At 70.6% G+C, this 55730-nt stretch carries 52 protein-coding genes (2 of these 52 only partly in view); 25 read left to right on the top strand and 27 right to left on the bottom strand.

All coding sequences use genetic code 11. The features are described 5' to 3' along the window. Both groL and ACZ4WS_RS37995 read left to right on the top strand, forming a co-directional pair. Window positions 1–1526: the 3' portion of a chaperonin GroEL gene (groL, locus tag ACZ4WS_RS38000; protein WP_467987551.1), read on the top strand. 97 nt of this gene lie to the left of the window's left edge; the window shows 1526 of its 1623 coding nt (coding positions 98–1623); the start codon falls outside the window, past its left edge; it ends in the stop codon at window positions 1524–1526. 256 nt (window positions 1527–1782) lie between these two features. Beyond that, a complete protein-coding gene (locus tag ACZ4WS_RS37995; RefSeq protein WP_467987549.1) occupies window positions 1783–2907 on the top strand; it encodes an NADH:flavin oxidoreductase in 1125 nt (374 codons plus the stop codon). A 221-nt stretch (window positions 2908–3128) separates the two neighbouring features. Here ACZ4WS_RS37995 and ACZ4WS_RS37990 read toward each other — a convergent pair whose 3' ends face one another. From ACZ4WS_RS37990 to ACZ4WS_RS37980, 3 genes are read right to left on the bottom strand one after another with little or no spacing between them, the layout of a single operon-like run. Continuing rightward, window positions 3129–3596 (bottom strand): hypothetical protein, encoded by a 468-nt coding sequence (locus ACZ4WS_RS37990; RefSeq protein ID WP_467987548.1) that lies wholly within the window; start codon window positions 3594–3596, stop codon window positions 3129–3131. Next, window positions 3593–3817: a DUF397 domain-containing protein gene (locus ACZ4WS_RS37985; RefSeq protein ID WP_467987546.1), complete on the bottom strand. Its 225-nt coding sequence runs from the start codon at window positions 3815–3817 to the stop codon at window positions 3593–3595. Before ACZ4WS_RS37985 ends, ACZ4WS_RS37990 begins: the two co-directional genes overlap by 4 nt. Beyond that, window positions 3798–4640: a helix-turn-helix domain-containing protein gene (locus tag ACZ4WS_RS37980; protein WP_467987545.1), complete on the bottom strand. Its 843-nt coding sequence runs from the start codon at window positions 4638–4640 to the stop codon at window positions 3798–3800. The genes ACZ4WS_RS37985 and ACZ4WS_RS37980 overlap by 20 nt, the downstream gene beginning before the upstream one ends. Before the next feature lie 120 nt (window positions 4641–4760). Here ACZ4WS_RS37980 and ACZ4WS_RS37975 point away from each other — a divergent pair, with 120 nt between their 5' ends. Beyond that, window positions 4761–4982: a hypothetical protein gene (locus ACZ4WS_RS37975; RefSeq protein ID WP_467987544.1), complete on the top strand. Its 222-nt coding sequence runs from the start codon at window positions 4761–4763 to the stop codon at window positions 4980–4982. Beyond that, window positions 4979–5179 (top strand): hypothetical protein, encoded by a 201-nt coding sequence (locus ACZ4WS_RS37970; RefSeq protein ID WP_467987589.1) that lies wholly within the window; start codon window positions 4979–4981, stop codon window positions 5177–5179. Before ACZ4WS_RS37975 ends, ACZ4WS_RS37970 begins: the two co-directional genes overlap by 4 nt. Before the next feature lie 172 nt (window positions 5180–5351). Here ACZ4WS_RS37970 and ACZ4WS_RS37965 read toward each other — a convergent pair whose 3' ends face one another. Next, window positions 5352–5939 carry a hypothetical protein gene (locus tag ACZ4WS_RS37965; RefSeq protein WP_467987542.1) on the bottom strand — a complete coding sequence of 196 codons (588 nt, stop codon included), beginning with the start codon at window positions 5937–5939 and terminating at the stop codon, window positions 5352–5354. Between the two features lie 426 nt (window positions 5940–6365). On the opposite strand from ACZ4WS_RS37965, the gene ACZ4WS_RS37960 reads away from it, so the two are divergent. Further along, complete coding sequence (locus tag ACZ4WS_RS37960; protein WP_467987585.1) at window positions 6366–7859, top strand: subtype B tannase; 1494 nt, start codon at window positions 6366–6368, stop codon at window positions 7857–7859. On the opposite strand, the gene ACZ4WS_RS37955 is transcribed toward ACZ4WS_RS37960, so the two are convergent. The 3 genes from ACZ4WS_RS37955 to ACZ4WS_RS37945 are packed head-to-tail and all read right to left on the bottom strand — an operon-like array spanning window position 7849 to window position 11346. After that, the gene (locus ACZ4WS_RS37955; RefSeq protein WP_467987541.1) at window positions 7849–9414 is read right to left on the bottom strand and encodes a PTS transporter subunit EIIC; all 1566 of its coding nucleotides are present in this window, start codon (window positions 9412–9414) and stop codon (window positions 7849–7851) included. The two genes, ACZ4WS_RS37960 and ACZ4WS_RS37955, sit on opposite strands and share 11 nt — an antisense overlap. Window positions 9415–9430: 16 nt before the next feature. Next, complete coding sequence (gene murQ, locus ACZ4WS_RS37950; protein WP_467987540.1) at window positions 9431–10366, bottom strand: N-acetylmuramic acid 6-phosphate etherase; 936 nt, start codon at window positions 10364–10366, stop codon at window positions 9431–9433. Window positions 10367–10425: 59 nt separating this feature from the next. Further along, window positions 10426–11346, bottom strand: a complete 921-nt coding sequence (locus ACZ4WS_RS37945) for a MurR/RpiR family transcriptional regulator (RefSeq protein WP_467987538.1) — start codon at window positions 11344–11346, stop codon at window positions 10426–10428. 56 nt (window positions 11347–11402) lie between these two features. Between ACZ4WS_RS37945 and ACZ4WS_RS37940 the strand changes: the two genes are divergently transcribed. Both ACZ4WS_RS37940 and ACZ4WS_RS37935 read left to right on the top strand, forming a co-directional pair. Further along, window positions 11403–11798: a hypothetical protein gene (locus ACZ4WS_RS37940; RefSeq protein ID WP_467987537.1), complete on the top strand. Its 396-nt coding sequence runs from the start codon at window positions 11403–11405 to the stop codon at window positions 11796–11798. Then, a complete protein-coding gene (locus ACZ4WS_RS37935; RefSeq protein WP_467987536.1) occupies window positions 11795–12061 on the top strand; it encodes a DUF4031 domain-containing protein in 267 nt (88 codons plus the stop codon). The genes ACZ4WS_RS37940 and ACZ4WS_RS37935 overlap by 4 nt, the downstream gene beginning before the upstream one ends. Window positions 12062–12091: 30 nt before the next feature. On the opposite strand, the gene ACZ4WS_RS37930 is transcribed toward ACZ4WS_RS37935, so the two are convergent. Beyond that, window positions 12092–13195 (bottom strand): GNAT family N-acetyltransferase, encoded by a 1104-nt coding sequence (locus tag ACZ4WS_RS37930; protein WP_467987535.1) that lies wholly within the window; start codon window positions 13193–13195, stop codon window positions 12092–12094. A gap of 249 nt (window positions 13196–13444) precedes the next feature. Continuing rightward, complete coding sequence (locus tag ACZ4WS_RS37925) at window positions 13445–14086, bottom strand: HD domain-containing protein (protein WP_467987533.1); 642 nt, start codon at window positions 14084–14086, stop codon at window positions 13445–13447. A gap of 247 nt (window positions 14087–14333) precedes the next feature. On the opposite strand from ACZ4WS_RS37925, the gene ACZ4WS_RS37920 reads away from it, so the two are divergent. Both ACZ4WS_RS37920 and ACZ4WS_RS37915 read left to right on the top strand, forming a co-directional pair. Further along, the gene (locus ACZ4WS_RS37920) at window positions 14334–15029 is read left to right on the top strand and encodes a copper homeostasis protein CutC (protein WP_467987532.1); all 696 of its coding nucleotides are present in this window, start codon (window positions 14334–14336) and stop codon (window positions 15027–15029) included. Window positions 15030–15251: 222 nt separating this feature from the next. Continuing rightward, on the top strand, window positions 15252–16463 hold the full coding sequence (locus ACZ4WS_RS37915; protein WP_467987531.1) for a trypsin-like serine peptidase: 1212 nt from the start codon (window positions 15252–15254) through the stop codon (window positions 16461–16463). Window positions 16464–16614: 151 nt separating this feature from the next. Here the strand turns inward: ACZ4WS_RS37915 and ACZ4WS_RS37910 are convergent, their stop codons facing one another. Continuing rightward, the gene (locus ACZ4WS_RS37910) at window positions 16615–18684 is read right to left on the bottom strand and encodes a HelD family protein (RefSeq protein ID WP_467987529.1); all 2070 of its coding nucleotides are present in this window, start codon (window positions 18682–18684) and stop codon (window positions 16615–16617) included. Window positions 18685–18971: 287 nt separating this feature from the next. On the opposite strand from ACZ4WS_RS37910, the gene ACZ4WS_RS37905 reads away from it, so the two are divergent. Beyond that, a complete protein-coding gene (locus ACZ4WS_RS37905; protein WP_467987528.1) occupies window positions 18972–19163 on the top strand; it encodes a hypothetical protein in 192 nt (63 codons plus the stop codon). Window positions 19164–19366: 203 nt separating this feature from the next. After that, window positions 19367–20398, top strand: coding sequence for a glycosyltransferase 87 family protein (locus ACZ4WS_RS37900; RefSeq protein ID WP_467987584.1), 1032 nt, complete (start codon window positions 19367–19369; stop codon window positions 20396–20398). On the opposite strand, the gene ACZ4WS_RS37895 is transcribed toward ACZ4WS_RS37900, so the two are convergent. Both ACZ4WS_RS37895 and ACZ4WS_RS37890 read right to left on the bottom strand, forming a co-directional pair. After that, complete coding sequence (locus ACZ4WS_RS37895) at window positions 20356–21999, bottom strand: DNA repair helicase XPB (protein ID WP_467987526.1); 1644 nt, start codon at window positions 21997–21999, stop codon at window positions 20356–20358. The genes ACZ4WS_RS37900 and ACZ4WS_RS37895 overlap by 43 nt on opposite strands. Window positions 22000–22092: 93 nt before the next feature. Next, window positions 22093–24681, bottom strand: coding sequence for a helicase-associated domain-containing protein (locus ACZ4WS_RS37890; RefSeq protein ID WP_467987525.1), 2589 nt, complete (start codon window positions 24679–24681; stop codon window positions 22093–22095). Window positions 24682–24891: 210 nt separating this feature from the next. Between ACZ4WS_RS37890 and ACZ4WS_RS37885 the strand changes: the two genes are divergently transcribed. After that, complete coding sequence (locus ACZ4WS_RS37885; protein ID WP_467987524.1) at window positions 24892–25896, top strand: hypothetical protein; 1005 nt, start codon at window positions 24892–24894, stop codon at window positions 25894–25896. 52 nt (window positions 25897–25948) lie between these two features. Continuing rightward, the gene (locus tag ACZ4WS_RS37880; RefSeq protein WP_467987523.1) at window positions 25949–26593 is read left to right on the top strand and encodes an HAD family hydrolase; all 645 of its coding nucleotides are present in this window, start codon (window positions 25949–25951) and stop codon (window positions 26591–26593) included. A gap of 33 nt (window positions 26594–26626) precedes the next feature. Here ACZ4WS_RS37880 and ACZ4WS_RS37875 read toward each other — a convergent pair whose 3' ends face one another. Beyond that, window positions 26627–26878 carry a hypothetical protein gene (locus ACZ4WS_RS37875; RefSeq protein ID WP_467987522.1) on the bottom strand — a complete coding sequence of 84 codons (252 nt, stop codon included), beginning with the start codon at window positions 26876–26878 and terminating at the stop codon, window positions 26627–26629. 195 nt (window positions 26879–27073) lie between these two features. On the opposite strand from ACZ4WS_RS37875, the gene ACZ4WS_RS37870 reads away from it, so the two are divergent. Beyond that, window positions 27074–27457: a cold-shock protein gene (locus ACZ4WS_RS37870; protein ID WP_467987521.1), complete on the top strand. Its 384-nt coding sequence runs from the start codon at window positions 27074–27076 to the stop codon at window positions 27455–27457. A 17-nt stretch (window positions 27458–27474) separates the two neighbouring features. Here ACZ4WS_RS37870 and ACZ4WS_RS37865 read toward each other — a convergent pair whose 3' ends face one another. The 4 genes from ACZ4WS_RS37865 to ACZ4WS_RS37850 all read right to left on the bottom strand — a co-directional run bounded on the left by ACZ4WS_RS37865 (window position 27475) and on the right by ACZ4WS_RS37850 (window position 31196). Continuing rightward, entirely contained in the window at window positions 27475–28386 is a 912-nt protein-coding gene (locus ACZ4WS_RS37865; protein ID WP_467987519.1) for a 1,4-dihydroxy-6-naphthoate synthase, read from the bottom strand. Then, window positions 28370–29188, bottom strand: a complete 819-nt coding sequence (locus tag ACZ4WS_RS37860; RefSeq protein ID WP_467987518.1) for a futalosine hydrolase — start codon at window positions 29186–29188, stop codon at window positions 28370–28372. Before ACZ4WS_RS37860 ends, ACZ4WS_RS37865 begins: the two co-directional genes overlap by 17 nt. Before the next feature lie 26 nt (window positions 29189–29214). Then, entirely contained in the window at window positions 29215–29700 is a 486-nt protein-coding gene (locus ACZ4WS_RS37855; RefSeq protein WP_467987517.1) for a DUF2771 domain-containing protein, read from the bottom strand. A 74-nt stretch (window positions 29701–29774) separates the two neighbouring features. Then, complete coding sequence (locus ACZ4WS_RS37850; protein WP_467987516.1) at window positions 29775–31196, bottom strand: MFS transporter; 1422 nt, start codon at window positions 31194–31196, stop codon at window positions 29775–29777. Window positions 31197–31781: 585 nt separating this feature from the next. Here ACZ4WS_RS37850 and ACZ4WS_RS37845 point away from each other — a divergent pair. From ACZ4WS_RS37845 to ACZ4WS_RS37835, 3 genes are all read left to right on the top strand, one after another. Next, the gene (locus ACZ4WS_RS37845; RefSeq protein ID WP_467987515.1) at window positions 31782–32708 is read left to right on the top strand and encodes a DUF3027 domain-containing protein; all 927 of its coding nucleotides are present in this window, start codon (window positions 31782–31784) and stop codon (window positions 32706–32708) included. Between the two features lie 275 nt (window positions 32709–32983). After that, entirely contained in the window at window positions 32984–36163 is a 3180-nt protein-coding gene (locus ACZ4WS_RS37840; protein WP_467987513.1) for a sacsin N-terminal ATP-binding-like domain-containing protein, read from the top strand. A gap of 275 nt (window positions 36164–36438) precedes the next feature. Next, window positions 36439–37359, top strand: a complete 921-nt coding sequence (locus tag ACZ4WS_RS37835; RefSeq protein WP_467987512.1) for a hypothetical protein — start codon at window positions 36439–36441, stop codon at window positions 37357–37359. Window positions 37360–37392: 33 nt separating this feature from the next. Here ACZ4WS_RS37835 and ACZ4WS_RS37830 read toward each other — a convergent pair whose 3' ends face one another. Beyond that, window positions 37393–39792, bottom strand: coding sequence for an HAD-IC family P-type ATPase (locus ACZ4WS_RS37830; protein WP_467987510.1), 2400 nt, complete (start codon window positions 39790–39792; stop codon window positions 37393–37395). Between the two features lie 112 nt (window positions 39793–39904). Beyond that, window positions 39905–40180 (bottom strand): DUF2530 domain-containing protein, encoded by a 276-nt coding sequence (locus ACZ4WS_RS37825; RefSeq protein ID WP_467987509.1) that lies wholly within the window; start codon window positions 40178–40180, stop codon window positions 39905–39907. Between the two features lie 280 nt (window positions 40181–40460). Here ACZ4WS_RS37825 and ACZ4WS_RS37820 point away from each other — a divergent pair, with 280 nt between their 5' ends. Further along, window positions 40461–41912, top strand: a complete 1452-nt coding sequence (locus tag ACZ4WS_RS37820) for an NCS2 family permease (RefSeq protein WP_467987508.1) — start codon at window positions 40461–40463, stop codon at window positions 41910–41912. A gap of 16 nt (window positions 41913–41928) precedes the next feature. Here the strand turns inward: ACZ4WS_RS37820 and ACZ4WS_RS37815 are convergent, their stop codons facing one another. Then, on the bottom strand, window positions 41929–42111 hold the full coding sequence (locus tag ACZ4WS_RS37815) for a hypothetical protein (protein ID WP_037624226.1): 183 nt from the start codon (window positions 42109–42111) through the stop codon (window positions 41929–41931). Between the two features lie 144 nt (window positions 42112–42255). Between ACZ4WS_RS37815 and ACZ4WS_RS37810 the strand changes: the two genes are divergently transcribed. Further along, window positions 42256–42696, top strand: a complete 441-nt coding sequence (locus ACZ4WS_RS37810) for a MarR family winged helix-turn-helix transcriptional regulator (protein ID WP_467987507.1) — start codon at window positions 42256–42258, stop codon at window positions 42694–42696. A 67-nt stretch (window positions 42697–42763) separates the two neighbouring features. After that, window positions 42764–44134: an MFS transporter gene (locus tag ACZ4WS_RS37805; protein WP_467987505.1), complete on the top strand. Its 1371-nt coding sequence runs from the start codon at window positions 42764–42766 to the stop codon at window positions 44132–44134. 34 nt (window positions 44135–44168) lie between these two features. Here the strand turns inward: ACZ4WS_RS37805 and ACZ4WS_RS37800 are convergent, their stop codons facing one another. Beyond that, window positions 44169–44339, bottom strand: a complete 171-nt coding sequence (locus ACZ4WS_RS37800; protein ID WP_467987504.1) for a hypothetical protein — start codon at window positions 44337–44339, stop codon at window positions 44169–44171. Here ACZ4WS_RS37800 and thpR point away from each other — a divergent pair. Next, window positions 44338–44928 carry an RNA 2',3'-cyclic phosphodiesterase gene (gene thpR / locus ACZ4WS_RS37795; RefSeq protein WP_467987503.1) on the top strand — a complete coding sequence of 197 codons (591 nt, stop codon included), beginning with the start codon at window positions 44338–44340 and terminating at the stop codon, window positions 44926–44928. The two genes, ACZ4WS_RS37800 and thpR, sit on opposite strands and share 2 nt — an antisense overlap. A gap of 149 nt (window positions 44929–45077) precedes the next feature. Here thpR and ACZ4WS_RS37790 read toward each other — a convergent pair whose 3' ends face one another. Further along, window positions 45078–46067, bottom strand: a complete 990-nt coding sequence (locus tag ACZ4WS_RS37790; RefSeq protein ID WP_467987501.1) for an aldo/keto reductase — start codon at window positions 46065–46067, stop codon at window positions 45078–45080. Between the two features lie 416 nt (window positions 46068–46483). On the opposite strand from ACZ4WS_RS37790, the gene ACZ4WS_RS37785 reads away from it, so the two are divergent. Both ACZ4WS_RS37785 and ACZ4WS_RS37780 read left to right on the top strand, forming a co-directional pair. Further along, entirely contained in the window at window positions 46484–48031 is a 1548-nt protein-coding gene (locus ACZ4WS_RS37785) for an MFS transporter (protein ID WP_467987500.1), read from the top strand. A gap of 104 nt (window positions 48032–48135) precedes the next feature. Continuing rightward, entirely contained in the window at window positions 48136–48906 is a 771-nt protein-coding gene (locus tag ACZ4WS_RS37780; RefSeq protein ID WP_467987498.1) for an SAM-dependent methyltransferase, read from the top strand. Here the strand turns inward: ACZ4WS_RS37780 and ACZ4WS_RS37775 are convergent. After that, the gene (locus ACZ4WS_RS37775; RefSeq protein WP_467987497.1) at window positions 48903–49484 is read right to left on the bottom strand and encodes a Uma2 family endonuclease; all 582 of its coding nucleotides are present in this window, start codon (window positions 49482–49484) and stop codon (window positions 48903–48905) included. The two genes, ACZ4WS_RS37780 and ACZ4WS_RS37775, sit on opposite strands and share 4 nt — an antisense overlap. Window positions 49485–49572: 88 nt before the next feature. Beyond that, window positions 49573–50256: an SGNH/GDSL hydrolase family protein gene (locus tag ACZ4WS_RS37770; RefSeq protein WP_467987496.1), complete on the bottom strand. Its 684-nt coding sequence runs from the start codon at window positions 50254–50256 to the stop codon at window positions 49573–49575. 128 nt (window positions 50257–50384) lie between these two features. Here ACZ4WS_RS37770 and ACZ4WS_RS37765 point away from each other — a divergent pair, with 128 nt between their 5' ends. After that, entirely contained in the window at window positions 50385–51377 is a 993-nt protein-coding gene (locus ACZ4WS_RS37765) for a WD40 repeat domain-containing protein (protein WP_467987495.1), read from the top strand. A gap of 1 nt (window position 51378) precedes the next feature. On the opposite strand, the gene ACZ4WS_RS37760 is transcribed toward ACZ4WS_RS37765, so the two are convergent. Next, window positions 51379–51783 carry a PPOX class F420-dependent oxidoreductase gene (locus tag ACZ4WS_RS37760; RefSeq protein ID WP_467987494.1) on the bottom strand — a complete coding sequence of 135 codons (405 nt, stop codon included), beginning with the start codon at window positions 51781–51783 and terminating at the stop codon, window positions 51379–51381. Between the two features lie 153 nt (window positions 51784–51936). Here ACZ4WS_RS37760 and ACZ4WS_RS37755 point away from each other — a divergent pair, with 153 nt between their 5' ends. After that, window positions 51937–53451, top strand: a complete 1515-nt coding sequence (locus ACZ4WS_RS37755; RefSeq protein ID WP_467987493.1) for a cellulase family glycosylhydrolase — start codon at window positions 51937–51939, stop codon at window positions 53449–53451. Between the two features lie 127 nt (window positions 53452–53578). Here ACZ4WS_RS37755 and serC read toward each other — a convergent pair whose 3' ends face one another. Beyond that, entirely contained in the window at window positions 53579–54697 is a 1119-nt protein-coding gene (serC, locus tag ACZ4WS_RS37750; RefSeq protein WP_467987492.1) for a phosphoserine transaminase, read from the bottom strand. A 247-nt stretch (window positions 54698–54944) separates the two neighbouring features. Then, on the bottom strand, window positions 54945–55730 hold the 3' portion of the coding sequence (locus tag ACZ4WS_RS37745) for a cytochrome P450 family protein (protein ID WP_467987490.1). The gene runs 444 nt beyond the window's last position; only the last 786 of its 1230 coding nucleotides appear in the window; its start codon lies off the right edge, out of view; it ends in the stop codon at window positions 54945–54947.

Raw genomic sequence — 55730 nt, 5'->3', positions numbered from 1 at the left:
AGGGCCGCAACGTCGTCCTCGAGAAGAAGTGGGGCGCCCCCACGATCACCAACGATGGTGTTTCCATCGCCAAGGAGATCGAGCTCGAGGACCCGTACGAGAAGATCGGCGCCGAGCTGGTCAAGGAAGTCGCCAAGAAGACGGACGACGTCGCCGGTGACGGTACGACCACGGCGACCGTTCTCGCCCAGGCGCTGGTCCGCGAGGGCCTTCGCAACGTGGCCGCGGGTGCCAACCCGATGGCCCTCAAGCGCGGTATCGAGAAGGCCGTCGAGGCCGTCTCCGGTGCCCTCCTTGAGCAGGCGAAGGATGTCGAGACCAAGGAGCAGATCGCTTCGACGGCCTCCATCTCCGCCGCCGACACCCAGATCGGCGAGCTCATCGCCGAGGCCATGGACAAGGTCGGCAAGGAAGGCGTCATCACCGTCGAGGAGTCCCAGACCTTCGGTCTGGAGCTGGAGCTCACCGAGGGTATGCGCTTCGACAAGGGCTACATCTCGGCGTACTTCGCCACCGACATGGAGCGTATGGAGGCCGTCCTCGACGACCCGTACATCCTGATCGCCAACTCCAAGATCGCCAACGTCAAGGACCTGCTCCCGCTCCTCGAGAAGGTCATGCAGTCGGGCAAGCCGCTGCTGATCATCGCCGAGGACGTCGAGGGCGAGGCCCTGTCGACCCTGGTGGTCAACAAGATCCGTGGCACCTTCAAGTCCGTCGCCGTCAAGGCCCCGGGCTTCGGTGACCGCCGCAAGGCCATGCTCGGCGACATCGCCATCCTCACGGGCGGCGAGGTCATCTCCGAGGAGGTCGGCCTCAAGCTGGAGAACGCCGGGATCGACCTGCTCGGTCGCGCCCGCAAGGTCGTCATCACCAAGGACGAGACCACGATCGTCGACGGCTCGGGCTCGGCGGACCAGGTTGCCGGTCGCGTCAACCAGATCCGTGCCGAGATCGAGAACTCCGACTCGGACTACGACCGCGAGAAGCTCCAGGAGCGCCTGGCGAAGCTGGCCGGCGGCGTGGCCGTCATCAAGGCCGGTGCCGCCACCGAGGTCGAGCTCAAGGAGCGCAAGCACCGCATCGAGGACGCCGTTCGCAACGCGAAGGCGGCCGTCGAGGAGGGCATCGTCGCCGGTGGTGGCGTGGCCCTCATCCAGGCCTCCGCGGTCTTCGAGAAGCTGGAGCTCGAGGGTGACGAGGCGACCGGCGCCAACGCCGTGCGTCTCGCCCTGGAGGCCCCGCTCAAGCAGATCGCCGTCAACGGTGGTCTCGAGGGTGGCGTCGTCGTCGAGAAGGTCCGCAACCTGCCCATCGGTCACGGCCTGAACGCCGCCACCGGTGAGTACGTGGACATGATCGCCGAGGGCATCATCGACCCGGCGAAGGTCACGCGCTCTGCCCTGCAGAACGCCGCGTCCATCGCCGCGCTGTTCCTCACCACCGAGGCCGTCATCGCCGACAAGCCGGAGAAGGCCGGGGCTGCTGCTCCGGGCGGCATGCCGGGCGGTGACATGGACTTCTGATCGACCTCTGGTTGATCACTGTCCTGACGTTCCGAGGGCGGTACCCCTTCTCTCAAGGGGTGCCGCCCTCGGGCGTTTTCGGGGATCTTCCCGGTGTGGGTGGCCGGGATCACAGGGGCCTCCGGTCATGCGGCGGAATGCGGTGAGGGACGGGTCGGTTGACGCTCACGGACGGTTGATGCACATGCACATACCGCCTGGAATCCCCCGTCTGTATCTGCTCGATGTCTGACCGACCTCTCCGAGGAGCCCCCACGTGACGCTTGACGCCTCCGCCTCCCGCGCGGCCGAGATCCTCTCCCGCCCCGTATCCCTGGGCGGCCTGACCGTCCCGAACCGGATCGTCATGGCGCCGATGACCCGGCAGTTCTCCCCGGGCGGCGTCCCCGGCGAGGACGTGGTCGGCTACTACGCCCGCCGCGCCGCCGCGGGCGTCGGCCTGATCGTCACCGAGGGCACGTATGTGGGCCACGACTCGGCCGGGCAGAGCGACCGCATCCCGCGTTTCCACGGCGAGGAGCAGCTCGCGGGCTGGGCGAAGGTCGCCGAGGCCGTGCACGCGGCGGGCGGGAAGATCGTGCCGCAGCTGTGGCACATCGGCATGGTGCGCGAGGCGGGCCAGCCGCCGTTCGCCGAGGCCCCCGCGGTCGGCCCCTCCGGCCTGCGCATCGGCGCCACCGAGGCCACCGGCAAGGCCATGACCCAGGCCGACCTGGACGACGTCATCGCGGCGTTCGCCGAGGCCGCGGCCGCCGCCGAGCGCATCGGCTTCGACGGTGTCGAACTGCACGGCGCCCACGGCTACCTGCTCGACCAGTTCCTGTGGTCCGGCACCAACCGCCGCACGGACGCGTACGGCGGTGACCTGGTGGCCCGTACGAAGTTCGCGACGGAGATCGTCGCCGCGGTGCGCGCCGCGGTCTCCCCGGACTTCCCGATCCTCTTCCGCTACTCGCAGTGGAAGCAGGAGGCGTACGACGCCCGGCTCGCCGAGACGCCGGAGGAGCTGGAGGCGATCCTGGCCCCGCTCGCCGCGGCCGGAGTGGACGCCTTCCACGCCTCCACGCGCCGCTACTGGCTGCCGGAGTTCGAGGGCTCCGACCTCAATCTGGCGGGCTGGACGAAGAAGCTCACCGGCAAGCCCACCATCACCGTCGGCTCGGTCGGCCTGGACGGCGACTTCATCAAGGGCTTCATGGGCGAAGGCGCCCCGGTGGCGGGCCTCGACAACCTCCTGGACCGCCTGGAGCGCGACGAGTTCGACCTCGTCGCCGTCGGCCGCGCCCTGCTCCAGGACCCGGAGTGGGCCGCCAAGGTCCTCGACGGCCGCTTCGGTGAGCTGGGGGCGTACGACCCGAAGGCGCTGAGCACGCTCAGCTGAGCCGAGCGGACTTTCGTTTCGCCCGAGGGCGGCACTCCTTCCGGCTTCCGGCTTCCGGAAGGAGTGTCGCCCTCGGGCGTTGGATCGCCAACTTCCTGGATCACGGCCCGAGTTGATGCGGGCGGTGAGCCGGTCCTCGGCCTGGGCATCGACTCGCGCGAACTCCGTGATCTTAAGATGGACTTGCTCGTCGGCTGACCCGCGTCGTCAACCTCAGGCCATCAGCAGCTGCCGTCGGTGACGTCGATGGAGAGCTTCGCGTTCGCCTTCGTCTCGTCGAACTGCATCGCGATGACGTGCATGCAGAACTTCGCGTCCGTTCCGTCACCGGTGATCGTGTAGTCGTACGGGCCTGTGGAGACGCCGACTCCGTACGACGGTCCCTTTCCGGTCTGTTCCACGGCGCCCTTGATGGCCTCGCCATAGCCCAGATACGCGTCGGTGTACTGCGGTTCCTTCTCCAGGTCCCGCGCCGCTTGATGCACCGCCGAGCGCAGCTCGCCCTCACTCCAGCTGGAGTTCGGGTGTGGCGAGCTTGCCCGGAGGTAGTACATGCCGCCCGCCGCGAAGAGCAGTGAGCCGATGATCAGGGCGAGGCCCAGGGGGTTGTTCGGGTTGTAGACGTACCGGTTCGTGCCCCACTTGCTTCTGACGAAGACCGGTTCGTCGTCACGGGGGCCGCCGCTCAATGCGCCGCCTGGGCTGTGTCCTTGACGTCCGCGATGAACACGGACCAAGCCTCTGCCCGGAACGTGAGCTTCGGGCCGAGGGGGTTTTTGGAGTCGCGGACCGGGACGAGAGAGGGATAGCCGTCGGCCACTTCGAGGCAGTTGCCGCCCTCGCCGCCGCTGTAGCTGGACTTGTACCAGGTGGCAGTGCTCAGGTCGTACTCACGGGTGCTGTTCTCCATGCTCGTAATCCTGCGCCACTGACTCGATCAGGGCCAGGGAATCCTGAGGCGAAAGTGCAGCCGCCTGGAGGAGGTTGAACGTCAGGGTGTGGCGGGCGACGGTGGCCGGGTCGTCGAGCAGCTTGCCCATGTCCGGGCCCTCGACGAAGGAGAGCGGAGGCGCGTCCTCGAACTCCATGAGTTTCAGGGGACCCGTCATCGACGCGTGAGCCCCGGAGCCGAACGGCAGCACTTGCATGATGATCCGGTGGTTGCGGGCCAAGCTCGTTACGTGAAGGAGGGCCTCCGCCATCACCGAGCCGCCGCCGACTGTCCGCCGGAGTGTGGCCTCGTCCAGAACCACCCACAACAGCAGGGTTGTTGGATCGTTGATGAGGTGCGCGCGTTCGAGTCGGGCGGCCATCAGCGCGTCGATCTCGGTGTCGGGCGCCGTTGGCTTGTATGCGCGGAACACTGCCTCCGCGTACCCCCTCGTTTGTAACAGGCCGGGAATCAGTAGCGTTGCGTACTCCCTGATCGCCGTAGCGATTGCCTCCGCCTCCGCCGCCTCTGCGAAGTGGTCCGGGTACTTGGACTTGGCCAGAGCGGTGCAGTTGCGCTCGAAGAAGCCGTTCGTGCCCAGGATCTCGTCAATCTGGACGGCGTATTCGAGATGCATGCGCCGCGTCCCGGCCTCCAGCTGGCCGATGAACGAGCCGCTGACGAAGAGGGGCTCGCCCAGATCGGCCTGGCTGAGGCCCGCGTTCTCGCGAGCGTGCCGCAACTCCGCACCGATCATGGCGCGTGGCGACGAGGACGGCTCGAGATCCTTTGGCCCAGGCATGGCAACTCCCTGTCACGCAGGTGGGGTTGTTGGACGCCGTCTCTGGCCAGGTTAGAGGGCAGATCGCCACGCTGTGTGTGGAACAGGAACACTCAGCGTGGAGGGATCAGAGCGATGGAGATGACGTCGAGTAAGCGGGTGCGGCCCACCGAGGAGATCGTCGAGGAGTTGCGCGCGGCGCTTGTCGGGGTCGGTGTCGTGCTGCCCTCGTTGCGGGTCGACCCGGTGACCGGCGCGAGCGACGAGCCGTTCGCTCTGGTCGCGCTCGGACGCTGCAATGTCGGCACGGCGCAGAAGCTGACCGCCGTGCTGCGCGGGGTCGCCGCCGGGGGTGACTCGTGAACGGGGAGTACGTGGTCGACGTACGGGACGGGCGCCTCGGCCAGGTCATGGGGCGCGAGGGCGGATACGTACAGCTGCGGCCCGTGGGTGGCGGGCGGGAGTGGGACTGTCCCCCGGAGGCGGTGGGTCCGGCGCCGCCGGGGGAGGTGCTGCGGGCCCGGGTGCGAAGCATCAACCGGGAGGGGCGGCTGCCGTGAGCCGCTGCCCTGCGGCTCGGGATTGGCGGATTTGTGCCACCCCGCACGGCGGAAACCGGCGTTTCCAGGGCCTGACGGTGGCACGAATCTGCCAATCCCGGCGGTAGGCCGTGCCCATGCGGCGCCGTGCCCATGCGGCCGGGGGGGGGAGGGCCCAGGAGAGCGGGCCCGACTACAGGTTCCCCATCGGCTCGATGTCGATTTTGACCGGAGTGCCCCAGATGCGCAGCACCTCGTAGTCGGTGAACTCGTGGACCAGGCGGTAGGCCATGCCGGGGCGGGGGGTTCTGCGCTCGGCGGCGAGGTAGCGCTCGGCTTCGTGGCGGTCTCGGCGCGGGGTGCCGCAGAGCTGCCACGCCTGTCCGTTCCAGACTTCCGGGAGCCAGCGCTGCTGGGGTTGGGGGCGGTCCCCGCGGACGCCGTAGCGGGACTTCGTGCGCTCGGGGGATTCGTCAGGGCCGGTGGGGCGGCCGTGCGGGAACGCGCCGTTCACCTCGGAGCGGCGGGCGGCGCGGCGGCGGGTCTCGCAGAGCAGGCAGAGGTCGGCGGCGGCCTCGTCGACCGGCCCGTTCGGATGCTCGGCGCAGCGGGTCGTCGGGGCCGCCGTGGTCACCGTCTCGTCGAGCAGGTCCAGGGCCCGCTTCAGGTCCGCCTTGACCTCGTGCAGCTTGGCGTCCGGGGTGTCGGCGGACAGGGCGTCGCCGTGCTCGCCGAGCAGCCGCAGGGCGCGTCCCAGGGCGGTCAGCTGTGCGTGGTTCACGGTGTGCGGCTCCGTCTCTGGCTGCTGTCTTCCGTCCGGCGTTGTCATCCGTACGGCGTCGGTAATGCAACCGTCGCACACGCCACTGACAACCGGGGCGCTGCACCGGACCTGAGAAGTGGCGGAGACCTGGATTCGCCGTCGTCCGACGACTGCCGACGCCGCGGGCGCGAGAATGCGCCAAAAGTGCTGACAATTTTGTGGACGATTGCTGGGGTTTGCAGGCGGGTCAGTCAGGACCCGGGTGGTCGGGCCCGGTGGGGTCGGTGGCCGGTTCGCGGCGCTGTCACTGAAAGCGCACAGGAGGCCTTAAGAAACGGCTGTTGCACTTGAGGTGTGGCCGCGCCCAGCTGTGCACGGGCAAACGGTCATTGTCCGAACGAGCCGCGAAGACAGGAGACCGAAGTGAAGCGTAGGACAGTGGTCATGGGGCTCACCGCGGCCGCCGCGGTGCCGGCGGTTGGGTTCGCCTCCGGCGCGCAGGCCGCAGACGCAACCGCGGCCAAGTCCTCGAAGGCCACGGATTCTTCCCTGGTCTTCGACCCGGACACCTACACCGAGTTGACCATCAGCGTCACGGACACCGACGGCGTCGCCCACGAGGTGACGTACCACTTCTACAAGGTCGGCACCTACGTGGCCAAGCCGGTCGACGCGACCTACCAGTCCCTGAACGTCAGTGTTCCCGTGACGATCGACGGCACGGCCGTCGACGCCACCGACGCCCCCATCCTCCTCGCCAACCAGGTGGGCGGTTACATGCCGTCGTCCGTGGCGAGCGCCACTGGCGTCGGCGGCGCCATGGGCCCCGGTGGCACGCTCAGCCGCCAGCAGCTGGCGCTCGCCGCCGGGTACGTCGTCGTCGAGCCGGGCGCCCGCGGCCGTTCCCTGGTCGACTCCAGCGGTACGTACTACGGCACCGCGCCCGCCGCGATCGTCGACCTCAAGGCCGCCGTCCGGTACGTGAAGTTCAACAAGGGCCGCATCCCGGGCAACGTGAACCGGATCGTATCCTCCGGCGTCAGCGCCGGTGGCGCCCTCTCCTCCCTGCTCGGCGCGTCCGGCGACAGCCCGATCTACGACTCCTACCTGGAGGAGCTGGGCGCGGCCGACGCGAGCGACGCGATCTTCGCGACCGGCGCCTGGTGCCCGATCACCGACCTGGAGCACGCCGACATGGCGTACGAGTGGAACTGGGGCGCCAACGCGCTGAGCAGCGGCTCGCTGGTCGACCAGACCGTCTCCAAGGAACTGAGCACCGCGTACGGCGACTACCTGGCCTCCCTCAAGCTGACGGCGAAGGGCTTCGGCACCCTCACCACGCGCAACCTCGACGCGTACCTGGTGAAGACCCACCTGGAGCCGTCCGCCACCAAGTACCTTGCCGCGTTGTCGGATGCGGACCGTACGACCTACCTGGCCGCGAACACGTTCATCACCTGGGACGGCAGCAACGCGACCTTCTCCTGGGCCGACTTCCTCACCCACGTGGGCGCGCGGAAGAAGGACGCCACGGCGTTCGACGCGTTCGACCTGTCCGCGGGCGAGAACAACGAGTTCGGTACGGGGACGACAAAGGCCCGCCACTTCACCCTCTACAGCCTGCGCCACGAGAGCGGCAGCAGCGCGCGCCTCGACAGCGACATCCCCGAGAAGCTCCACCTGATGAACCCGATGTACCACCTCGTCGACAAAGTCAACGGAAGCCGCTCGAAGCACTGGTGGATCCGCCTCGGCACGAAGGACAGCGACACCGCGCTCACGGTCGCGAGCAACCTCGGCGCCCGCCTGAAGAACCTGGGCGACGACGTCAACACCTCGTACTACTGGGACGCCGGTCACGGCGCGGACCAGGACCCGGGCGACTTCATCGAGTGGATCGCCACGGTGTCGGGCTACAAGAGCAAGGTCAAGAAGTAGGCCGATCATCTCCTGCCGGGCCCACCCACGCCGTGGGCCCGGCAGCTGTTTTGGACGGGTCGGCCGCTGTGCCCGTATGCCTTCGGCCGCCCAAGCCGAAGGCGTACGTCGTGAGGAAGCCGACCACATAGCCCGTCACCAGCCCACCCGCATAGATCGCCGCCGTCAGGGCCAGGCCCTGGTTGCCCGAGAGCAGGGGGAACAGGGCCCAGCCCGACGGTCCGATCGCCGTCGCGCCCACCTTGTCACCCAGCATCGCGAAGAACCCGACGAAGGCCCCGCCCGCCGCCCCGCCCGCACAAGCGGTCAGGAAGGGGCGGCCCAACGGGAGTGAAACGCCGTAGATCAGCGGCTCGCCCACCCCCAACAACCCTGCCGGAAGCGCCGACCTGATCGTCGTACGCAGGGACTGGTCGTGGCGCAGGCGGACGTACACCGCGAGTGCCGCGCCGACCTGGCCCGCGCCCGCCATCGCCAGGATGGGCAGGAGAACCGTGTAGCCCTGCTGCTCGATGAGGGTGGTGTGGATGGGGATCAGGGCCTGGTGCAGGCCCAGCATGACGAGGGGCAGGAAGAGGCCGCCCAGGACCAGGCCCGCGAAGGCGCCCGTGTGGTCCAGGAGCCAGTTCGCCGCCGTGCCGATCGCCGTGGCGAGCTCGCCCGCCGCGTACATGAGCGCGTACAGCGTCACCAGGCCGGTGAGCAGGACCGTGAGGGTGGGGGTGACCAGGACGTCCAGCGTCTCCGGGACCCAGTGGCGGCACCATTTCTCGACGTACGTGCCGAGGGCCGCGGCGGCCAGTGCACCCAGGACGCCGCCCTGGCCCGGGGCGAGCGTCATCCCGAACACCGTCACCTTCGCGACCCCCGCGTACACGATGACCGCCGCCACCGCGCCGCCGAGGACCGGCGTGCCGCCGAACTCCTTCGCCGTGTTGTAGCCCACGAAGACGGCGATCAGCGCCATGAAGCCGGAGGCGATGGCGGCGAGGGCGGGGGTGAGGGAGGGCAGCAAGCCCAGGTTGACCAGCAGGCCGTTGAGGCCCGCGATGACTCCGCAGCCGATCAGGGCGGGGATCAGGGGGACGAAGATGTTCGCGATCCGGCGGAGGAGGGACTTGAGGGGGGTGGTGTTGCGCTGCTGCTGGGCGGCCTTCAAATGGGCGCCGCGCAAGGCCAGGTGATCGGCGGTGCTTGCCCCCAGCCGATCGTCGGCGGTGCCCGCCCCCAGCCGACCGCCGGTGGTGGTCGCCGGCAGCTGATCGTCGGTGGTGGTCGCCGGCAGCTGATCGTCGGTTGTGGTCGCCAGCAGCGCCTCGAACTCCGGGGTCACCCGGGAGACCGTGCCCGGACCCAGGACGATCTGGTACGTGTCGTCGTCCGCGACCACCCCGAGGACGGCGGGAAGCGCTCGTAGGGCCTCCTCCTGAACCAGGCTCCGGTCCCGCAGGCCCAGCCGGAGGCGGGTCATGCAGTGGGCCACGGAGGTGACGTTGGCGGGGCCGCCCACGAGGGGGAGGAGCGCCGCGGCGATGGACTCGTTCGGTGTGCGCACCCCCCGAGGGTGCTGGTCAGCGGGGCGCGGTCGCCAGCGCGGCGCGCAGGTGGCCCTCGCTCTCCTCCAGAAGGCGGGCCGCCGTGGGCCCGTCCACGCCGCCCAGGATCGTCAGGATCGCGTTCTTCACCTCGCCGTCCGTGGCGGCGAGCGCCTGCTCGATCTCCTCGTCCGAGGCGCCGGTCGCGAGCGCCACGATGCGGCGGGAGCGGGCCCGCAGCTTCTCGTTCGAGGCGCGTACGTCGACCATCAGGTTCCCGTACGTCTTGCCCAGGCGGATCATCGTGATCGTCGAGAGCATGTTGAGGACGAGTTTCTGGGCGGTGCCCGCCTTCAGACGGGTGGAGCCGGTGAGCAGCTCCGGGCCGACGACGACCTCGATGCCGTGCTCGGCGGCAGCCGCCAGCGCGCTGTCCGCGTTGCAGGACAGGCCGATCGTCAACGCGCCCCGCGTCCGGGCGTGTTCGACGGCGCCGACGGCGTACGGGGTGCGGCCGGAGGCGGAGACGCCGACCACCGTGTCGTCGGCCGTCAGGGAGAGCGCCTCCAGGTCGGCCGCCGCCAGCTCCTTGGAGTCCTCGGCGCCCTCGATCGAGGTGATCATCGCGGTCGGGCCGCCCGCGATCAGGCCGACGACCTGGGACGGGTCGGTGTTGAACGTGGGCGGGCACTCGGAGGCGTCCAGGACACCGAGGCGGCCCGCGGTGCCCGCGCCCGCGTAGATCAGGCGTCCGCCGCGGGACATCCGGTCCGCGATGTCGTCGATCGCGGCGGCGATGAGCGGGAGCCGCTCGGCGACGGCCGTCGGCACGGTGGCGTCCTCGCCGTTCATGAGCGTCGCGATCTCCAGTGTGGGCAACTGGTCGATCTCGGACAGTTCGGGGCGGAACGCCTCGGTTGTCAGCGTCTCCAACTCTGCTCGAAGATCGCCATAGTTGGACATGGGGGTCATGAGAGGAGCGGCTCTTTCATGTGAGGTGTCGTACCGCGCCCCGAGAGGGGCGCGACGTGCTATCGGCCGCCGCGCGGCGTATGCCGGTGCGCCAGCGCCTCGTACGACGCGGACAGCGCGGGCGCCGCGGTCTCGTACGTCCGCTGGGCGACCCCCACGAACAGACAGTCCACGACCAGCAGCTGGCTCGTGCGCGAGGACATCGCCGCCGGGCGCAGCTCGCTCTCGCGGGCCGTCGAGGTGGTGAGGATGTGGTCGGCGTACTGCGTGACGCGCCCGTCCGGGCGGCCGGTGATCGCGACCGTCGTCGCCCCGTGCTCGAAGGCGACCCGGAGCGGTTCGATGACGTCGCCGGTCGAGCCGGAGTGGGTGATCGCTATCGCCACGTCCTTGGCGCGCAGCTGCACCGCGTTGGTGACGGCGAGGTGCGGGTCGCTGTGCGGGTGGGCTATCAGCCCTATGCGCAGCAGCTTCTGGGCCAGGTCCTGGGCGACCAGGCCGGACGCGCCGACGCCGTAGATGTCGATACGGCGGGCCGCGGCCAGCGCGGTGACGGCCGCGCCGAGCTGGACCGTGTCCAGCGCGGCCGCCGTGTCGGCGAGGGTCTGCTGCTCGTCGTACGCGAGCTTCGCGACGACGTCCGCGATGGGGTCGTCGACCGCGATGTCGGCGGTGACGGCGGGTGCGCGGCCGGACTGCTGCTGGGCGGCGAGCCCCGCGAGCGCCAGGCGCAGATCCCGATAACCGGGGTAGCCGAGGAGACGGGCGGTCCGGACGACCGTCGCCTCGCTGGTGCCGGTGAGCTCGGCGAGGCCGGTGACCGTGAGGGCCGCGCAGCCGGCCGGGTCCCCGGCGACGGCCTCGGCGACCCGTTGCATGGAGCGGGTCATCGACGGGGCGAGCGTCCGCACCTTGGCCGCGAGGGCGGCCGGGGCGGGCGGCGCCTCCCCGGCGAAAATTTCCTTCACGTCATGGGTCACATACTGAAAGATATTTTCCGTTGAGGCGTGCGGTCAAGGGTGCGCACAATAGGGACATGGACCCCACCGGCAACCCCGTCAGCCCCTTGGAGCAGGCGTTGCACGCGGCTCGCGCGCTCGTCCTCGCCGATCTCGTCGCGGCCGAGGCGGCCGAGGCCGACGTCGTCTCGCTCGTCGAGGAGTCGGTGGTGCAGCGCCGCTGGTGGGTCGAGCAGTGGCCGGACGGCGTCGACTATGTCGCCGGGCTCGTCGCCCAGGACGTACAGGACGCCCTTCTCGAGCGGCACGGACGGTGGCCGCTGTGCCCCGTCTGCGGCTCCGGCGACCCGCACGCCCTCGACGTCGAGCCCGAGTTGGGCCCCGACCCGCACTGGGTGTGCCACAAGGTGGGGGTGAAGGTGGCGTCGGTGGGGTCGCTGGGGGCGGCGACCGGCGAAAGCCCGTCCTCGTGACGCTCTACATCGATCCGCCCACCTGGCCGGGGCACGGGCGCGTGTGGTCCCACTTGATCAGCGATGTCTCGTACGACGAACTGCATCTGTTCGCGGCGGAGTTGGGCGTCCCCCGGCGCGCCTTCGAGCGCGACCACTACGACCTCCCCTCGCACCGCTACCCGGACGCCGTGCGTGCCGGCGCGGTGGAGGTCAGCAGCCGCGAGGTGGTGCGGCTGCTGCACGGGGCGGGGCTGCGGCGGCGGAAGGGTCTGAGCCGGTGACGGCCTGGGCGAGAGGGGCGGAGCCCCGGGTCAGCCTTGGCGGGCGTACAACTGCAACGCCCGGTCCATCCCCTTCAGCTCGTACGCGTACCGCTCCACGTCCTCGCTCACCCGAGTGAACCCGGCGCGCGAAATGACGCCCTGGGAAGGGAAGTTGGACCGGTCGATGGCCGCGAAGAGGAGCTTGACGTCGTCGCGGGCCAGGGCCCAGGCGGAGAGGGCACGCAGGGCCTCGGTGGCGTAGCCGTGGCCGCGGGCGTTCTCCGCGAGGTCGTAGCCGACCTCGGCGCGGTCCTCCTCGTCGGGGGCGCCGTGGAAGCCCATGGCGCCGACCGCGCGGCCGTCCTCGCCGCGTACGAGCACGAACATGCCCCACTCCGGGCGGTGCGTCCCGTCCTCGTACGCCTTCATCACCATCCCGGCGGCGTCCCGCGTGCCCTCGAACGGGCCGCCCTCGATCCACTCGAAGCCCCCCGTGCCGCCCGCGCGCAGATCGGCGGCGGCCGCGGGCGTGACGCCTTGCAGGGTGAGCCGGTCGGCGGGAATCACCAGGTTGTTGTTCCAGCGCCACTCGGTGAGCGGGGCCCGGCCCGGCAGTTCTCCGCGCCCCGTCGCCCACAGCAGGGTCCGCCAGTGGTCCGGGCCGGGCCGGACGTGCGGGAAGATCCGCGTGAGGACTCCCTGGCAGAGCGCGGCCGGGGGCTCGTAAGCCACGCCCAGCCCCTGCGCGATGTCGTGCGTGTGCAGCAGTACCTCGGCGATCCCCATCGCGGCGAACCCCTCACGGTTCGCGCTGCGGAAGGGATACGGGTGGAAGGCGCGCGCCTCGCGGGGTGCCGTGCGGACGGCGGCGGCGAGCAGGGCGCCGGTCGCCTCGATCACGTCGACGACCCCCGCGTTGTCCGTGCCGTCCTCCATCACGATCTCGAAGGGGACGTACGCCTCGGTGGGCCGCCCCGCCAACTGGCCCGCGTAGGCGATGAGATCGGAGGCGATGTGCTCCGCCGCCTGACGGCAACTCCACTCCAGGCGGCCCGCCTTGACGCCGTCCCAGTCCCGCCCGGCCACCGTCCGCAACAGCGTCACGCATTCCGTGACTGCTTCCGACACCTGGTCCCCACCCATGTCTCGCATGCGGCGAGGATAATTCGGATCACGCTTCCATACGTACCGGATTATTCGCCGCGCCCGCCTTGCCCACGACGCATGAACTCGGATGTCCCGAGCGAGAAGACGGCCACGCCGAGGACGTAGACGGCAAGGGGCATGCGGGGACGTTCGGCGGGGGCGGGCATGTCAAGCATCAACGGGGGCCGCCCGGGGCCATTCCCCTGGGCTCGCCTCAGGGGCCGCCGTCCCACCGGTGCCGCGCGTGGTGAGTGGTCAGTCGGTGAGCAGCTCCAGTTCGCCGCCGATGTTGTACCGCGCGGTCCTCTCCCACTCCGCGGCGCCGTGCGGTGTGTGGAACAGGCGGGGCAGGTCGAGGAGTTGGCGCAGGATCGCGGCGCGGCCCTCGCGGAACGCGTCGTTCGGGACGAAGGCGTACTCCTGGCGTACGGCGGCGGTGTAGGCGGCGTACGTGTCCGGTGCCGAGGCCAGGATCGCCAGGTCGGCGTCGCACAGGACCTGGCCGTTGCGGTCGCTGCCGGCCGGGTCGTGGGTGACGGTGAGGCGGACCAGGCGGGCGACCTCCGCGGTCCTCTCCTCGGACACCCCGGCCTCGGGAAGCGCGCGTTCGGCGAGGCCGGCCGACCGCTCCTCGTTCTCGGAGCGGTCGGGGAGGTACACGGCGTCGTGGAACCAGGCGGCCAGACGCACCAGGTCAGGGTCGTCCGCGTACTTCTCCAGTACGTCGATGTGGTCGAGGACCGCCGTGAGGTGCGCCACGGTGTGGTAGCGGCGCTGCGGCTCCTGCCAGCGGGCGAGGAGGTTGTCCGCGTACGGGGCGGGGTCGGGGCCACCGGGGGAGCGGGCGGCTTCCAGTGCGTGCATCCAGCGGGTGCGCAGCGCGTCGAGGTCGGGCATGGCGGCATTCTCCCGCGCCGGGGCCGCGGCCCGAAGGGGACTTCGCGCTGCGGCTGGAGACAGCCCCTCCGGCGTTTGAGGAGCGGGGTCTGGGGCGGAGCCCCAGGTACGGGACGGGCAGGGGCGGAGGGGGCGAAAAACCCACCCCACCCCCACACCGACTCCCCGCGATCTTCTCGCGACACCGCCACCACGGGCGTACGCTGGAATTGGACTAGACCTGTAGCCGCCCAAGGGAAGAGGTCCGATGAGTGAGCGTAAGCGTGCCGTCCTGGAGGTGATCGCCCTCGGCGTGGAGGACGCGGTCGCCGCCCAGGCCGGAGGTGCGGACCGGCTGGAGCTGGTCACCGACATGGCCGCCGACGGGCTCACCCCGCCGGTGGAGACCTTCGCCGGGATCCGCGCCGCCGTCGACATCTCGCTGCGCGTGATGCTGCGACTGGCGGACGGCTTCGCGGCGGGCGACGTCGACGCCCTCGTACGCGCTGCAGGCGAGATGCGGACCGCGGGGGCGGACGAGTTCGTGCTCGGGTTCCTCGACGAGCACGGCGGCCCCGACCTGGCCGCCGTGGAGCGGATCGTCGCCGAGCTGGACGGCTGCCGCTGGACCTTCCACCGCGCGATCGACCGCGCCGCCGACCGCGACTCCCTGCGCAAGCAGCTCGCGGACCTGCCGGGTCTCGACGCCTACCTGACGGCCGGGTCGGCCACCGGGGTCGACGACGGAGTCCCGACGCTGATCGAGGAGGCCGCGCGCCGTGGTGAGCCCGGCTATCAGCCGCGGATCATGGTCGGCGGCGGGCTGCGCCTCGACCACGTCCCGCGCCTGCGCGCCGCGGGCATCGACGCCTTCCACATCGGCGGCGCCGCCCGGCCGGGCGGCTGGAGCGGGCCCGTGTCGGTGGAGGTGATACGGGAGTGGCGGGCGGCCCTGGACGCTTGACTTGCTCCTCGGGCTGAAGCCCGATGCACTGCGAATGAATCCCGGTAGCGGACGTCGACGCGCCTGACTCCAGGTCACGGATCCATCTCCGCCAGGTAGTTGTTGTGTGTTGAGAGTCTCGGGACGATCACTGTCCGGCTTCGTATGTGCATATTGGTCATGCCCCGATGAGCCGGGGCATGACAAATATGCACGTGTGCAGCAACAGGGGGACAAGGCTCCATGCCATCCATACGCAGCCGATCGCTCTCGGCGGCAGCGGCCGTGATCGCGGCCATTCTGCTCACCACCACGGCCTGTGACAGCAACAAGGACGACGGGGCTGCCGCCCAGCCCTCGTCGTCCGCCCAGGCGGACAAGAACGTCGACACCGGCCAGGACGACGGCTCCGTCTCGCTCGGCGGCTACAAGCTGCCCGCCGGTATCCCCACCGACCTCAGCGGCGACGCCCTGGAGAAGTGGAAGAACGGGGGGTGGAAGGACTACAGCGACTGGGCATCCAAGGCAGAGGACTTCGCCAACCCGTACATCAAGGACTTCTGGACGCCGGAGCAGATGGCCCAGGCCAAGTCCAGCATCCCGGTCGCCCAGGCGAGCAGCACCAGCACCGGTTCGGGCAGCGGCACCGCGTCGTACGCGCCCGACGGGACGGTGAAGAAGAAGGCCGCCACCAAGGTCGAGGCGACCTACCACCACAGCGCGGCCTCCGTGGGCAAGCTGTTCTTCTCCTCTCCCGAGGGCGCCATGGTGTGCTCGGCCGCGGTCGTCACCGACCCGGCGCACCCGGGCAAGTCCAACATGGTGTGGACCGCGGGCCACTGCGTGCACGCGGGCAAGGGCGGCGGCTGGTACCGCAACATCGCCTTCGTCCCCTCGTACAACAACAGCGCGAAGCTGAGGGAAAGCCAGATCACCAACGCGCGCGCCAAGTCCGTCTCCCCGTACGGCATTTGGTGGGCCGACTGGGCCACGACGTCCGCCCAGTGGATCAAGGGCGGCTCCCACGCGGGCACCGCGGCCTCGGCGTACGACTACGCCGTGCTGCACGTGAAGCCCGAGAGTGGCAAGAAGTCCCTTCAGGAGACGGTCGGTTCGGCCCTGCCGGTGTGGTTCAACGCCCCGGCGGCGAACAAGGTCAAGAACATGAAGGTCCGCGGCTACCCCGCCGAGGCGCCGTACGACGGCTCGAAGATGTACGACTGCCGCGGCGCCACCAAGCGTCTCGTGCTCGCCAGCAAGACGCCGGCCCAGTTCATGATCGGGTGCACGATGAACGGCGGCGCCTCGGGCGGTCCCTGGTTCATGTCGCACAACGGCAAGACCTACCTGGTGTCCAACAACTCGCTGAGTGACCGCAAGACGTTCATCACCGGGCCGCGCCTCGGCAAGAACGCCAAGCAGGTGTATCTGGCGACCAGCCGTAAGTTCAAGTAACGGCATTCGTACGGCTGTTGGTGGCCTCCGGCGCTCGGCGTCGGGGGCCATCCGGCTGTGTGCGCGTCGTCAGCGCCGCCACCCCGGTCGCGATCACCATCAGCCCGGCCCCCACAAGCCTCTTGGATGCCCTGCTGAAGTCTCTGCCTTATTAGGCGAGTTGGGGCGGCAGCGGCGCCGCGTGCGTCACGATCAGGCCCGACACCGCTCGGGTCAGGGCCACGTACAGGCGGCGCAGGCCGGTGTGTTCGTCCGGTTCGCCGTCGACGACGGCCTGCGGTTCGTCGAGGACCACGTAGTCGTACTCGAGGCCCTTGGCGAGTGAGGCCGGCACCAGGGTCAGCCGGGTCTCGGCCGTCGTCTCCTCGCCCGGTCCGAGATACGTCAGCCCGGTCGCCGTCAGCGCCTCGGCGAGGACGGGGATCCGCGCGTCGGCGGCGATCAGCCCGATCGACCCCTCGTTGCGCAGCAGCTCCTTGCAGGCCGCGACCACGTCGGAGTCGTCCGCGTGCGTCCGCACCTCGAAGAAGCCCGGGTTCTCACGGACCGACGCGACCGGCGTCAGACCGGGCGCGATGTGCGGCAGCAGCCGGGACGCGTACGTGATCACGTCGGTGGGCACACGGAAGCCCGCCGTCAGCTCCTCGACGACGGCTTCACCCTTGCCGAGGTGGCTGAGCGCCTCGTCCCAACTCCGCGTCGCCCACGGCGTGGTGCCCTGCGCCAGATCGCCGAGTACGGTCGCCGAACCGGTCGTGCAGCGGCGGCCGACGGCCCGGTACTGCATCGGCGACAGATCCTGCGCCTCGTCGAGCACCACATGCCCGAGCGAGTGTGTCCGCTGGACGAGATCGGTGGCCTCGTCGATCAACACGGCGTCCGCGGATGACCACTTGGCCGCCTTCACGGACCGCACCGCCCTTTTCCCAGATCCAGGCAGCGCCCAGAGGATCTCCTTCTGCTCGTCCTCGTCGAGGATTCCCTCCGCGTGTACGGCGAGGAAGTCCGCGTCGGAGAGCAGGCGCAGGACGAGTTTGGCGGGGTCGACCGGCGGCCAGATCGCCTTGACCGCGGCCTTCACGGCGGTGTTGCGGGCGACGGAGTCCTGCACGCGGTCGTCCGGCGCCTCGCCCGAGCGCTCCATCTGGACCAGCACCGCGTGCGCGATCCGCTGCGGAAGGGCCTCGCGGGCGGCGCCGTACCGGATGTCCCGGTCCAGCAACTCCCGCACGATCTCCTCGAGTTCGTACGCCGGTACGCGCCAGCGCCGCGAGCCGCGCACCACCATGACCGGTTCGCTGGGCAGGGTCACATGCGAGCGGACGGCCCGGCGCAGCACCTCGGCCATCCGGGCGTCACCCTTGATGACGGCGGCAGCCGCGTCATCGGCCCCGCGCACCTCCACATGCGCGACGAGGTCGTCCACCGTCGCCTGCTTGACCTCCAACTCACCCAGCGCGGGCAGCACTTGCTCGATGTAGTGCAGGAAGGACTTGTTCGGCCCGATGACGAGGGTGCCGGTGCGGGCGAGCCGCTCCCGGTGGGCGTACAGCAGATACGCGACGCGGTGCAGGCCGACGGCGGTCTTCCCGGTGCCGGGACCGCCCTGCACGCACACGGAGCCGGACAGCCCCGACCGTACGATCTCGTCCTGCTCCGGCTGGATGGTCGCCACGATGTCGCGCATCGGGCCGACGCGCGGGCGCTCGATCTCCTGCTGGAGCAGCTTGCTGGTGGTGGCCGCCTCCGCCGGGTCCGACAGGTGCTCGTCCTCGTACGCCGTGAGGTCGCCGCCCGTGTACCCGAAGCGGCGGCGCAGCCCGACGTCCATCGGGACCTTCTTCGAGGCCCGGTAGAACGGCTGTGACACCGGCGCGCGCCAGTCGATGACCATCGGGTCGCCCTCGGCGTCGTGTACATGCCGCCGCCCGATGTAGAAGCGCTCGCCCTCCGCGCCCTCGGCCTTGTCGGCGCCGGGCGCGTGGAGGTAGTCGAGCCGCCCGAAGAACAGCGGGGTGTGGCTGAGGTCGGCGAGGGCCTTGATCCGCTCGTCGATCTGGTGCTGGAGCACCGCGGCGTTCACCCAGTTCGCGGTGACGTCGCTGATGTCGAGGTTCTCCACGTCCTCGCGCATCGCGCGCAGGGCGGTGCGGGACTCGGTGAGATGGGTGCGTTCGCGGGAGAGGGGGTCGTCGGACGGTCGGTCGGACGGGGTGGACACGGGGTTGCCTCCGGGGACCTGCTGCGTGAGGGATACCTGGTGCCGTCCGGTTTCCGGCCGGATGGCGGCACTCCGTGAAGGGAGGCGGGCAAGAGCGGAGATTCTAGGTGACCGGAGGACGCGGGGGCCAATGGTTTTCGCGGTCTCAGGGGCGTACTCCCGGGGACCCTAGGGGGCGGGGTCCGTCGTGAGGCGTACGGGGAGCGGCCTGCGGGTGTACGAGGGGGCCGCCGAGGTTCGGTCCGAAGACCGACGCCATCCGGTGCCCGGCGTTCCACCATGGATACATGAGCGCAGCCACTTTCACCCCAGGTCCTGTCCATCCCAGTCCGCAGAGCGGCGCGACCGCCGTCTCCGCCTCCCTCCACCGCCACCGCCTCGGTGACGCCCTGCGCGCCGTCAAGGTGTTCGGGCGCGCGGCGCTGGGAGTGGTGCTCCTCGGCGAGTACGGCGAGGAGGCGGGCGTACGGCGCCGGTGAGCCGTACGCCGAGCCCACGGCGGTGAGCCGTACGCCGGGCCGAACTGCCCGGACACTAGGGTCACTCCGTGCTCCAACGGAACGTGATCACCCGCTCACCCATCGAAGTCGCGAGCCGCCGGTCCGGTACCGCAGCCGCCCTGCTCGCCCTCGCACTCTCCCTCGCCGCCTTCTCCGCACTCTGCCTCGTCACGCGCGCCCCCATGGCCGACGCGCTGGTCTACCGGGCCGAGGGCGCGGCCGTACTCAACGGCACGGATCTCTACGCGTTCACCGTCACCGCGTGGCACCTGCCCGCCACGTACCCGCCCTTCGCGGCGCTCCTCTTCGTACCGGCGGCCCTGCTCCCCCCGATCGCCCTCAAGGTGGCCTTCGTCGCCGCGAACGTGGCCCTGCTGGCCGCGCTCCTGAGGCTCTCCTGCCGTCTCGCGGGCATCCAGCTGCCGCCACCCGCCCTCTGCGCCGCCACGGCCCTCGCGCTCTGGCTGGAGCCCGTCTTCCAGACCGTCCTCTTCGGCCAGATCAACCTCGCCCTCGCCTGCCTGATCCTCTGGGACCTGACGCGTCCGCCCGGCGCCCCCGGCAAGGGCGTCGCGCTCGGCATCGCGGCCGGGGTGAAACTGACGCCCGCCCTCTTCATCGCATACCTGCTGCTCAGGCGTCGGCACCGGGAAGCGGCCACCGCCGCGTCGGCGCTCGCCGGGACCGTGCTGCTGGGCGCGCTCGTCCTCCCGGCCGCCAGCGTGGACTTCTGGACCCGGCGGCTGTACGAGACCGACCGCGTCGGCAAGGCGTGGATCGTCGACAACCAGTCGCTTCAGGGGCTGATCGCCCGCGCCCTGGGGGAGCCGACGCCGGGCCTGGCCTGGGCGCTCCCCGCGGCGGCCGTCGGGTGCGCGGGCCTGTGGCTGGCCCTGCGGGTGACGGACGACCGCTGGGGGGTGCTCCTCACCGCCTTCACGGCCCTCTTGATCTCTCCCATCAGCTGGTCGCACCACTGGGTGTGGTGCGTACCGCTGATCGCCGTGCTGTACGCCGAACGCCGCCCGCGCGTGGCCGCGGCCGTCACCGCCGTCTTCCTGGCCCGCACCCTCTGGCTGATCCCGCACCAGGGTGACCTGGACCTCCAACTCCCCTGGTGGCAGCAGGTGTTGGCGTCGCCGTACCCCCTACTGGGGCTGTTGGTGCTGTTTCAGTTGTCGGCCAGCAACTCGTCCGCGTCCATGATCCGATAGGCGTACCCCTGCTCCGCCAGGAACCGCTGCCGATGGGCCGCGAAGTCCTGGTCGATGGTGTCGCGGGCGACGACGGAGTAGAAGTGGGCCTTGTGGCCGTCGGCCTTGGGCCGCAGCACGCGTCCCAGCCGCTGGGCCTCTTCCTGCCGCGACCCGAAGGTGCCCGACACCTGGATGGCGACGGTCGCCTCGGGCAGGTCGATGGAGAAGTTCGCGACCTTCGACACGACCAGCACGCTGATCTCGCCCTCCCGGAACGCGTCGAAGAGCTTCTCGCGCTGCGCGTTGCTCGTCTCGCCCTTGATGACGGGCGCGTTCAAGTGCTCGCCCAGCTCGTCGAGTTGGTCGATGTACTGGCCGATCACGAGGATCTGCTGCCCCGCGAACTTCCGTACCAGCGCCTCCGTCACCTTCCGCTTGGTCGCGGTCGTCGCGCAGAAGCGGTACTTCTCCTCGGTCTCGGCGGTGGCGTAGGAGATCCGCTCGGAGTCGGTGAGATTGACCCTGACCTCGACACAGTCGGCGGGCGCGATGTACCCCTGCGCCTCGATCTCCTTCCAGGGCGCGTCGAACCGCTTGGGCCCGATGAGGGAGAACACGTCCGACTCCCGCCCGTCCTCGCGCACCAGCGTGGCGGTCAGCCCCAGCCGCCGCCGGGCCTGCAGATCGGCGGTGAACTTGAAGACCGGCGCGGGCAGCAGATGCACCTCGTCGTAGAGGATGAGCCCCCAGTCACGGGAGTCGAAGAGCTCCAGGTGCGGGTAGACACCCTTCCGCCGGGTCGTCAGCACCTGGTACGTGGCGATGGTGACCGGCCGGATCTCCTTCCTCGTCCCGCTGTACTCACCGATCTCGTCCTCGGTCAGCGAGGTCCGCTTCACCAGCTCGTGCTTCCACTGCCGGGCGGAGACGGTGTTCGTCACGAGAATCAGAGTGGTGGCCTTCGCCTCGGCCATCGCCCCGGCGCCGACCAGGGTCTTGCCCGCGCCGCAGGGGAGGACCACGACACCGGAACCGCCGTGCCAGAAGTTCTCCACGGCCTGCTTCTGGTACGGCCGCAGCGCCCAGCCTTCCTCGTCCAGCTCGATCGGGTGCGCCTCCCCGTCGACGTACCCGGCGAGGTCCTCGGCGGGCCAGCCCAGCTTCAGCAGCGTCTGCTTGATCTGCCCGCGCTCGGAGGGGTGCACGGCCACGGTGTCCGGGTCGATCCGGGCCCCGACCAGCGGCGCGACCCGCTTCGACCGCAGGACCTCCTCGAGAACGGGCCGGTCGGTGGTGGTGAGCACCAGCCCGTGGGCCGGGTGCTTGCTCAGAGTGAGCCGCCCGTAGCGGTCCATCGTCTCCGCGATGTCCACCAGCAAGGCGTGCGGCACCGGATAACGGCTGAACTCCACGAGCGCGTCCACGACCTGCTCGGCGTCGTGCCCCGCCGCCCGCGCGTTCCACAGGCCCAGCGGCGTCACCCGGTACGTGTGGATGTGCTCGGGCGCCCGCTCCAGCTCCGCGAACGGTGCGATGGCCCGACGGCAGGCGTCGGCCAGCTCGTGATCGACTTCGAGCAGGAGTGTCTTGTCGCTCTGGACGATGAGGGGTCCGTTCACGCGCGTCCCTTTCCGCTTGCCGGCACCTCCGCGTGGATGCCCGGCCAAACCTCCAGTGTGCCCCACCGGCGGACGATCACGCGGGGGTGTCGCTCAGGCCTGGCCCTCCGCGAGCTCCGCGACCCCCGTGACGCGGTGCAGCGGGTACGTGCGGACTTCGTCCGCCGTGTGGTCGTACGCCGTGACGAAGCCGCCCTCGACGCGGATCGGGGCGATGACGCGCTGGCTGGCGGCGCCCTCGGCATTGACGTAGCCGATCCAGAGGGCCTCGCCGGTGAGGACGGCGGCCTGCATGGTGGCGAGGGTCTCGGCGGAGCTGGTACGGGGGAGGTCGCCGTTGCCGGGCAGGTCGGCGTCCGGGGACGGTTTGCGGGGGGTGGTGGAGGCCAGGTCGCCGGCGCGGATGGCGCGGATCGCGGCGCCGAGGAGGGTGGCGTCGGGGACCGGGGGGCCGTCCGGGACGGGCGCGGGTGCGGTGCGCGGCGGGGTGCGGTGGGCGTGCGCGCGGGTGATCAGGACGTCGCCCTCCGCGGACTCGGCGGCGGGCGCGAAGCCCAGGGCGCGGAGGCCTTCGAGGAGCGTCGCGGGGTCGGCCTGGGCGGCCAGGACCGTGGGGGCGAGGCGGCGGAGGCGGAGCCCTTGGGACCGTTTGTCGGCGAGGATCTCGTTCAGCATCGCGTCGTCGTCGCAGCGGACGTACGCCGACGCCGCGCCGATCCGCAGATGGCCGTGCTTGCGGGCCACGTCGTCGATCAGATAGGCGAGCGGCTGCGGGACGGGCGTGCGGGAGTGCGCCGTGAGGAACGCGTGCAGGTCGGAGGCCGACCGGCCCGCGTCCAGCGCACGGCGTACCGACCCCGGCGTGAAGCGGTAGACCGTCGCCCCGCCCTTCGACTCGACGTCCGCGAGGACGCCGAGCGTGTCGGCCAGCGGGCGCTCCAGCGGGCCCGGGGCGACCGCCGTCAGGTCCGCCTGGAGGAGAACGTGGTCCAGGGGCTCGGGCAGGAGGGGGGCGAGGATATGGGCGGCCTGCGCGGCGGCCGCGGCCCGTTCGGCGGGGGAGCTGGCGGAGGCGGGGGAAGGAGCCGCTTCGGCGGTCGGGCGGTGGCGCTTGTGGACGGGGAGCTTGGCGCCGGGACCTGAGGCGGACGCGCTGTCCTGGGCGGCCGTCGGCGCCACGCCCAGCAGCGCCCGCCCCTGTGCCGACAGTGCGCCCCGGCCCGTGATCCCCAGAAACTCCGCCTCCGACAGGGTCCATTGGGCGAGGCGGGTGCGCAGGTCGTCGGTGGGGGACTGGGTGCCCCGCAGGGGGTGTTCCCAGTGGAGGCGGGCGAGGACGGAGTCCTGGGCGGGGGAGACACCCTCGGGGAGGGCGGCGAGGAGGGTGAGGACGCGGTGGCGGACCTCGGGGGCCGCGGAGCGGTCCAGGCCGGGGCCCAGCGCCGACAGCGTGCGTTCCTTGGCGTCACGGCCGCCGACCAGGCCCGCCGTGCGGGTCGCGGCCAGCCACGCGGAGGCGAGCTTTGCCCAGCGCTCGGCGGCGGGCAGCTCCAGCCACTCGTCGTACCCGGGCGTGGCGGCGTACCGCTCCTCCGCCTCGCCGTCCGACGCCAACAGGCCCGCCGCGTAGGCGAGTTCGACCCAGAACGCGGCCACCGGCTCCGCCACGTCGAGCGCCACCGCCGTGCGCTTCAGGTCCCGTACGCTCAGCCCGCCCGCGCGCAGCACCGACGGACCGCCCTCGTGCCAGTCCTTGAGCAGCTCCTCGACGGTCGCCAGCGCCGTGTACGCCTGGCCCGCCGCCGTCACATCCACAACCTGTGGACGGTGTGTCGCCGCGGCCTCGACCGCCGGCGCGACCGGCTCCGTCACTCGGTGCGCGCGGCCCGCCCGCAGATGCAGGGCGACCTCCCGGGGCAGTACGACCGTGCCGGGCGCCGTCGGCAGCAGCAGCCCCCGGTCGATCAGCCAGCGCAGATGGCGCGCCGGGTCGGCCGTCACCTGGCCGTACGGCGGGCCCCACACCAGCCGGGACAGCACGTCCACCGACTCGGCGGGGGCCTCGTCGAGGAGCGCCGACATCCGGCCGCGGTCCGTGAACAGGCCGGTGAGGGACGCGACGGCCGACACGGAGTCGTGGGTGGTCGGCAGCCCGGCCGCCGCCACGATCTCCTGGATGCGGCCCGGGGACATGCCCGCCGTGGCCTCCGCGACGGTCGGTCCCAGGCCCGTCGGGGACGGGTGCTGCGGGGCCGGGGCGAGCAGCTCGCGGGCCGTGCGGACGAGGCGGAGGCGGTCGTCGGGGCCCCAGACGAGCGCCTGCTCGCGGAGCGTCCGGAGAGCGCGCGGGAACGCCTCCGTGACCGCCGGGTCGCGCTCGTCGCCCGCCATCAGGCCCAGGAGCTCGTCGTACGTCGCCGGGTCCGAGGCCACGGCGAGGGCTTCCGCCGTCTGGAGGGCGAAACGGTCCAGGCGCTCCAGGGCACGGACGACCGAGGCGCGGGTGCCGGCGCGGGTGGCGAGCTGGGTGAGGTCCGTGGGGACGGGGGTGATCAGGTCGGGGCGGGTGCGGAGGAGGACGGACAGCGAGGCGTCGTCCCGCGCGCGGAGAGCTTCCGCCAGGGAACGCGGAGCGTTCCCCGCGGGGGCGGGGTCCGTGGTGGGGTGCTCCTCGGGGCTCATCCGGTCAACGGTAGCGGGTGGGGGTGGGCTGGGGCGGTTCTCGCTCCAGCAGCTCGAAATCAGCCCCTCCGGCGTTTGAGGAGCGGGGGTCCAGGGGGCAGCGCCCCCTGGCGGAGCCCCAGGACGGGAAGGGTAGGGGCGACGGGGGCGAAAAACCCGGTACCGTCGTGACCACGGGGTATCCAACGCGCCCGCCCCGGAGGGGACTTCGTGGGGATTGAGAGCGATCAGCTCGTCTTCGACTACCTGAGCCGGGTCGGAGACCTGGCCCAGCAGCGCCAGCTGCCGTCCGCGACACGGATGCGGCTCGTCTCGGAGCTGCGCAACGAGATCGACCGGCGCAGAGCGAAGACGCCCGTCGACAGCCCGGCCGCCGTCCGCCGGATCCTGGCCCGCCTCGGCACCCCCGACGAGATCGTCGCGGCGGCCGGCCAGGGCGGCGCCGCCCCCGGGAAGGAGACCTGGGCCGCCGTCCCCACCCAGCGCGCCCGCGAACCGGAGCCCCGCCCCAAGGGCCTGCGCCGCGTCGTCCCGAGGCCGCGCCCCGCGGAACCGGACCCCGCCGAGTACGTCAACGACGCCCCGTCCCCGCCCCACCTCGCGAGCGCGCACGAACTGGGCGACAGCGGCGCGGTGCCGGACTGGTGGCGCGTGGACAGCAGCCCGTTCGGGCTCGGGGACAGCGTGCCGGGATTCGTCGGAGGCCTGGAGATCCCCGAGCTGCTCAAGCCGCCCGGGGAGCAGACCGAGGGGGCGAAGAAGGCCGAGGGGACGGAGAAGGCCGACGAGGGAGCGAAACCGGCGGAGGACGCGGCACCGGTGGTCCCGGAGGAAGCGGCCGGCGTCCGGCCCTCGCGACGCCTCCTGCCCCGCCTCGAGGGCTGGAGCAACCCCCTCCTCCTGCTCGCCGCCGCACTCCTCGTCGCGGGCGCCGTCCTCGGCAACTGGTTCGCCCTCGGCCTCGGCTGGCTCATCGCCTACGCCTCGCGCCGGCTGACCCCCGCCGAGTCGAAGTGGGCGGTCCTCGTCCTGCCCGGCCTGGCCGCCACCGCCGGCATCGTCTGGCTGTGGGGCCGTACGAACGGCCGCTGGGGCGCCCCCATCGCCCAGGGCCACATGAACGACGCGGTCGCCGAGACCTGGCCCTGGGTCGTCCGGGGCGCGGCGGTCGCCTCCGCGCTGTACCTGGTGTGGCGCTCACAGCGCCGACGCTGAGCGCACAAGGCGGTGCCGGGGCCCGCGTACGGCGTCACACCCCCTGGGCACAATGGCCTATATGACATCTCGCGCGCTGACCGTCGGCTTCGACCTCGACATGACCCTGATCGACTCACGCCCCGGCATTCGCGCCTGCTACCAGGCACTTTCCGCGCGGACAGGTACGTACATCGACTGCGACCTGGTTGTCACCCGGCTCGGGCCGCCGCTGGAGGACGAGCTGGCCAACTGGTTCCCGGCGGAGGAGGTCGCCGCGGTGGCCGACCTCTACCGTGAGATGTACCCCACACACGCCATCACCGGCACGCTGGCGATGCCCGGCGCCCGTGAGGCCGTCGCGGCCGTCCAGGCGGCGGGCGGGCGCGCGGTCGTCGTCACCGCGAAGTGGGAGCCCAACGCCAAGCTGCACCTGAAGCATCTGCGCATCGACGCCGACGCCGTCGTCGGCAACCTGTGGGCCGAGCAGAAGGCGCAGGCGCTGCGCGAGCACGGCGCGAGCGTGTACGTCGGCGACCACACCGGCGACGTACGCGGCGCGCACACCGCGGACGCGTACTCCGTCGCGGTGGCCACCGGACCGTGCGACGCGGCGGAGCTGCGCGCGGCGGGCGCGGACGTCGTGCTCGCCGACCTGACGGAGTTCCCGGCGTGGCTCAGCGAGTACGGGGACTACCGCGAGGCCGCTCGGGCCTGACGGACTACCGCGAGGCCGCGCGGGCCCGAGGGACTACCGCGAGGCCGCGCGGGCCTGACGGCGTCCTGCCGCGACTGACTGGAGCACCCCCGCTGCGGCCAGCAGGAAGCCGACACCCATCAGCATGCTCAATCCGAACATGTACGTCGGAAAGGGCGTCGTGCCGAGGAACAGCGGGGCCACGGTGACCAGTGTGGCCACCGCGCCGATGAAGAACACGATGGCACCGGCACGGATCAGCCGGTCACCGGGCTCGGCGGAATTCGGTTGGGTTTTGTCACGCACCCGACCAGGGTAGTTCCCAGCGCGAAGGAACAATCCTGCGACGTCTTGTCACCGGCCCCCGGACCATTAGCCTTGGTACCGGCGGGTCCGACGACCCGCTGTCGTGCTATCCAGAGCCGTTTAAGGGCAGTTGCCCATGCAACTGCCCGAGCAGTTTCAGAGCAGTTTCCGACGAGTACGAGGACGAGGACAGACGTGCCTACCGGCAAGGTCAAGTGGTTCAACAGTGAGAAGGGCTTCGGCTTTCTCTCCCGCGACGACGGCGGCGACGTCTTCGTTCATTCCTCGGTCCTGCCCGCCGGAGTCGATGCTCTCAAGCCCGGCCAGCGCGTGGAGTTCGGCGTCGTCGCCGGTCAGCGCGGTGACCAGGCGCTCTCGGTGACCCTCCTGGACCCGACCCCCTCGGTCGCGGCCGCGCAGCGCCGCAAGCCGGACGAACTGGCGTCCATCGTGCAGGATCTGACGACCCTCCTCGAAAACATCACGCCCATGCTCGAGAAGGGCCGCTACCCCGAGAAGGCCTCCGGCAAGCAGATCGCGGGGCTGCTGCGAGCGGTCGCCGACCAGCTCGACGTATGACCTCGTGAACTGACCTCTCAGGGGAAGTTCAGCGCATCCGGGCCGAGGGGCGGCAGGAGCCCCTCGGCCGCCGCGCGCGTGAGCAGCCCCCGGATCGCCGCGTAGCCGTCGTCGCCCAGATCGGCCGTGAACTCGTTGACGTACAGGCCGATGTGCTGGTCGGCGACGGCAGGGTCCATCTCCTGGGCGTGTTCCAGGACGTAGGGGCGGGAGGCCTCCGGGTCGTCCCAGGCGGCGCGGACCGAGGCACGGATCGCCTCGGCGAGCGCCTTCAGCCGCTCCGCACCCAGCGAGCGCTTGGCGATGATCGCGCCCAGCGGGATGGGCAGCCCGGTCGTCCGCTCCCAGTGCTCGCCCATGTCGGCGAGCTTGTGCAGCCCGTAGTTCTGGTACGTGAAACGCGCCTCGTGGATGACGAGTCCCGCGTCGACCTTCCCGTCCCGCACGGCCGGCATGATCTCGTGGAACGGCATGACCACGATCTCGCCGACCCCGCCGGGGATCGTGTCCGCGGCCCAGAGACGGAAGAGCAGGTACGCCGTCGACCGCTCGCTCGGCACGGCGACCGTGCGGCCCGTCAGGTCCGCGGCCGCCATGGGGGTCCCCCCGCTCGAGCGAAGCCGAGAGTGGGGGAGTGTGAGGACGAGCGGGCCGCAGCCACGGCCCAGTGCGCCGCCGCACGGCAGCAGCGCGTACTCGTCGAGGACGTACGGCAGCACGGCGTACGACACCTTCAGCACGTCGAACTCGCCGCGCTCGGCCATGCCGTTGGTGATGTCGATGTCCGCGAAGGTGACGTCGAGCGCGGGCGCGCCCGGCACGCGGCCGTGGGCCCAGGCGTCGAAGACGAAGGTGTCGTTCGGACAGGGCGAATAGGCGATCTGCAGGGGTTCGGCGGATTCAGCGGCGGATTCAGTGACTGCGGTCATGTGGGTTCCAACTCTCCAGTACGGGCGCGAGCTTCCCGAAGCCCTCGGTGAGAGCCGCGAGCGCCTCGCCGATGCGCCAGGCGGCGCGGTCGCGCGGGCCGACGGGGTTGGACACCGCGCGCATCTCCAGCACGGGCACACCGTGCGCGGCGGCCGCCTCGGCCACCCCGAAGCCCTCCATGGCCTCGGCGAGGGCGTGGGGGTGCCGGGCGCGCAGTTCGGCGGCGCGGGCGGCGGTGCCGGTCACGGTGGACACGGTCAGCACGGTTCCGGCGCGTCCACCGGTGGCCGCCACGACATCTCGTACGAGTGATTTCGGCGGACGGTGGCTGACCACCCCGAACCCGAGTTCGGTGACGGGCACGAAGCCGTCCGCGGTGTCCGCGCCCAGATCGGCCACGGTGATGTCCTCGGCTACGACGAGTGACCCGACGGGGGCATCGGGCTGAAAACCGCCGCCGATTCCGGTGGAGACGACGAGGTCGTAGCGCGCGCCTTCGAGGGCGGCCGCGGTCAGCGCGGCGGCGACGGAGGCGGCGGCGCGGGCGGGGCCCACGCCTGCGGCGAGGAGGTCGAGGGTTACCGCTGCCTCGGTGGCTTCCGCTTCCGCTGTGATGGCTTCCGTCGTGGTGGCGACCGTTGTGGTGGTCGCCGCCATGGTGGCCTCTGCTGTGCCGGGTGCCGGTTCAGAGGGGCCCAGGGGCAGCCGCAGGAGGGTCACCCCAGGGAGCGGTACAGACAGGCCCACCGCAGCAAACGCCCCAGCCACCGCGTCCCGTTCGACCGGAACCGCGGTGGCCACCAGCACACGCAGCCCAGCGGCAGCGATCAGGCGTCCTTCTTGAGCTTGAACGACCACAGACCGGTCACCGTGTTTTCGCCCTCCTTGATGGAGACGAGCGTGGAGTTCCCGCTCGCGCCGTACTGGGCGTTGAAGAACACGCTGCCCGGAATCGTCCGGTACGTCTTCGTGCTGGAGTCGGTCAGCGGCTGACCGTTCATCAGGATCGTCCAGCCCTTGTCCGCGATCTTCGGGTCCACGCCGAACCGCACGGTCTCGTCGGGGTCGACCTTGATGGACTTGATGTCCTTGGCCTTGAGGCACTTGGCCAGGTCCGCGGTCTTCACCTCCTTGCCGTCGTTGTAGCAGTCGGTTTCGGAGCTCACCGAGTTCTTGCCGACCGTGATGGTGGCCAGCGGCGTCGGCTTGTCACAGGCGGACAGGACGAGAAGTCCGGCGGAAACGGCGCCGAGTGCGGCAACGGCGCGACGGCGGTGTCCATGGGCGGCTCCGCCGCGGGGCAGGGAGGTCATGGCCAAAGGCTATCGGGCAGGTCCAGCGCTGCCCTCACGTGGGGTGCGGCGTGCCGCCAGGCGGTCGTCGCCCCTCACGCCACCTTGGCCCGGGCAGGCCCCCCGTGCCGGGCCGCGCCGATCAGTCCCCGCACGGTCGTGAGCCACCCCGCGGCGACGATCGCCGCGGCCACGGACATCCCGAGCGTGCCGTTGAGCGGCAGCGCTATGCCGATTGCGCCGCCGAGAACCCAGGCCATCTGGAGCAGCGTCTCGGAGCGGGCGAAGGCGGACGTACGGACGAGTTCCGGGACGTCCCGCTGGATCAGCGCGTCCAGGGACAGCTTGGCGAGGGCCTGTGCGAACCCGGCGGCCGCGGCGAGGCAGGCCACGAGAACGGCCCCGAAGAACACGGCGGCGACGATCGAGACGGCCAGTACGAACGCGACGACCGTCACGACGATGATCTCGGGAGCGCGCGATTTCAGCCAGGCGCCGACCGCCGTGCCGAGCGCGTTGCCGGCGCCTGCCGAGACGCCCACTATCCCGAGCGAGACCGCCGCGCTCTCGCCGGTGAGCGGGTGCTCGCGCAGCAGGAAGGCGAGGAAGAAGATCAGGAAGCCGGAGAGGCAGCGCAGGGCCGCGTTGGCGGCGAGCGCGTGGGTGACGGCCGTGCCGACGGTGCGCAGGCCGGGGCGAGGCACCGTCTTGTGCGGCCCGTGCAGATGCTCCGCGTCCGCCGCCAGCAGCGCCTTGTCCTCGCCCTTGGCCGAGTCGACCTTGGGCGGCAGGGAGAACGACAGGAACGTACCCGCGACGAAGATCACGAAGGCGCCGTAGAGCGGCCAGCGCGCGCCGAGCACCTGGAGCCCCGCCCCGATCGGCGCGGCGACGCCGGTGGCGAGGAGCCCGCCGAGGGTGACCCGGGAGTTCGCCTTCACCAGGGAAAAATTGGGTGGCAGGAGCCGTGGCACGACGGCGCTTCGTACGACCCCGTACGCCTTCGAGGCGACGAGCACCCCGAGCGCGGCGGGATACAGCTCGAACGTGCCGGTCACGACCGCGCCCGAAAGCATCAGCGCGAGCATGGCGCGGGCGAGCATGGCGCCCGCCATCGCCGCGCGGCGGCCGTGCGGGAGGCGGTCGAGGAGGGGGCCGATCACGGGGGCGAGGAGGGTGAAGGGCGCCATCGTGATGCCGAGGTAGAGGGCGACACGGCCGCGGGCCTCGTCGGTCGGTACCGAGAAGAACACGGTCGACGCCAGCGCCACGGTGATCATGACGTCGCCCGCGCCGTTCACCGCGTGCAGCTCGATCAGCTTGCCGAGGCCAGACTCACCCGCGCCGTGCGCGTGCGTCGCCTTGCGGATCCCGCGGGCCGTCCCCGTCACCGGGAAGTGCAGGGCACGCCCGACCGCGCGGACGGACCCGGTCATCCGGCCCGATCCGCCACTCCGGTTACTCCCCTTGGCCCCGCCGATTCCGGTGGCTCCCTGGGGCGACCTTGCGGCTGCCACTCCGTCATAGTGCCCCGAGATGGGGGTGCGTAGTGCGGTTACCGCGCGGATGGGGGCCGAGTGGGGGCCTCCCGCTCGGTGCGCCGATTCGCCTGTCTCGGGTTTCGGTGTGTGTGGAGGAGGGGGCCGGGCTCGGGAGGGCTCTCAGGTTCTGCGCGTGGGCGGGACGTCCGGCACTCGCCTCCGCACCCGGAAACCCGAGACCGCCCCCGCTTTGCAGCCAACCGAGACGGGCGGATGGGTGGGAAACCCGGCGCGGAGCGGCGAGGAGGCTGGCGCGGAGCGCCGGAGAGGCGGGCGCGGAGCGGCGAGGAAACGGGGCGCGGAGGGGCGCAGATCCCGGCGCGGAGCGCCGAAGACGCCCGCCGGTGTGGGCCCAGGGGCCAGGAGAAGGTAGCGTGCGTAACGCGCCTGCGGCGATTGTTCTCGGCCGCGCGCCTCTCGGCCATCCCGCAGAATGGATGGCGTAGGTGCGCCCGAGTGCGATCGGGCGCGGACGTCGACGCGGCCCCCCGGTCCGCTCCGTCCGCTCCCCCGCCGAGGAATGGCGCACCCGTGAGACGGCGTAGGAGAGAAGCGATACCTGTGAGCGCAGCGACAACGCGAAGCCGCACCCCCGACCGCCTGTGCGCCGAGGCCATCGACCTCGCCCGCGGTGCCGCCGAGGAGGCCGCCGCACCCGGCGTCGTCGGCGAGCATGTGGGGCTGGTCTCCGAGGGGGACCGCGTTGTCACGCACTTCTTCGAGTGCAAGGAGCTGGGATACCGCGGCTGGCGCTGGGCCGTGACCGTCGCCCGCGCCTCCCGCGCGAAGCTCGTCACCCTCGACGAGACCGTGCTGCTGCCGGGCCCCGACTCGCTGCTCGCCCCGGAGTGGGTGCCGTGGAGCGAGCGGCTCCGCCCCGGTGACATGGGCCCGGGGGATCTGCTCCCGACGGACGCCGAGGATCTCCGCCTCGAACCGGGTTTCTCCGGCGAGGACGAGCCCGCTCCGAATTCCGCGGTCTCCGAGGACATGGCCGAGCTCGTGGAGGCGGAGGACGCGGAGGTTACCGCCGGTACGCCCGCGCACCTGCCGGTGGCGCCCCGGCGCGGCTCGATCGCGGCGGTCGCCGAGGAACTGGGGCTGCGGCGCGCCCGCGTCCTCTCCCGCTACGGCCTGCACGTCGCGGCCGACCGCTGGGAGGAGGCCTACGGGCCCAAGACGGCGATGGCGCAGGCGGCACCCGCGTCGTGCGTCAGCTGCGGCTTCCTGAACCCGATCGGGGGCTCGCTCGGACAGGCGTTCGGAGTCTGTGCCAATGAGTTCTCGCCCGCCGACGGGCACGTCGTGTCCCTTTCGTACGGCTGCGGAGGCCACTCCGAGGCCGCGGTCATGCCGAAGCCGCCCCGTCCGGCGGTTCCGGTGATCGACGAGACCCGGGTCGACCCGTTCCCGCTCCGCCCGGCCCCGGACTCGGGTTCGGTCCCCGAGGCCCCGGACGAGTCCTCGGCGGAGCTGGGCCACTCGTAGGGGGATCAGCCCCTCCGGCGTTCGAGGAGCGGGGTCCGGGGCGGAGCCCCAGGGACGACGATGGGGGTCCCCCCGCTCGAGCGAAGTCGAGAGTGGGGGAGAAGCCGAGAGTGAGGGAGGGCAGGGGCGGACGGGGCGAAATCCCCGGCGCCCGCACCAGCGCAGGGTGCCCGGTGAAGCGAGCCCGGGGTGGAGCGCGGGCCGCCGCGCGGTACCTTCATGCCGCGACCGGGCCCAGCGCTCGCGGTCGCGCGAAGCGAGAAGGAGACTGAACCGTGAGCAAGTTCGTGCGGCCGGCAGCCGAGGGCGCGGACCCGTTCGGGACGGCGCGCCTGCGACGCGGGGTGCTGGACGCCTGGGCGACCAGCCCGGCCCGGTTCCGCGAGGACGCCAACGCCGAGGAGGACCTGGTTCTCGGCGGCTACCGCGACCGCCTGGTCGTCGAGCTCGCCCAGAATGCCGCGGACGCTGCGGCGCGTGCCGGTGTACCGGGCCGCCTCCGGCTCACCCTCCGCGACGGCGTGCTCGTCGCGGCCAACACCGGCGCCCCCCTCGACGCCGCGGGCGTCGAGTCGCTGTCCACGCTGCGCGCCTCCGCGAAGCGGGACGCCCACGACACGGCCGTCGGCCGCTTCGGCGTCGGCTTCGCGGCCGTCCTCGCCGTGACCGACGAGCCCGCCGTCGTGGGCCGCCACGGCGGTGTCCGCTGGTCGCTCGCCGAGGCCCGCGAGCTCGCGGCGGACGTCGCCCGGCACAGCCCCGGTCTCGGTGACGAGATCCGCCGCCGCGACGGCCATGTGCCGTTGCTCCGGCTGCCGTTCGCGGCCGAGGGCACGGCCCCGGACCCGTACGACACCGTGGTCATCCTGCCGCTGCGGGACCCCGCCGCCGAGGGTCTCGCCGAGCGCCTGCTCCAGGGCCTCGACGACGCCCTGCTGCTCGCCCTGCCGGGTCTGGAGGAGGTGGTCGTCGAGATCGGGGACGCCGATGTCCGTACGCTGCGGCGCCGCGCCGACGAGCACGGCGTCGCGCTCGAGGACTCCCGCGACGGCACCACCCGCTGGCGCACCGTCTCCCGCCACGGCCCCCTCGACCCCGCCCTGCTCGCCGACCGCCCCGTCGAGGAGCGCCTGCGCCCGCACTGGTCGGTGACCTGGGCCGTCCCCGTCGACGCCGACGGCACCCCGGCCCGCCCCCGCACCAGCCCCGTCGTACACGCCCCCACGCCCAGCGACGAGCCGCTGGGCGTACCGGCCCTCCTCATCGCCTCCCTGCCGCTGGACACCACCCGTCGGCACGCCGCCCCCGGCCCGCTGACCGACTTCCTGGTGGAGCGCGCGGCGGACGCGTACGCCGAACTGCTCGCCGCCTGGCGCCCGGTGGCCCCGGGGATCATCGACCTCGTGCCCGGCCCGCTCGGCAAGGGCGAGCTGGACGGCGCCCTGCGCCAGGCGATCCTCGACCGGCTGCCCCGCACCGCCTTCCTGCCGCCCGCCCTTGAGCCGGACAACGCCCCGGACGTCCCCGCCGACTGGCCCGAGACCGAGACCGGCAGCGCGGAGAACCCGGCCGCCCTGCGCCCCCGCGACGCCGAGGTCGTCGAGGGTGCCGGTGCCGAGACCGTCCGCGTGCTCGCCGAGGTGCTGCCCAGCCTGCTGCCCGCCGGGCTCGAACGCCGGGTGGAGCTGCGGACGCTGGGCGTCGCCCGTGTCCCGCTGACGGAGGCCGTGGACCGGCTGGCCGGTCTCGAGAAGGACCCGGGCTGGTGGCGCCGCCTGTACGACAGCCTCGCGGGCGTGGACCCGGAACGGCTGTCCGGGCTGCCCGTGCCGCTCGCCGACGGCCGTACGACGATCGGGCCCCGGCAGGTCCTGCTGCCGGTCCCCGATGGGCCCACCCCCGACGACACCTGGGCCGCCACCTCCGACACCCTCGCCCGTCTCGGCCTCAAGGTCGCCCACCCGGACGCCGCCCACCCGCTCCTGGAGAAGCTGGGCGCCCTTCCGGCCTCGCCCCGCGCCGTCCTCACCACCCCGCAGGTGCGCGCCGCCGTCGCCGCCTCGCTCGACGACGAGGGCGGGGCCTGGGACGAGGACACCCCGGACGCGGAGGAACTGGCGGACACCATCCTCGCGCTCGTCCGCGACGCCGCCCTCGAACCCGGCGACGAGCCCTGGCTCGGCGCCCTCGCCCTCCCCGACGAGGAGGGCGAACTCTCGCCCGCGGGCGAACTGGTCCTGCCCGGCAGCCCGTTCGCCCAGGTCATGCGCGAGGACGAACTCGCCTTCGTGGACGGTGACCTGGCCGCACGGTGGGGCGAACAGCCCCTCGCCGCCTGTGGCGTGCTCGCCAGCTTCGCCCTCGTACGGACCACAGACATCGTCCTCGACCCGGACGAACTCGAGCCCCGCGACTCCGACTTCGCCGAACCCGACGACGCGGGTCTGCTGGACGCCGTGGACGTGTGGTGTGAGGACGTCCTCGACCGGCTGCCCGACACGCCCGTGCCGCCCGTCGCCACCGAGATCGTGGCCGTACGCGACCTGGACCTGGTGGACGACGAGCGGTGGCCGCAGGCCCTCGCCCTGCTCTCCCGGCCGCCGCTGCGGGACGCCATCACCCAGCCGGTGCGCATCCTGCTGCCGGACGGCACGCACGAGATCGTCCGGCCGTACACCGCCTGGTGGCTGCGCGGGCATCCCGTCCTCGACGGGCGCCGTCCGGCCGGTCTGCGGGCCGCCGGCGGCGACCCCCTCCTGCACGGTCTGTACGACTCCGTCGACGCCACCGGCTTCGACGACGAGCAGGTGCTGCGGGCGCTGGGCGTACGGACTTCGGTGGCCGCTCTGCTGGACGAGCCCGGTGGTGCCGCCGAGCTCCTGGACCGGCTCGCCGACCCCGAGCGGGAAGTCTCCGGCGCCCAACTGCACGCCCTGTACAGCGCCTTGGCCGACCTCGACCCCGAGCAGGTGACCCTGCCGGAGGAGTTGCGGGCCGTGGTCGACGGTCACGTGACCGTTGTGGACGCGGCCGACGCCGTCGTCGTGGACTCGCCCGACCTGCTGCCCTTCACCAGCGGCGTGCCGCTGCTTCCCGTACGGCCCGCGCGCGCCGCCGATCTCGCCGAGCTGTTCCAGGTACGGCGGCTCAGCGAGTCGGTGACCGGCGAGGTGACCTCGGAGGGCACCGAACACGACGTACCGGAGTCCGTACGGGTCCTGCTGGGACCGTCGACCCCCACGACGTACGTCGAACACGACGAACTCGTCGTCGACGGCACCGAACTCGACTGGCGCCGCACGCGGGACGGCGTGCTGCACGCCTCCACCCTGGAGGGCGTCGCCGCCGGGCTCGCCTGGGCGGCCGGGCAGTGGCCGCGCCGCTTCGAGGTCGCGGCGCTCCTGGAGGACCCGTCCCGCACGGAGGAGCTGGCGCGGGACCGCTGGTTCGACTGAGACCGCCGGAAATGAGAGACACGTCCCGCAATCGGCAGGGCGTGTCTCTCACGTTCCCGTGACCTTGTCCCTCACGTCCCTGTGCCCTTGTCCCTCCCGTCGCTGTGACCTTGGTAATACGCACACAAAGACTTCATCACTCGTACAACCATTCCCACGCGTCACAGATCTGATCACCGGAGTCAACAGACTCCACGATCACGTGGGCCCCCTGTGAAGACGAGCCGTAAGGAACGACACCACCGCCGGGGCCCCTTTCTCCACTTGGGGATCGCATGCGCATTCGAGCCACCGTGGCCGCCGTCTCCGGCGCCCTGGCCCTCTCCGCGTTCGCCGTGCCCGGCGCCCACGCCGCCGGCACCTCGCTCGACCACGACGTCGTCGTGAAGGCCGCGCAGTCCGCGCAGCAGACGCACTCCGGCAAGGCCGCACTCAGCACCGCCGCCGACGGCACCCCGTACGCCCTCGACGCCACCTTCTCGGCCGTGAAGGTCAACAACGGCAAGAACGTCGTCGTGGGCACCACCAACACGGTGAAAGTGCCCTTCTCCTACACCCTGACCCACGGTGCGGACGTCGACATCACGGCCGACGACTTCGTGGCGTCCATCGACCTGTACCGGGGGACCTCGTTCTACGAGCCCACCTGGGAGTTCGTCGGCAACGACGCCACCTGCACCGCCACTTCGGCGACGGTCGCCACCTGCACCGGTGTCGTCCAGATCGACCCCCTGGACCTCCTGAACGAGGACGCCGGCACCTGGAAGGCGGCCGCCTTCGCGGTGGCCTACAACGGCCAGGACCCGGAGAACCCGGCCGACGCGTCCCAGATCGGTGTCGCCGTGCTGGACCCGGCGGTCGCCTCCTACAAGCTCCAGCGCTACTCCAAGCTCACCGTCAACGCCTCGCCGGAGCCGGTGAAGAAGGGCAAGACCATCACGGTCACGGGCAAGCTGTCCCGCGCCAACTGGGACACCGGCAAGTACGCCGGTTACACCGGCCAGTCCGTGAAGCTGCAGTACCGCAAGAAGGGCAGCACCACCTACACCACGCTCAAGACGATCAAGTCGGACAGCACGGGCAACCTGAAGACGACGACGCCGGCCACCGCGGACGGCTACTTCCGCTACAGCTTCGCCGGCACCTCGACCACCCCGGCCGTCAGCGCCACGGGTGACTACGTCGACGTGCAGTAAGCAGTAAGCAGTAACCCGTAGCTCATTACTGATTTACGCGGGAACGCGGCGGTCGACCCACCTCCACAGGAGCTCCAGGGCGGCCGCCGCCACCGCGGAGATACCCACCGCGATCCACGGCATCGTCTCGCCGACCAGCTTCAGCGCGAAGAAGTGCTGCAGCCCCGGCACCACGAGCACCAGCAGGAACGCCCCGCCCATCGTGGCGACGAGGCAGATCCGCCACCAGGTGTACGGCCGGGCGATGATCGCCAGCACCCACATCGAGATCAGGAAGAGCGTCAGCGTCGCGGCGCTCGTCTCCGCGTCCAACGAGCCAGCACCCGTGTAGTAGTGACGGGCGATCAGATATGTCACGAAGGTGGCCACCCCGGCGACGACCCCGCCCGGGATCGAGTACCGCATCACCCGCCGTACGAAGTGGGGCTGCGCGCGCTCCTTGTTGGGGGCGAGCGCGAGGAAGAACGCCGGGACGCCGATCGTCAGGGTCGACAGCAGGGTCAAGTGGCGGGGCAGGAAGGGGTATTCGACCTGCCAGCACGCCACCAGGATGGCCAGCAGCACCGAGTAGACCGTCTTCACCAGGAAGAGGGTCGCGACCCGGGTGATGTTCCCGATGACCCTGCGGCCCTCCGCGACCACCGAGGGCAGCGTCGAGAAGCTGTTGTTGAGCAGGACGATCTGGGCCACCGCCCGGGTCGCCTCCGAGCCCGACCCCATGCTCACGCCGATGTCGGCGTCCTTCAGGGCCAGTACGTCGTTCACGCCGTCGCCGGTCATCGCCACCGTGTGCCCGCGTGACTGCAACGCGCCGACCATGTCGCGCTTCTGCTGCGGGGTGACCCGCCCGAACACCGTGCCCTTGTCCAGCGACTTCGCCATCTCCTCCTTCTCGTCGGGGAGGCGACGCGCGTCCACGACCTCGCCGGTGAGCCCGAGCTTTCCGGCCACGGCGCCCACCGACACCGCGTTGTCGCCGGAGATGACCTTGGCCTTGACGTCCTGTTCGGCGAAGTAGCGCAGGGTGTCGCCGGCGTCCGGGCGCAGCCGCTGTTCCAGGACGACCAGCGCGGTGGGCCGGGCGCCCTCCTTGACCTTCGGATCGTCGAGTTCCTTGGAGGCCCGGGCGAGCAGCAGCACCCGCAGCCCCGCCTCGTTCAGCTGCTCGGTCTCGGCGAGTGCCGGGTCCCCGGCGGGCAGCAGCACGTCGGGGGCGCCGAGCAGCCACGTACTCGACTCGCCGTTGCCCTCGCTGAAGGACGCCCCGCTGTACTTGCGGGCCGAGGAGAAGGGCAGCGACTCGGTGCAGCGCCACTCCTCGCTGTCCGGGTAGGCCTCGATGATCGCCTGGAGAGAGGCGTTCGGCCGCGGGTCCGACTCGCCGAGCGCGCCGAGGGCCTTCCCTGCGTACGACTCGTCGGCGCCCTGGAGGGGACGCAGCTCGGTGACGTCCATGCCGCCCTCGGTGAGCGTGCCCGTCTTGTCGAGGCAGACGGTGTCGACGCGGGCGAGCCCCTCGATGGCGGGAAGTTCCTGTACGAGGCACTGTTTCCGGCCAAGGCGGATGACGCCGATCGCGAAGGCGACGGAGGTGAGGAGGACCAGGCCCTCGGGGACCATCGGGACGATTCCGCCGACCGTGCGGGCGATGGAGTCCTTGAAGCCGTGCTGCTTGACCACCAGCTGGCTGATGACCAGGCCGATCGCCGTCGGGATCATCATCCACGTCACGTACTTGAGGATCGTGGAGATACCGGTCCGCAGCTCGGAGTGGACGAGGGTGAAGCGGGAGGCCTCTTCGGCCAGCTGTGCCGCGTAGGCCTCCCGGCCCACCTTCGTCGCCTCGAACGAGCCCCCGCCCGCGACCACGAAGCTGCCCGACATCACCTCGTCGTCGGGGTGCTTGACCACCGGGTCGGCCTCACCGGTGAGCAGCGACTCGTCGATCTCGAGCCCGTCGGCCTCCACGCACCTGCCGTCGACCACGATCTTGTCGCCGGGCCCGATCTCGATCAGGTCCCCGAGCACGATCTCGGACGTACTGACCTCGGCGGCGATCCCGTCCCTGCGCACGGTCGGTTTCGCCTCGCCGATCACCGCGAGCGAGTCCAGGGTCTTCTTGGCCCGCCACTCCTGGATGATGCCGATCCCGGTGTTGGCGATGATCACGTACCCGAACAGGCTGTCCTGGAACGGCGCCACGAACAGCATGATCAGCCAGAGCACGCCGATGATCGCGTTGAAGCGCGTGAAGACGTTGGCCTTGACGATCTCGCTCAGGGAGCGGCTGCTGCGCACGGGGACGTCGTTCACCTCGCCGCGGGCCACCCGTTCGGCCACCTCGGCGGCGGACAGCCCCTGTGCCCGCCGGGAGGCGGGTATGGGCACGGGGTGAACGGGATCGAGTTCGGCGCCCGCGTCGATGTGCGTCATGCATTCGACGGTACGTGCGGATATACGGCTTCACCTGCCGAGTGCACCAAAGATCCGACCAGGGGAGGACGGGGGCGGCGCGGAGTGATGCCGTGGTTGCAGGGGGAGCCGGTTACTCCGCAGCAGGGGTCGACCGCTCGGCTTCGGCGGCGGCTCGCTTGAGCGCGGCGTCGCGCCCCCGGACGTACCAGATGCCGATCAGTCCGAGACCCGCGCCGGCCAGGCACGTCCACAACCACCAGAGGTGCCCGTGGTCGTCGAACCAGCCGTAGAACGGCAGCTGCACCAGGAAGAGGACGAACCAGAGGATCGTGCCGCCCGTGATGGTGGCGACGACGGGACCCTCCAGGGGCTCCGGCGCCTCGTGCTTCGGTGTCCACTTCGCCATGTGCACAGCTTACGAGCACCGCATCCCGGCCCCCGTGCAGGTCGGTGCGCTCCTTGTATACCAAGGGTCTACGCGCGGAGATAGCGATTTCCGCCTCATATGTTCATACTGAAACAGCCTGAGTCTGGCTCTTTCTGTTCGTACGAAACTCCAACGGAAACATCAAAGAAACCTGTTGGTGATCGTCCGACAGCCAGACTCGATCAAGTTCCCAGCCGCGCGCCGTCCCGCCCGGCGCCCGTTACTGGCCATCAAGGCCCCCGCACGTATGAGGTCACGCATGTCCTCCTCGGCCCTCACCAAGGCCCCCACCCCTGAGCAGCCGGAGCCCCGGCCCGCGCAAGGCGCCCTGGACCGCTACTTCAAGATCTCCGAGCGGGGCTCCAGCGTCCCGCGCGAGATCCGCGGCGGTTTCGCCACCTTCTTCGCGATGGCCTACATCATCGTGCTGAACCCGATCATCCTGGGCAGCGCGAAGGACATGTACGGGCACCACCTGGACAACGGCCAGCTGGTCACCGCGACCGCCCTGACCGCCGCGTTCACGACGCTCCTCATGGGTGTCATCGGCAACGTGCCGATCGCGCTGGCGGCGGGTCTGGGTGTGAACACGGTGGTCGCGCTCCAGCTCGCCCCGCGGATGTCCTGGCCGGACGCCATGGGCATGGTCGTGCTGGCCGGCTTCGTCGTGATGCTGCTGGTCGCCACCGGTCTGCGTGAGCGCGTCATGAACGCCGTGCCGCTGGGCCTGCGCAAGGGCATCGCGATCGGTATCGGCCTGTTCATCATGCTGATCGGTCTGGTCGACTCCGGCTTCGTCTCGCGCATCCCGGACATCGCGCAGACCACGGTCCCGCTCCAGCTCGGCGGCGACGGTCACCTCAATGGCTGGCCCGTCCTGGTCTTCATCCTCGGCACGCTGTTCACGCTCGCGCTGATGGTGCGCAAGGTGCCCGGCGCGATCCTGATCTCGATCGTCACGATGACGGTCGTCGCGGTGATCATCAACGCCGTCGCCAAGATCCCGTCCTGGGGTCTGACCACCCCGAAGTGGCCGGGCAACCCGGTCGCCACCCCGGACTTCGGGCTCGTCGGCAAGGTCAGTCTCTTCGGCGGCTTCGACAAGGTCGGCCTGCTGACCGGCATCCTCTTCGTGTTCACCGTGCTGCTGTCGACCTTCTTCGACGCGATGGGCACGATCATGGGCATCAGCGACGAGGCCAAGCTGACCGACGCGCAGGGCCAGATGCCCGGCATCAACAAGGTCCTCTTCGTCGACGGCATCGCGGTGGCCGCGGGCGGCGCCACCTCCTCCTCCGCCACCACCTGCTTCGTGGAGTCCACGGCGGGCGTCGGCGAGGGCGCGCGCACCGGCTTCGCGAACGTCATCACCGGCGCGCTCTTCGCCGTGGCGCTGTTCCTCACCCCGGTCGCCACGATGGTCCCGTCCCAGGCCGCCACGCCCGCGCTCATCGCGGTCGGCTTCCTGATCATGTCCCACTCGGTCAAGGAGATCGACTGGGCGGACTACACGATCGCCATCCCGGCCTTCGTGACGATGATGATGATGCCGTTCACCTACTCGATCACGAACGGCATCGGCATGGGCTTCATCACCTTCGTGGTGCTGCGCCTGGCGGCGGGCCGCGGTCGTGAGATCCCGGTCGCGATGTACGTGGTGTCGGCGGTGTTCGCCTTCTACTACCTGATGCCGGCCCTCGGCCTCACGTGACCAGCCGTACGGGGTCTCACGTGACCCCGTAGAACTTCTCCGTCTCCTCGACCGCGGTCTGGAACCGCTCGTCGAAGTCGTCGCGAATGAGCGTCCGGACCACATAGTCCTGGACGCTCATTCCGCGTTTGGCGGCGTGGTCACGGAGCCGGTCGAGCAGCTCCCCGTCTATCCGCAGGCTGAGCACGCTGGTCCCCATGCGGTCGAGGGTTGCCGGACCCCGGCGGACGAGGGGTCACTTTCCGGAGCGGGCTCACTCATATGAGTGATGTCGTGGTTCAGTGGCGCGGTTCACGGGCATTGCGGTGGTCTTTAGCGAGAGTAATGAGTTATTCTAAAGAACATGCCTGACCTCACCCATGGCGACGACGAGGCCGCCGTGAACGCCCTCCGCTCCGCAGTGATGCGGTTGTCGCGTCGACTCAAGCACCAGCGGGTCGACGAGTCGCTGAGCCCCACCGAGATGTCGGTGCTCGGCACCCTCGCCCGCTGCGGCACCGCCACGCCCGGCGAGCTCGCCCGCAAGGAGCATGTGCAGCCGCCCTCGATGACCCGCATCGTCGCGCTGCTCGAAGCCAAGGGTCTTGTCAGGCTGGAGCCGCACCCCGAGGACCGGCGCCAGAAGGTCGTCACGCCGACCGAAAAGGCGGAGGCCATGCTCGAAGAGAGCCGCCGCAAGCGGAACGCGTTCCTGGCCGGCCTGGTCGGGTCCAACCTCGACGAGGACGAGTGGGCCAAGCTCCGCGAGGCCGCACCCGTCCTGGAGAAGCTCGCGCACCTGTAGAACCGCCGCACTGCCGGACGCCGTCATCCGTGACCGCCGTCCATGACCGCCAAGGAGGCGAGCCCTTTTGAGTACGGGACCCGGAGCAGACTCCGCCCCCGCACCAGCCACCCACGACTCCCCGCCCACCCCCGACACCCCCCACCGCCCGTCCCGCTCCTCGATGTTCAGCTCTCTGAAGGTCCGGAACTACCGCCTGTTCTTCCTGGGCCAGGTCGTCTCCAACACCGGCACCTGGATGCAGCGCATCGCCCAGGACTGGCTGGTGCTGAGCCTCACCGGCTCGTCCGCCGCGGTCGGTATCACCACCGCGCTGCAGTTCCTGCCGATGCTCCTCTTCGGGCTGTACGGCGGTGTCCTCGTGGACCGTCTCCCCAAGCGTCCGACCCTCCTGCTCACCCAGACGGCCATGGGTCTCACGGGCCTCGCGCTCGCCTTCCTCACCCTCTCCGGCCACGTCCAGGTCTGGCACGTCTACCTCGCGGCCTTCGCCGTCGGTCTCGCCACGGTCGTCGACAACCCGGCCCGCCAGTCCTTCGTCTCCGAGATGGTCGGCCCGGGCCAGCTGCAGAACGCGGTCAGCCTGAACTCCGCCAACTTCCAGTCCGCCCGCCTGGTCGGCCCCGCCGTCGCGGGCCTGCTGATCACCGGCGTGGGCACCGGCTGGGCGTTCCTGTTCAACGGCCTGTCCTTCGTGGCCCCCATCGTCGGCCTGCTGCTGATGCGCGCCCGCGAACTGCAGGTGGTCGAGCGCGCCCCGCGCGGCAAGGGCCAGCTCCGCGAGGGCCTGAACTACGTGGCCCGCCGCCCCGAGCTGATCTGGCCGATCGTCCTCGTCGGCTTCATCGGCACCTTCGGCTTCAACTTCCCGGTCTGGCTCTCGGCGTACGCGGACGACGTCTTCCACGCGGGCGCCGGCGCGTACAGCCTCTTCAACACGCTGATGGCGCTCGGCTCGCTGGCCGGCGCGCTGCTCGCCGCCCGCCGCGGCACGGCCCGCCTGCGCGTCCTGATCGCGGCGGCGCTGGCCTTCGGCGTCCTGGAAGTGGTCGCGGCCCTGGCCCCGTCGTTCTGGCTCTTCGCTCTCCTCATGGTCCCGATAGGCATCTTCGGCCTGACGGTGAACGTCACCGCGAACACCTCGGTCCAGATGGCCACCGACCCCGCCATGCGCGGCCGTGTGATGGCCCTGTTCATGATGGTCTTCATGGGCGGTACGCCGCTGGGGGCGCCCCTCGTCGGCTGGATCACCGACGCCTATGGTCCGCGCGTCGGCTTCGCCCTCGGTGGTCTGATCGCGGTGGCCGCCGCGAGCGGCGTCGGCCTGGCCCTGGCCCGCGTCGGCGGGCTGCGCCTCGCGGTCGGCTGGCACCACGGCCACCCACAGGTCCGCTTCGTGCCGAAGGAACAGCGGGAGCAGCTGGCCACGGCGGCGTGACGGACGACTGTCGGGTGCCCCGCCATGTGCCCCGTCAGGTCACCGCCCGCGCGACGGCGAACAGTGCCGCGGTCGCCGCCGCCGAGCACGCCAGGAGCAGCAGGATTCCGAGCACGGGCATGTGGACGGCTCCCCGTCGACGTACGTACGCCCATGGTGCGGGGACAGTCGCCAGGTGATCCATTCCCTGGAAGGGTGACGTCATGAGACTCTTTGCGGCGGTGCTGCCTCCGGAGGCCGTGGTGCGCGAACTCGCCTCCGAGGTCGACGAGTTGGAGCGGCTGCCGGGCGCGGACGGCCTGCGCTGGACCGGCCGCCCGGGCTGGCACTTCACGCTCGCCTTCTACGGCGAGGTGGACGAGGAACTCGTCCCGGACCTCTCGGAACGGCTGTCACGAGCGGCCCACCGGACGGCCCCCTTCCCGCTGTCCCTGCGCGGCGGCGGCCATTTCGGCGGCCGGGCGCTGTGGGTGGGGGTGTCGGGAGGCGTCCCGGCCCTGCGGCTGCTGGCCGACCGGGCGGAGGCGGCGGCCCGGAAGGCGGGTGTCCCGTTGGGTGAGCACCGCCGCTACCGGCCCCACCTCACGGTGGCCCGCTCGCGCGCCGCGGCGGACTTCGAGACGTATGTCACCGCCCTGCACGCGTTCGCCGGGCGGGAGTGGACGGTGCGGGAGCTGTGTCTCGTACGCAGCCATCTGCCGAGGTCGGGGGTGCCGGGGGAGCAGCCCCGTTACGAGACGGTGGCGAGCTGGCCCCTGGGGGCGGCCGCCGGGCCGGGATCGGCGGCCGGTTAACCTCGACTACGTGGACCCGAAGACCCGAAACCGGATCATGGCCGGTGTGCTCGTGCTGATGTTCGTCGTGGTGGCGCTCGCGGCGGCGGTCAAGTAGCCGACCGCCGCCGCCCGTTCTGCCCTGCCCCGGTGCGCTCAGGCCCCGTGGGCTACCAGGCGAACGCTTCCGGGGACGGCCCCGGCCCCGGGAAGATCTCGTCGAGTCCGGCCAGGACCTCGTCCGACAGCTCCAGCTCGACGGCGCGCAGCGCGGACTCCAGCTGCTCGGCGGTGCGCGGCCCGACGATGGGGCCCGTGATGCCGGGCCGGGTCAGCAGCCAGGCCAGCGCGGCCTCGCCGGGCTCCAGGCCGTGCTTGTCGAGCAGATCCTCGTACGCCTGGAGCTGCGCCCGCGCGGTCGGGTCGGCGAGGGTGTCGGCCGCCCGGCCGCTCGCCCGGCGCCCGCCCTCGACCTCCTTCTTGATGACCCCGCCCAGCACACCGCCGTGCAGTGGCGACCAGGGGATGACCCCGAGCCCGTACTCCTGCGCGGCCGGGATGACCTCCATCTCGGCGCGCCGCTCGGCCAGGTTGTAGAGGCACTGCTCGCTGACGAGGCCGTAGCTGTTGCGCCTGGCGGCGACCTCGTTGGCCTGGGCGATCTTGTAGCCGGGGAAGTTGGAGGACCCGGCGTACAGGATCTTCCCCTGCTGCACCAGTACGTCGACGGCCTGCCAGATCTCGTCGAAGGGAGTGGAGCGGTCGACGTGATGGAACTGATAGATGTCGATGTAGTCGGTCTGCAGCCGCTTGAGGCTGGCGTCCACGGCCCGCCGGATGTTGAGGGCGGAGAGCTTGTCGTGGTTGGGCCATGCCTCGCCGTCGGGCGCCATGTTCCCGTACACCTTGGTGGCCAGCACGACCTTGTCGCGCCGCTCGCCGCCCTGGGCGAACCAGTTCCCGATGATGTCTTCCGTACGGCCCTTGTTCTCGCCCCAGCCGTACACGTTCGCGGTGTCGAAGTAGTTGATCCCCGAGTCCAGCGCCGCGTCCATGATGGCGTGGCTGTCGGCCTCACTGGTCTGCGGACCGAAGTTCATGGTGCCGAGGACGAGTCGGCTGACCTTGAGTCCCGTGCGTCCGAGCTGCGTGTACTTCATGACTCCTTAGCCAACGGGGTGGAGTGCGCTCTAGGCAAGAGCAGTCCGCTCACCGCATGGGCCCGTCCTGTACCGGGGCGCTGCCCGGAGTATCGGTTTGCGATTTCTGGAAAAGTGTGAGCACATTCCGCGCTCCCTTTCCTGTGCTCACAATTCGAGGGGCACGTCAAGGGGAGAATCACCACATGGGGTCGGCGGAAATTCTCGCCGTTTTCAAGGGCTGCCGGCTGCTATGGTCGAGCTTCGTCTCGAGCCCCGTTGCGCCTTGTTGGCGCCGTGTTCTCGGATTGCATTGTGTGGGCGTCCCGTTTCGTCGGATTCCGCTCGCCCGGCTTCTCTCTCGGAATGAAAGTTGACTTTTTGAGTCACTTCCGTGCTCCGGGGAAATGTTTCCAGCCCACCTTTGGAGTATTTCCATGTCTGCGTCTGCTGACAGCACCGCTGTCGTCGCCCCCGCGGGGCCGGATACCTCCGGCTCCGGCCGTGCATCCGGTGGACGGCATCTCGGACTCGCCCTGGTCGTGATCGCCGCGGCCCAGCTGATGGTGGTCCTCGACGCCACGATCACCAACATCGCCCTGCCCGCCATTCAGACCGACCTGGGTGTCTCCGACTCGAATCTGGCGTGGGTCGTCAACGCGTACGCGCTGGCGTTCGGCGGCCTGTTGCTGCTCGGCGGCAAGGCGGGGGACCTCTTCGGGCGGCGGAAGATGTTCCAGGTGGGCATCGCGGTCTTCACGCTGGCGTCCCTGCTCGGCGGACTCGCCCCGAACGAGGGGCTGTTGATCGCCGCTCGCATCCTGCAGGGCGTCGGGGCGGCGCTGGCCGCGCCCAGTGCGCTGGCGCTCATTACTACGACGTTCCCTGTCGGCAAGTCACGCAATGCGGCCATGGGCGTGTACGCGGCGATGGGCGGCGTCGGCGCGACGGTCGGGCTGCTGCTGGGCGGCACGCTCACCGACGTACTGGACTGGCGATGGGTCTTCTTCGTCAACATTCCCATTGGGCTTGCGGTGCTGGCGGGGACGCGGACGCTCGTCGAGGCCGAGCGGCACCCCGGGCGCCTGGACGTGCCCGGCGCCATCACCGGCACCGGCGGGCTGATCGCGCTGGTCTACGGCATCACGCGCGGCGGTGAGCACGGGTGGACCAACGGGCTCACGCCGGCCTTCTTCGCGGCCGCGGCCGTGCTGCTGGTCGCGTTCCTGTTCCTGCAGGCCAAGTCGGCGGATCCGATGATGCCGCTGCGGCTGTTCGCCGACCGCAGCCGCTGGGGCTCCTACGCCACCATGCTGTTCATCGGCGCGGGCATGTTCGCCACGTTCTACTTCCTGACCCTCTACATGCAGCTGATCCTCGGCTACAGCCCGGTCAGGACCGGCTTCGCCTACCTTCCGTTCAGCTTTGGCATGGCGGTGGCCGCGGGCGTCAGCTCCAAGCTGGTCACCCACTTCGCGCCGCGGCTGATCGCCGGGCCGGGATTGCTGGTCGCGGCCGTGGGCATGTTCTGGTTCGCCACCCTGGAGCCGGACTCCTCCTATGCCGCGCATCTGATGCCCGCCATGTTCGTCACCGCCCTCGGCCTGGGCGCGAGCTTCGTCCCGATGACGCTCGGCGCGGTCAGTGGTGTCTCCCCCCAGGACACCGGTGTCGCCTCGGCGCTGCTCAACACCGCCCAGCAGATCGGCGGGGCGCTCGGCCTGGCGATCCTCTCGACGATTTCCACGTCGGCCGCGAACGACAAGCTGCCCGAGGCCGCTTCGGCTCTCTACCGGGGTCTGGCCACCCAGGACTTCGTCCTGGTGTCGAAGGCGGGCGAGGCCGTGACGCACGGCTACACGATGGCCTTCGCCGCCGCCGCGGCGATGTTCCTGGCCGGCCTCGCCGTCACCGCGTTCGCCGTCAACGCCGGAAAGCAGCAGCACGTCGAGGGCGCGGCTTCGGCGCCGGTCCACATGGGCTGACGCCCACTCCGGTACGGGGATGGCACCTGAGACGGTTCTCGCCCCCGCCCAAGCCCCCGAAACCCAGTTGACCCCCACCCCCCGGCCCGCTTGGGTCGGACCCCATGACCACCGCCCTGGACGCACTCGTCCGCCCGGACCGCTACCCCCGCTCCTCCGCCTACGACCCCGCCTGGCTGCTCGGCCTCGACATGGGCCCGAACCCCCTGTGGCTGCTGGAGGACCTCGCGCGGGACCTGGACCTGCGGCCCGGCATGCGGGTCCTCGACCTCGGGTCCGGGAAGGGGGCGACCTCCGTGTTCCTCGCGCGGGAGTACGGCGTGCGGGTCGTCGCGGCCGACTGGTGGGTCGGGGAGAAGGAGGCCGAGGCCGTCTTCGCCGAGGCGGGCGTCGGCGGGCAGGTGGAGGCCGTACGGGCCGAGGCGCATCAACTCCCCTTCGAGGAGGGGAGCTTCGATGCGATCGTGAGCATCGACGCGTTCGAGTACTTCGGTACGGCGGACAGCTATCTGCCGTATCTGGTGAAGTTCCTGCGACCCGACGGTCAACTGGGCATCGCCACGCCCGCGTTGACCCGCGAGGTCCGTGAGATGGGGGCGATCCCCGCGCACATCAAGGACCTTGTCGGCTGGGAGGCGATCGCCTGGCACACGGCCGAGTGGTGGCGGTTCCAGTGGGAGATCACCGAGCTGGTGAGGGTGACGTCCGCACGGTTGCAGGAGGACGGCTGGGGGGACTGGCTGTTGTGGAGCCGGGCGTGCGCCGCCCACGTCCCGGACGGCGAGGCCGCCCAGCAGCCGGTCATTGACATGCTGACGGTCGACGGGGGCGAGTTCTTGTCGTTCGCGCTGGTGACGGCCCGTGCAGCTGGCTAGTCGCGGGGGAACCGGTCCGTCTTGAGGGTGAGGCCGAGGACAGTGGAGGTCATGTCGACCTCGCCGCCGAAGGCGACAGTCGTCTGCATGAGGTAGTCGCTGCCTTTGGGTTGTGTGTGGACATGGCACTTGCCGACGTACGGGTCCACGACGAGGTAGACGGGCACTTCTGCGGCGGCGTACGCGGTCTTCTTTGGGCCGTAGTCATTGGAGGCAGTTCCTTTGGAGAGCACCTCAGCGATGAACTCGACGTCCTGGTAGAGCCAGTGGCCCGTCGAGTCCTGCTCTGCCCCGTCACGGAGCTTTGCCACGTCGGGGCAGAAACCGTTCTGATGGCCGGGGAAGTCGATGCGGACATCCGAGAACACCAAGGCGTCCTCACCGAACCTCGCGTCTAGCGCGTGCACGATCTTGCGGATGATCAACCAGTGAATACTCCGCTGCGGCACCATGTGGACGGCCCCCTCGACGATCTCGGCCTTGAAGCCCTCGGGGACGGTCATCTGGTCGAACATTTCGTCAAGGATGTGTTCGTTGATGGTGGCCATGGCAATCCTGTCGTTCTCTACGACGGTCATGGTGGCGCTCCTCCCCGGCCGCAACCCGGTCGAGTGCAGCCGCGCAGTACAACGATACGCAGGGTGACCAGGGCACGCCGGGATTCGGTCAGGCGGTTTCGGCCCCGTACGGCTCGCCCAGGTCCCAGGCCTGGTACATGGCCTCCGCGAAGCCCTCGGCGATCTTGTGCTCGCCGCTCGCGTTCGGGTGCGTGCCGTCGTACGTGTCGAAGTTGATGTCGTACGAGGGTGGCGGCGATGCCAGGAGGAGCGGCGAGCGGGGCTCGTCGAGGTCGGCGACCGTCTTGGCGAGGAGCTCGTTGAAGGAGGCGACCTCGGTGGCGAAGGGGGCGTCGGACTCGGCGCGGACGTTCGGTATCACCGGGAGCAGGACCATGCGGATCCGGGGGTTGGCCGCGCGGGCCTCGGCGATGAAGGTGCGGGCGTTGTCCGCCGTCTGGGTCGCGTTCGTGTAGAAGCCGAGGTCGATCAGGCCGAGGGAGACCAGGAGCACGTCGGCGCGCTGCGAGCGGACCGCCTCGCCGATCAGGGGGGCCATGTGGAGCCAGCCCTCGCCCCAGCCCGCGAGGTGGGCGCGGGGGAAGTCCGGGTCCGCGTACTCGTGCGAGTCGGGGGACTCCGTCGCCTTGTCGTAGAGCGTCTCGCGCGGGCCGACGATCCGGAACGGGCCTCCGTACGTCGCGCGCAGGTGCTGCCACATTCGGTAACGCCATGTGTGTTCGCCCGCGCTTCCGATCGTCATGGAGTCGCCGACGGGCATGAACCTGAGCATCCGCTCATCATGGACGATCGGTGCGGGTGCCATGGGCCGTGGGGGTGTGAGGCTGGACACGCCCGTGCGAGTGGGCCCGGCGAGTATGGCCGAGGTGAACGACCGGCCGGGATGGCAGGCTTGGGGTCATGCGCCGATCCCTTCCGTGCCTTGCCGGAGTCGCAGCCGCCCTCGTCGTCGCGCTGGCGGCGCCGGCCCTCGCCGACAGCGGTGCCGGCGGGGACGACCGGTTCACGATCAAGGATCCCCGGATCACGGAGTCCAGCGGACTGGCCGCCTCGCACGCCCACCCCGGCATCTACTGGACGCACAACGACAGCGACGACGGCGCCTACCTCTACGCCGTCGACAGCAAGACGGGGAATACCGTCGCCACGATCACCATGACCGGGGTCGGCGCCCCACGGGATGTCGAAGCCATCTCCATCGGGCCCGACGACAACCTCTATGTCGGTGACATCGGCGACAACCTCGGCGGCAAGTGGGACCACGTGTGGATCTACAAGCTGCCCGAGCCGAAGGTGCTCAAGGACCAGACGATCCGCGCCACGCAGTACGTCGTGAAGTACGGGGACGGGGCCCGCAACGCGGAGGCGCTGATGGTGCACCCCAAGACCGGGCGGGTCTACATCGCCGACAAGAACGAGGACGGCGGGCACCTGTACGAGGGCCCCGCCCAGCTCTCCGCCTCCGGTACGAACGTCTTCCGGCCCGTCGCCGCCATCGACCTCTGGGTCACCGACGGCGCCTTCTCGCCCGACGGCGAACAGCTCGCCGTACGCGGGTACTTCGGCGGGATCGCGTACGAGTGGAACGGCGGGAAGCTCAAGCGGCAGGGGCGGCTGAACGTCCCGTTGCAGGGACAGGGCGAGTCCGTCACCTACACCGCCGACGGGTCGCGCCTGATGTACGGCAGCGAGGGGGCGGGGAGTTCCGTGGAGCCCGAGAGCGTGCCGGGGTACTCGGACTCCAAGTCACCCTCCAAGGACGGGAATTCGGCCGCCGCAGGCGGAAGTGGCGGCGGCGACGGCATGAGCTCCGACGTCAAGGTCGGCGCGCTCGCCGTCGCCGTCGTCCTGGGCGCGCTGTTCGGAATCCGGCGGCTGCTGCGCAAGGACTGAACTACTCCTGCACCGGCCGCAGTTCGTAGTGCAGCGTCGGCGTCCGCATCACCTTGTGGGCGAGCGGCACGAAGACGCCCTGCATGAACGGGTACTTGCGCCGCAGCAGCTTCGCCGCGTGCTTGTCCTCCTCACTGCCGTGGTCGAGCAGCCGGGAACGGGCGTGGATCTCGGGCCCGGTGGGCGCGCCGCGGAAGGTGGACGGGGCGATCTCCACCTCCGGGTTGTTGCGCAGGCGTTTGACCTTCCACGTGCTGCCCGGGGTGCGGAAGTACGCGTGGTCACCCTCGACGGCGATGTTCACCGGGGTGCCGACGCCTGTGCCGTCCTTCTTGTGGCTCGTCAGCAGGACGGCGTACTGCTTGGCGAGCGGGGCGAGCTCGGGGCTCGGAGTCTCAGTGGCCATACATCCATAGAGACACCGAATGCACGCGTTGTCATCCAGCACTGCCCAGCGGCTTGACGTGCTCATGTTCTATCCGTTCCATGGGAGGTGCGCGGTGCATGGGAGCGCTCCCATCAGTTCCGGGGCCGCGCCTCCCCCGAGAGGAACCCGCACATGTTCCGCAGCTTCCGAAGAGCGCTGTGCGCCGCTGCCGCGCTGCTGTTACCCCTGGTGGGGGTGCAGGCGGCGCACGCCGAGGTCACGGCCGCCGCACCCGGCGCCGGTTACTGGCACACCAGCGGCCACCAGATCCTCGACGCGGCGAACCAGCCCGTACGCATCGCCGGGATCAACTGGTTCGGTTTCGAGACCGGCAACTACGTCGTCCACGGCCTCTGGTCGCGCGACTACAAGAGCATGATCGACCAGATGAAGTCGCTGGGCTACAACACCATCCGGCTGCCCTACAGCGACGACCTGTTCAACGGAACCAGTCCCAACAGCATCGACTTCTCCAGTGGCAAGAACGCCGACCTGCAGGGCCTCAACTCCCTTCAGGTCATGGACAAGATCGTGGCGTACGCCGGTCAGGACGGCCTGAAGGTCATCCTCGACCGGCACCGGCCGGACTCGGGCGGGCAGTCCGCGCTCTGGTACACCGCCGCCGTCCCGGAGTCGACCTGGATCACCCATCTCAAGTCCCTGGCCGCGCGATACGCGGGCCAGGACACCGTCATCGGCATCGACCTGCACAACGAGCCGCACGATCCTGCCTGTTGGGGCTGCGGCGACACGGCGACCGACTGGCGGCTGGCCGCCCAGCGGGCGGGGAACGCGGTCCTGTCCGTCAACCCCGACCTGCTGATCTTCGTGGAGGGCGTGCAGAGCTTCGGCGGTGTGTCGGGCTGGTGGGGCGGCAATCTGATGGGCGTCGCGCAGTATCCCGTGCAGCTGAGCGTGGCCGACCGGGTCGTGTACTCCGCCCACGACTACGCCACCAGCGTGGCCCAGCAGAGCTGGTTCAGCGACCCGACGTTCCCGGACAACATGCCGGGAGTGTGGGACAAGTACTGGGGCTACATCTTCAAACAGAACATCGCGCCGGTGTGGGTCGGCGAGTTCGGTACGACACTCCAGTCGACGGTGGACCAGAAGTGGCTGGCCGCGCTGGTCTCGTACCTGCGCCCCACGGCCACCTACGGTGCCGACAGCATCTCCTGGACCTTCTGGTCGTGGAACCCCAACTCCGGTGACACGGGCGGGATCCTGAAGGACGACTGGGCGACCGTGGACACCGTGAAGGACGGGTATCTGGCGAGCATCAAAGCCCCGGGCTTTCCCAGCAGCGGTGGCGGGAGCGGTGGTGGAGGAGAGGGCGGCGGCAGTACGGCGGCGTGCGCCGCGACCTACACCGTCAGCAGTGACTGGGGCAGCGGCTTCAACGCCGATGTGAAGGTGACCAATACGGGGACCACCGCGCTCAAGTCCTGGCAGGTGACCTGGGCTTGGGGCGGGGCGCAGCAGGTCACGAACATGTGGAACGCGACGTACACACAGAGCGGGGCGACCGTCACCGCCGTGAACGCCGATCACAACGGGAGCGTGCCGGTGGGCGGTTCGGTGAGCTTCGGGTTCGGGGGAGCGCCGGGGGGCGGGGGGACGCCGGTGGTGACGTGCGCGGCGACATGAGAGAGACGTGCGCGGCATGAGGAAGACGCGCACGGCGCCATGAGAAAGACATGCATGGCGACATGAGAAAGGGGCGCCCGGTGCGCGAATCACGCGCCGGGCGCCCCCATCGTCGTACGAGAAACGGTCAGAGCTTCTCGATCACGTAGTCGATGCACTTCGTCAGCGCGTCGATGTCCGCCGGGTCGATCGCCGGGAACATCGCGACGCGGAGCTGGTTGCGGCCGAGCTTGCGGTAGGGCTCGGTGTCGACGATGCCGTTGGCGCGCAGGACCTTGGCGACGGCGGCGGCGTCGATCTCGTCCGCGAAGTCGATCGTGCCGATGACCTGCGAGCGCTTGGCCGGGTCGGCGACGAACGGGGTCGCGTACTTGCTGTCCTCGGCCCAGCTGTAGAGGCGGGTCGACGAGTCCTTGGTGCGGCCCGTGGACCAGTCCAGACCGCCCTGGCCGTTGATCCACTCCAGCTGCTCGTTGAGCAGGAAGAGGGTGGCGAGGGCCGGGGTGTTGTACGTCTGGTTCTTGCGGGAGTTGTCGATCGCCGTCGGGAGCGAGAAGAACTCCGGGATGTGGCGGCCGGACGCGTGGACGCGCTCGGCGCGCTCGATCGCGGCCGGGGAGAAGACGCCGATCCACAGGCCGCCGTCGGAGGCGAACGACTTCTGCGGGGCGAAGTAGTAGACATCGGTCTCGGCGATGTCGACGGGGAGGCCGCCGGCGCCGGACGTGGCGTCCACCAGGACGAGGGAGCCCTCGTCGGCGTCCGCGACGCGCTTGATCGGCGCGGCGACACCCGTCGAGGTCTCGTTGTGGGTGAAGGCGTAGACGTCGACGCCCGCCTCGGCCTCCGGCTCCGGGTGCGTGCCCGGGTCGGACGAGATGACGCTCGGCTCGGCCAGCCAGGGGGCGAGCTTCGCGGCCTTCGCGAACTTCGACGAGAACTCGCCGAAGGTGAGGTGCTGCGACTTGTTCTCGATCAGGCCGTGGGTCGCGATGTCCCAGAACGCGGTGGAGCCGCCGTTGCCGAGGACGACCTCGTAGCCGTCCGGCAGGGAGAAGAGCTCGCTCACGCCCGCGCGGACCTTGCCGACCAGGTTCTTGACCGGGGCCTGGCGGTGGGACGTACCGAGGAGGGAGCTGCCGGTCGCGGCGAGCGCGTCCAGCGCCTCCGTACGCACCTTGGAGGGGCCCGCGCCGAATCGTCCGTCGGCGGGCTTGATGTCAGCGGGAATCTGGATATCAGCCACGATGGGGAGCCTAACTGTTTCCGGAAACCTGGGTGAAACGTGGTCCGTCGGGTGAGACGGGGTGGGGGTGACGGGGGGTGGGTTTTTCGCCCCCGCCGCCCCTGCCCTTCCCCGTCCCTGGGGGCTGCTGCCCCCCAGACTCCCGGCCGGGGAAAGATTCAGCACCTCCGGCGTTTCAGGAGCGGGGTCTGGGGCGGAGCTCCAGGAAGGGACGGGTAGGGGCGGCGGGGGCGAACCCCCCCTCACCTCAGCCCGTAATCAGCCGCACCGGCACCTCGAACAGATCGTTCTGCGTCACCACCGGCTTGTTGCGGAGTTCCGCAGCCGGGACGGCGAGGTCGAGCCCGGGGAAGCGCTCGTACAGCGCGGGGAGGGCGACGCCCGCCTCCAGGCGGGACAGGGCGGCCCCCGGGCAGACATGGGGCCCGTGCCCGAACGAAATGTGCCGGTTCTCGGTCGTCCGAGTGATGTCGAAGTCGCCCGCCGTCGATCCGTGCGCCTTCTCGTCCCGGCCGATCGCGCCGTACGACACGATCAGCGCGTCCCCGGCAGGGATCACCTTGTCACCGACGGCCACGTCCTCCGTCGCGAAGCGGATCAGGACGTGCGACGTGGGCGTGGAGTAGCGCAGGGTCTCCTCGATCACCGACGACCAGTCGGCCTCGCCGGAGAGGACGAGGGCGCGCTGGTCGGGGTGGGTGGAGAGGTTGACGACCGCGTTGACGATCAGCGAGATCGTCGTCTCGTGGCCCGCCGCCACCATCAGCTGGAGGGTGGAGACGATCTCCTCGTCGGTGAGGTGGTCGCCGTCCTCGGAGGCGAGGACCAGGGCGGACGTGAGGTCGTCGCCGGGTTCGGCACGCTTGGCGGCGACCGTCTCGGCCATGATCCCGGCGAGTTCGGTGAGCGTGGCGATGACCTCAGCGGGCGGGGTCTGCGTCGAGAAGAACTTCTCGAAGAGCTCCTTGAGGCGGGGGAGCCGGGACTCCTCGATCCCCATGAGGTCGGCGATGACGAACATGGGCAGGGGGTA

This window comes from Streptomyces sp. NPDC029292 (assembly GCF_055569295.1).
The sequence above is the reverse complement of the archived record's forward strand: the minus strand, read 5'-3'. Positions and strand labels throughout refer to the sequence as shown.

Excerpts from the sequence above, each read along its gene's own strand:
- ACZ4WS_RS37985 (WP_467987546.1), bottom strand. The coding sequence starts at position 3,817 with ATGGAGAACAGCACCCGTGAGTACGACCTGAGCACTGCCACCTGGTAC.
- ACZ4WS_RS37980 (WP_467987545.1), bottom strand. The coding sequence starts at position 4,640 with ATGCCTGGGCCAAAGGATCTCGAGCCGTCCTCGTCGCCACGCGCCATG.
- ACZ4WS_RS37975 (WP_467987544.1), top strand. The coding sequence starts at position 4,761 with ATGACGTCGAGTAAGCGGGTGCGGCCCACCGAGGAGATCGTCGAGGAG.
- ACZ4WS_RS37960 (WP_467987585.1), top strand. The coding sequence starts at position 6,366 with ATGGGGCTCACCGCGGCCGCCGCGGTGCCGGCGGTTGGGTTCGCCTCC.
- murQ (WP_467987540.1), bottom strand. The coding sequence starts at position 10,366 with ATGACCCCCATGTCCAACTATGGCGATCTTCGAGCAGAGTTGGAGACG.
- ACZ4WS_RS37940 (WP_467987537.1), top strand. The coding sequence starts at position 11,403 with ATGGACCCCACCGGCAACCCCGTCAGCCCCTTGGAGCAGGCGTTGCAC.
- ACZ4WS_RS37930 (WP_467987535.1), bottom strand. The coding sequence starts at position 13,195 with ATGCGAGACATGGGTGGGGACCAGGTGTCGGAAGCAGTCACGGAATGC.
- ACZ4WS_RS37925 (WP_467987533.1), bottom strand. The coding sequence starts at position 14,086 with ATGCCCGACCTCGACGCGCTGCGCACCCGCTGGATGCACGCACTGGAA.
- ACZ4WS_RS37920 (WP_467987532.1), top strand. The coding sequence starts at position 14,334 with ATGAGTGAGCGTAAGCGTGCCGTCCTGGAGGTGATCGCCCTCGGCGTG.
- ACZ4WS_RS37915 (WP_467987531.1), top strand. The coding sequence starts at position 15,252 with ATGCCATCCATACGCAGCCGATCGCTCTCGGCGGCAGCGGCCGTGATC.
- ACZ4WS_RS37905 (WP_467987528.1), top strand. The coding sequence starts at position 18,972 with ATGAGCGCAGCCACTTTCACCCCAGGTCCTGTCCATCCCAGTCCGCAG.
- ACZ4WS_RS37900 (WP_467987584.1), top strand. The coding sequence starts at position 19,367 with ATGGCCGACGCGCTGGTCTACCGGGCCGAGGGCGCGGCCGTACTCAAC.
- ACZ4WS_RS37890 (WP_467987525.1), bottom strand. The coding sequence starts at position 24,681 with ATGAGCCCCGAGGAGCACCCCACCACGGACCCCGCCCCCGCGGGGAAC.
- ACZ4WS_RS37880 (WP_467987523.1), top strand. The coding sequence starts at position 25,949 with ATGGCCTATATGACATCTCGCGCGCTGACCGTCGGCTTCGACCTCGAC.
- ACZ4WS_RS37865 (WP_467987519.1), bottom strand. The coding sequence starts at position 28,386 with ATGACCGCAGTCACTGAATCCGCCGCTGAATCCGCCGAACCCCTGCAG.
- ACZ4WS_RS37855 (WP_467987517.1), bottom strand. The coding sequence starts at position 29,700 with ATGACCTCCCTGCCCCGCGGCGGAGCCGCCCATGGACACCGCCGTCGC.
- ACZ4WS_RS37835 (WP_467987512.1), top strand. The coding sequence starts at position 36,439 with ATGCGCATTCGAGCCACCGTGGCCGCCGTCTCCGGCGCCCTGGCCCTC.
- ACZ4WS_RS37830 (WP_467987510.1), bottom strand. The coding sequence starts at position 39,792 with ATGACGCACATCGACGCGGGCGCCGAACTCGATCCCGTTCACCCCGTG.
- ACZ4WS_RS37825 (WP_467987509.1), bottom strand. The coding sequence starts at position 40,180 with ATGGCGAAGTGGACACCGAAGCACGAGGCGCCGGAGCCCCTGGAGGGT.
- ACZ4WS_RS37820 (WP_467987508.1), top strand. The coding sequence starts at position 40,461 with ATGTCCTCCTCGGCCCTCACCAAGGCCCCCACCCCTGAGCAGCCGGAG.
- ACZ4WS_RS37815 (WP_037624226.1), bottom strand. The coding sequence starts at position 42,111 with ATGGGGACCAGCGTGCTCAGCCTGCGGATAGACGGGGAGCTGCTCGAC.
- ACZ4WS_RS37810 (WP_467987507.1), top strand. The coding sequence starts at position 42,256 with ATGCCTGACCTCACCCATGGCGACGACGAGGCCGCCGTGAACGCCCTC.
- thpR (WP_467987503.1), top strand. The coding sequence starts at position 44,338 with ATGAGACTCTTTGCGGCGGTGCTGCCTCCGGAGGCCGTGGTGCGCGAA.
- ACZ4WS_RS37800 (WP_467987504.1), bottom strand. The coding sequence starts at position 44,339 with ATGACGTCACCCTTCCAGGGAATGGATCACCTGGCGACTGTCCCCGCA.
- ACZ4WS_RS37790 (WP_467987501.1), bottom strand. The coding sequence starts at position 46,067 with ATGAAGTACACGCAGCTCGGACGCACGGGACTCAAGGTCAGCCGACTC.
- ACZ4WS_RS37785 (WP_467987500.1), top strand. The coding sequence starts at position 46,484 with ATGTCTGCGTCTGCTGACAGCACCGCTGTCGTCGCCCCCGCGGGGCCG.
- ACZ4WS_RS37780 (WP_467987498.1), top strand. The coding sequence starts at position 48,136 with ATGACCACCGCCCTGGACGCACTCGTCCGCCCGGACCGCTACCCCCGC.
- ACZ4WS_RS37775 (WP_467987497.1), bottom strand. The coding sequence starts at position 49,484 with ATGACCGTCGTAGAGAACGACAGGATTGCCATGGCCACCATCAACGAA.
- ACZ4WS_RS37770 (WP_467987496.1), bottom strand. The coding sequence starts at position 50,256 with ATGCTCAGGTTCATGCCCGTCGGCGACTCCATGACGATCGGAAGCGCG.
- ACZ4WS_RS37765 (WP_467987495.1), top strand. The coding sequence starts at position 50,385 with ATGCGCCGATCCCTTCCGTGCCTTGCCGGAGTCGCAGCCGCCCTCGTC.
- ACZ4WS_RS37760 (WP_467987494.1), bottom strand. The coding sequence starts at position 51,783 with ATGGCCACTGAGACTCCGAGCCCCGAGCTCGCCCCGCTCGCCAAGCAG.
- ACZ4WS_RS37755 (WP_467987493.1), top strand. The coding sequence starts at position 51,937 with ATGTTCCGCAGCTTCCGAAGAGCGCTGTGCGCCGCTGCCGCGCTGCTG.